Here is a 57,671-nt window from a genome sequence, read left to right on the forward strand (position 1 = left end):
AAATGTATGTTCTTTGAAAACTAGATAACAGTGTAGCTCATATTTTTTTAATTTTAGTTTGGTTAAGTTAGAAAGGGCGCACGGTGGATGCCTTGACACTAGGAGTCGATGAAGGACGGGACTAACGCCGATATGCTTCGGGGAGCTGTAAGTAAGCTTTGATCCGAAGATTTCCGAATGGGGAAACCCACTATACGTAATGGTATGGTATCCTTACCTGAATACATAGGGTATGGAAGACAGACCCAGGGAACTGAAACATCTAAGTACCTGGAGGAAGAGAAAGCAAATGCGATTTCCTGAGTAGCGGCGAGCGAAACGGAATCTAGCCCAAACCAAGAGGCTTGCCTCTTGGGGTTGTAGGACATTCTATACGGAGTTACAAAGGAACGAGGTAGACGAAGCGACCTGGAAAGGTCCGTCGTAGAGGGTAACAACCCCGTAGTCGAAACTTCGTTCTCTCTTGAATGTATCCTGAGTACGGCGGAACACGTGAAATTCCGTCGGAATCTGGGAGGACCATCTCCCAAGGCTAAATACTCCCTAGTGATCGATAGTGAACCAGTACCGTGAGGGAAAGGTGAAAAGCACCCCGGAAGGGGAGTGAAAGAGATCCTGAAACCGTGTGCCTACAAATAGTCAGAGCCCGTTAATGGGTGATGGCGTGCCTTTTGTAGAATGAACCGGCGAGTTACGATCCCGTGCGAGGTTAAGTTGAAGAGACGGAGCCGCAGCGAAAGCGAGTCTGAATAGGGCGTTTAGTACGTGGTCGTAGACCCGAAACCAGGTGATCTACCCATGTCCAGGGTGAAGTTCAGGTAACACTGAATGGAGGCCCGAACCCACGCACGTTGAAAAGTGCGGGGATGAGGTGTGGGTAGCGGAGAAATTCCAATCGAACCTGGAGATAGCTGGTTCTCCCCGAAATAGCTTTAGGGCTAGCCTTAAGTGTAAGAGTCTTGGAGGTAGAGCACTGATTGAACTAGGGGTCCTCATCGGATTACCGAATTCAGTCAAACTCCGAATGCCAATGACTTATCCTTAGGAGTCAGACTGCGAGTGATAAGATCCGTAGTCAAGAGGGAAACAGCCCAGATCGCCAGCTAAGGTCCCAAAGTGTGTATTAAGTGGAAAAGGATGTGGAGTTGCTTAGACAACTAGGATGTTGGCTTAGAAGCAGCCACCATTTAAAGAGTGCGTAATAGCTCACTAGTCGAGTGACTCTGCGCCGAAAATGTACCGGGGCTAAATACACCACCGAAGCTGCGAATTGATACCAATGGTATCAGTGGTAGGGGAGCGTTCTAAGTGCAGTGAAGTCAGACCGGAAGGACTGGTGGAGCGCTTAGAAGTGAGAATGCCGGTATGAGTAGCGAAAGACGGGTGAGAATCCCGTCCACCGAATGCCTAAGGTTTCCTGAGGAAGGCTCGTCCGCTCAGGGTTAGTCAGGACCTAAGCCGAGGCCGACAGGCGTAGGCGATGGACAACAGGTTGATATTCCTGTACCACCTCTTTATCGTTTGAGCAATGGAGGGACGCAGAAGGATAGAAGAAGCGTGCGATTGGTTGTGCACGTCCAAGCAGTTAGGCTGATAAGTAGGCAAATCCGCTTATCGTGAAGGCTGAGCTGTGATGGGGAAGCTCCTTATGGAGCGAAGTCTTTGATTCCCCGCTGCCAAGAAAAGCTTCTAGCGAGATAAAAGGTGCCTGTACCGCAAACCGACACAGGTAGGCGAGGAGAGAATCCTAAGGTGTGCGAGAGAACTCTGGTTAAGGAACTCGGCAAAATGACCCCGTAACTTCGGGAGAAGGGGTGCTTTCTTAACGGAAAGCCGCAGTGAATAGGCCCAAGCGACTGTTTAGCAAAAACACAGGTCTCTGCGAAGCCGTAAGGCGAAGTATAGGGGCTGACACCTGCCCGGTGCTGGAAGGTTAAGGAGAGGGGTTAGCGTAAGCGAAGCTCTGAACTGAAGCCCCAGTAAACGGCGGCCGTAACTATAACGGTCCTAAGGTAGCGAAATTCCTTGTCGGGTAAGTTCCGACCCGCACGAAAGGTGTAACGATTTGGGCACTGTCTCAACCAGAGACTCGGTGAAATTATAGTACCTGTGAAGATGCAGGTTACCCGCGACAGGACGGAAAGACCCCGTGGAGCTTTACTGTAGCCTGATATTGAATTTTGGTACAGTTTGTACAGGATAGGCGGGAGCCATTGAAACCGGAGCGCTAGCTTCGGTGGAGGCGCTGGTGGGATACCGCCCTGACTGTATTGAAATTCTAACCTACGGGTCTTATCGACCCGGGAGACAGTGTCAGGTGGGCAGTTTGACTGGGGCGGTCGCCTCCTAAAGTGTAACGGAGGCGCCCAAAGGTTCCCTCAGAATGGTTGGAAATCATTCGTAGAGTGCAAAGGCATAAGGGAGCTTGACTGCGAGACCTACAAGTCGAGCAGGGACGAAAGTCGGGCTTAGTGATCCGGTGGTTCCGCATGGAAGGGCCATCGCTCAACGGATAAAAGCTACCCCGGGGATAACAGGCTTATCTCCCCCAAGAGTCCACATCGACGGGGAGGTTTGGCACCTCGATGTCGGCTCATCGCATCCTGGGGCTGTAGTCGGTCCCAAGGGTTGGGCTGTTCGCCCATTAAAGCGGTACGCGAGCTGGGTTCAGAACGTCGTGAGACAGTTCGGTCCCTATCCGTCGTGGGCGTAGGAAATTTGAGAGGAGCTGTCCTTAGTACGAGAGGACCGGGATGGACGCACCGCTGGTGTACCAGTTGTTCTGCCAAGGGCATAGCTGGGTAGCTATGTGCGGAAGGGATAAGTGCTGAAAGCATCTAAGCATGAAGCCCCCCTCAAGATGAGATTTCCCATAGCGTAAGCTAGTAAGATCCCTGAAAGATGATCAGGTTGATAGGTTCGAGGTGGAAGCATGGTGACATGTGGAGCTGACGAATACTAATAGATCGAGGACTTAACCATATAATATGTAGCAATGTTATCTAGTTTTGAAAGAATATAAAAAACTTGTTGACTTTTAAAAGTGAATAAGTTACAATAATTCTTGTCTTAAATGAATACAGTCTGGTAATGATGGCAGAGAGGTCACACCCGTTCCCATACCGAACACGGAAGTTAAGCTCTCTAGCGCCGATGGTAGTTGGGACCTTGTCCCTGTGAGAGTAGGACGTTGCCAGGCAAATGGAGGATTAGCTCAGCTGGGAGAGCACCTGCCTTACAAGCAGGGGGTCGGCGGTTCGATCCCGTCATCCTCCACCATTTTTGCCGACTTAGCTCAATTGGTAGAGCAACTGACTTGTAATCAGTAGGTTGGGGGTTCAAGTCCTCTAGTCGGCACCAGAAAATCATGGCGGTTGTGGCGAAGTGGTTAACGCACCGGATTGTGGCTCCGGCATTCGTGGGTTCGATTCCCATCAGTCGCCCCATTTTTTCTTAAAAAATTATAACATGCGGGTGTGGCGGAATTGGCAGACGCACTAGACTTAGGATCTAGCGCCTTTGGCGTGGGGGTTCGACTCCCTTCACCCGCACTTTTAATAAAATAACTCATACATGTCTTGCGGAAGTAGTTCAGTGGTAGAATACAACCTTGCCAAGGTTGGGGTCGCGGGTTCGAATCCCGTCTTCCGCTCCAATTTTCAATATGACATGCCGGGGTGGCGGAACAGGCAGACGCACAGGACTTAAAATCCTGCGGTGGGTGACCACCGTGCGGGTTCGACCCCCGCCCTCGGCACCATATGCGCCCGTAGCTCAATTGGATAGAGCGTTTGACTACGGATCAAGAGGTTAGGGGTTCGACTCCTCTCGGGCGCGCTTTTATTAACGGGAAGTGGCTCAGCTTGGTAGAGCACCTGGTTTGGGACCAGGGGGTCGCAGGTTCAAATCCTGTCTTCCCGATATTCCAAAAAACATGGGGCCTTAGCTCAGCTGGGAGAGCGCCTGCCTTGCACGCAGGAGGTCAGCGGTTCGATCCCGCTAGGCTCCACTTATTTGAATATTATTTATGGCGGTGTAGCTCAGCTGGCTAGAGCGTACGGTTCATACCCGTGAGGTCGGGGGTTCGATCCCCTCCGCCGCTACCATAAAGGACCTTTAGCTCAGCTGGTTAGAGCAGACGGCTCATAACCGTCCGGTCGTAGGTTCGAGTCCTACAAGGTCCACCATTAGAAGTTTATATCTCGGAGGTATACCCAAGTTCGGCTGAAGGGATCGGTCTTGAAAACCGACAGGCGGCGAGAGTCGCGCGGGGGTTCGAATCCCTCTACCTCCTCCATTTTTTTCTAAATTAAATATTATATCATCGCGGGGTGGAGCAGCACGGTAGCTCGTCGGGCTCATAACCCGAAGGTCGCAGGTTCAAATCCTGTCCCCGCAACCAAATGGTCCCGTGGTGTAGTGGTTAACATGCCTGCCTGTCACGCAGGAGATCGCCGGTTCGACCCCGGTCGGGACCGCCATTTTAATAAGGCTCGGTAGCTCAGTCGGTAGAGCAGAGGACTGAAAATCCTCGTGTCGGCGGTTCGATTCCGTCCCGAGCCACCATTTTGAAGTCGCAAGCCGGCTTAGCTCAATTGGTAGAGCAACTGACTTGTAATCAGTAGGTTGGGGGTTCAAGTCCTCTAGCCGGCACCACTTTCAAAATGAGCCATTAGCTCAGTTGGTAGAGCATCTGACTTTTAATCAGAGGGTCGAAGGTTCGAATCCTTCATGGCTCACCATTTTCAATTTAATGCGGGTGTAGTTTAGTGGTAAAACAAGAGCCTTCCAAGCTCTGGTCGAGAGTTCGATTCTCTTCACCCGCTTTTCAATTATGGGCCTATAGCTCAGCTGGTTAGAGCGCACGCCTGATAAGCGTGAGGTCGATGGTTCGAGTCCATTTAGGCCCACCATAATTATTCCGCAGTAGCTCAGTGGTAGAGCTATCGGCTGTTAACCGATCGGTCGTAGGTTCGAGTCCTACCTGCGGAGCCATATTATAGAGAAGTACCCAAGTGGCTCAAGGGGCTCCCCTGCTAAGGGAGTAGATCGCGAACGCGGTGCGAGGGTTCGAATCCCTTCTTCTCTGCCAGAACTGGCCCGTTGGTCAAGTGGTTAAGACACCGCCCTTTCACGGCGGTAACACGGGTTCGAATCCCGTACGGGTCATACTAAAAGAGATAGCATAATCTGCTATCTCTTTTTTGTTGTGTAAAAGTGGACGTTGAATCGTCTGCTTTTTTGAGGTATTGTATACTTTTTTCTATTTGAATCGTCTAACTAATAGAAAGGAGAGAGCGATGGAGTATGAAAAGGTCATATAACCACCTTTACACTGATTTCACCATCGCTCTACTGAATATCAAGTTCACTGCAATCACGATGACTGCACCGATAAGGGTTGCAAATACACGGTCGAACAGAATGATAAACTGGAACGGCTTGCCGGCTTCCATGATCAAAATAATGAGCGGGATCATGGTTGCAGAGTATACAAGATAATTTCGAACCTTTAGAAGAGGTCGAACACCTGCGAATAGCCCGATACTTATAACTAACCCCCAAATTGGTAGACTAGTTGCAAGAAGCAAGCTCGCAACAATCACGCCGATTACTGTACCAAGCACTCGTTGTGTTGTTTTGATTGGAAAGAGTTCTATTTTCCGCTGGGTAAGGATCGCTACGGTAATTGCAATCCAATAGAAGTGGTGCTCGGGCCAAAGTATTCGCAATCCCTCAGCTATACCTAGACATAATGCGAGCCTGATTGGGAATTGCCAACCGGATAGGTGTGCCAGAGAATTCCTCCATAGAATGATTTTTTTCGATGTTGGCCCTTTCACAGCTCCATCCAGCGATGATTTAAAACAACGGTGTACCCAGATGCCTAGCACCAAGCTGATACTGACGGTCCAAATCGCCCCTGCTAAGATTGAAAAAATTAGTTCCATTCGGTACTCCGTCTGGTCGACCATGTTGAGGATGATAATCAGGAATACGACAAAGCGTGTTGTTGCCACCGCCAAGGCACGACTATATCCGCCAATTAACGCAGCAAGGCTTACCAGCAGGATCAAGACTCCAAATGTCAGATAGCCATGTCCGAAAGAGAGAACAGCAGCAATCGCAGCGAGCACTACTGATATCAGCGCTGATGCCAACTTTTTCCCGTGATTTATAAAACTTGAACCGACTTTCACGCTACTGACTGCCAAACTGCCGACAGATGCAGCAAAACCAAGAGCAGGATAGCCTAGAACTGTGGCGAACAGAACAGGTCCGGCCATACCTATGCCGGCGGAAATGAGTTCTACTCTCTCTACCTTGGCCTCCTTAGACCAAGAAAAGACTTGAGCCCTATATGTCTTTACATTCATCTATAGCACCTCTTCCGACCCAAAGAGTAGGGTACAGTTTAATAGCTCTTTCTTTAATCCATGGACAGGTGGTGATACCTATGTCCATCAGGCTAATATTTTGAAGTATCCCCAAAGTGAAAATTTTATCTTTCCAGAGTTATTTATAATAATTCAGCTCATTTTTTTCGATATGGGGAAATGCCAATTTCTTAAGTTGATGGCAATGTATGGTGACCCCTTATAGAAACCTCTAAAAGTATTGCTGCGGATTTACAAAAATTAAATGATAAGAATTATGTGAAGGCTGCTGTATTAGGGGCTACTGCGGAAAATAAATAATATAGATAGAAGAAGCTGTCTCTAAATGGGTAATCTATTGGAGACAGCTTCTTTGTGGGTGTAACAAAAGCTGGTATCTTGTCGATATTCCTTGTCGGATCGCCGATATAATGTCACTTATCGCCAGAACTCCTTTCACAATCTAAATAAAACGCATGAATTGGTATTGATTCCACACCTGCCACGATAACTTTACAATCTATGTGAAAAAGTTCACAAATAGGTCATAATTTGTGAAGTAATTCACAATGATCCGTGCTACAATATGAATGTAAAGAAGTTAAACAACATTAAATTAGTATTTTAATTAATTACTTAAACAATAATAAAAAATAGATGTAAACAATTGAAAGGGGAAATTAACATGAAAAAAGGTATCAATCGCGTAGTATTAGTAGGAACAGGAGCTGTAGGCTGTAGTTATGCTTACTCAATGATCAACCAAGGTGTAGCTGAAGAATTCGTATTAGTAGATGTTAATGAAGCAAAAGCAGAAGGAGAGGCAATGGACTTAAGCCATGCGGTACCATTCTCTCCAGCAGCAACAAAAGTTTGGAGCGGTAGCTATGCAGATTGTAAAGATGCAGATCTAGTTGTTATCACTGCTGGATTACCACAAAAGCCAGGCGAAACTCGTTTAGACTTAGTTGAGAAAAATACAAAGATCTTTAAACAAATCGTTCGCGGTATTATGGATAGCGGATTCGATGGAATCTTCTTAATCGCAACTAACCCAGTTGATATTTTAACTTACGTAACTTGGAAAGAATCTGGTTTACCGAAAGAGCGCGTAATCGGTTCTGGTACTACTTTAGACTCTGCTCGTTTCCGTTACATGTTAGGTGACTACTTAGATGTAGATCCACGTAACGTTCATGCTTACATCGTTGGTGAGCACGGTGACACTGAACTTCCAGTATGGAGCCACGCTACTGTAGGTGTACAAAAACTAGAAACAATCTTAGCGAACAACGAACAATACAACCAAGAAGATTTAGATAAAATCTTTGAAAATGTACGCGATGCAGCTTACCATATCATCGAGCGTAAAGGTGCAACTTACTACGGAATCGGTATGTCACTACTTCGTGTAACTAAAGCAATCTTAAGCAACGAGAACAGCGTGTTAACTGTATCGGCATACCTTGAAGGCCAATATGGTGAGAAAGATGCTTACGTAGGTGTTCCAGCTGTTATTAACCGCGAAGGTGTACGTGAAATCGTAGAACTTGAATTAAACGAAGAAGAAAAAGTGAAGTTCGCTCATTCTGTAAAAGTATTAAAAGAAACAATGGCACCAGTACTATAATAATTGCTAAATAATTCAGAGGCGGGAAACTGCTTCCTACCTCTGAGTTTTTATATAATTTAATATAAATTCCTTTTCCGGTTTCCCTTGTATATCCCCAATATACCCCTTTTGCTGGATAAGGGTCGTTTATAGAAAAGAGCACTCTATTTTATATAGAGTGCTCTTTATTATCCCGCTATTTGCCGGGCAGCCCGATTGGTGAAGGCTAATAATCAGTGGGGGGATGAACAAAATCCCCACTGATTAAAGTTTCACTTTATTATTTTTTAGGCGTTAATCCTAATTTCTTTAAAATATCTGCAAGAGTACCGCTTTTTGATTTTTCAACAGGCGTTTGTGATTTAGCTGCATCTGGCCCTTTTTTCAAGAAGTTCTTTTCAACGAAACGAATATCTTTTTCGTCGACAATACCATCTTTGTTAAGATCGCCGTCTTTTACAGATACTCCTTTTTTACCATAGTTGCTAGCGATAATTTCAGCATCTTTAATATCAATTACTTTATCTCCATTTACATCACCGGCAAGGTTTTCATCCAGGCGTGCATAATAATATTGGCCAAGGAGCTTACCATCTTTTTCAGTACCTAATTTCGTTGTTAGTCGGCTTGTTAAATGCCCTGGAACTTCTACGTATAAGTTGTAGTCGCGTTTATTAACAGGAAGTCCATTTAATTTGAAATATCCGTATTTATCAAGTGAGCCTTCAAACTTATGACGGTAAGAATCAGTCGCATATACTTTTACGCCAAGCTTTGTATAATCGAATTTTTCATCTAAATATCCACGTTCATTTAAGAATGCACCAGGTTTAATATTTCCTTCTACTAGTGAATTTAAGGACATAACTGAGAATGTTTGGTCTTGTAGGACACGCATTCTATTTGGCTCTGTTTCCCCTGGCTTCCAGTATACAAAAATTGGTGAATCCAACTGAGCGTTTGCTTCATAAAACTCATCATTTTCTACTTTGAAAGTTACATCAATGAACGGGAAATCACCATCTAATCCAGTAAAGTTTTTGTCATCGATCGCTCCGCCAACTGTAACAGAACCTTCTTCTAACTTCGGCTCATTCACTTTTGCGGTTACACCTTTTTCAGAAAGGAGTTTTTCAAAAGCTGGATTAAATTTCGCATTTGCAAATGTAAAGTTCTTCTCTAGGAACTTTACGTTAAATTCCCCAGCAACAAATTGTTTTACGTGTTTTGCGTTGAGTGTTACAGTAAGTTCATCATTTTTGTATACTTCTTTTTTATCATAACTAGTTTTCGCATATTGAGCTCCTTGCGGGATAAACCAATAGTTATTTACACCGCTTGGATAGTCAGGACCTGCAGTTGCATAATCAAAAATATATACGCCTGTTTTCATAGGGCCTTCCACTTTAAAGGATTCAGGAGTAATGCCAACTTTAAAGTCACCATTTGCATTAATAGGTAAAAACTTATGCAAGTATGGGGAATAGTCATAGTACATAACCCCGTTTGCTTCTTGCGTAATGTTTAATCCTTTTCCTTTTAAATAGTCAACGTTTGAATCGTACACATTTCCTTTAATCCATAATGCCTTTTTACCATCTTCTACTGTATAGTTTTCTTCATTTAACTCGTAAATACCAGGCTTTAATCCAGTTAATTTCACTTCTGGTGGTGTATTATCGATTACGACATAATCACCTTTCACACGTGCTTTTCCCGCTTTATCATAGCCAACAAATTCAATTGTGTAATCGCCTTCTGGTAAGTCAATTTTCTCATCACCGATTGGTTTCGCAGGATCATTTGTAAAAGGATATACTTTTCCGTTAAAGAATGAATCTAAGTAGTAATACACATCCGTTTTTAGTCCACTCGTGTTTAATGTTCCGATGAATCCGAGCGCTTTATTTGTTTTTGAGTCTTTCACGATAAGATCTAACGTTTCAAGTTCGCTGTTTAATTGGAATGCCCCGTGAACATATGATTCACCGTATGGATTAAATTTCGATGTATCAGTTGAAATTGCTTTTCTTGATAGTATCGCATTTTCAATACCAGGCTCTGATACACGAATAGAGAATGGTATTTGATACGTTTCTTCTTTATTTTTTGTATTTGTAATATGAATATATCCTTCATATCGACCTTGCTTCACGCCAGCTGGGACATTAATTTTTGCTTCAATCTCATCTGATTTTCCAGCACCAATAGTAATTGTTTCTGCAATAGAAACTTTTACACCATTTGCGGTAGCATCGTTAATAGAAGAAGATGCTGGTGTATAAGAAATTTCTGTTTTAAATTCTTTTTTCTCTTGTTTATTATGGCTTTCCACTTTTATATTTCGTTTTTGTTCAAGAGCTTCACCGTCTTTTTGATAAAACTTCCCGAATGCAATGGATCCGGTTTCTTCTGGTACTTCAATTACTTCATCATTCACAACTGTTTTTGTTGTATCTAGCACTTTAAAACTTGTTTCCGTATGAACGGCGTTGTACGCATCTACTCGTCCAGCTCCCACTTCATATACGGAATACTTTTCTTTTAAATTATCAGCTGTGTTCATGAGAGACGCCTTTACATCGAATGGAGAGTATTCTGGGTGTTCTTGTAAAATAAGAGCAGCAACGCCAGCGATATGAGGAGAAGCCATGGATGTTCCTTGCATACGCTCATAGGAAACGTCATAGTTTTGGCCTTCTTGTGGATCGTTAATATATTCAGGTACTGTTGAAAGTACAGCAACACCAGGTGCTGTAATATCAGGTTTAATATCATCATTGGATGTAACAGGGCCGCGTGAGCTAAAGTCTGCAAGATGGTCGCCTTCTGTTTGAATGTAGTTGATTTCATTGAAAGTTAAAGAGGTACTGCCTTGTTCAATTTGGACTTTTAGTTTTTCACCGTCTTCTTTCGTTAGGCGGAATGTAGGAATGTATTTTGTGCTTTCACCAACGTAGAAAGGAATTTCTCCATCCACGTTGTTATAAATAATAACGGCTTTTGCACCAGCTTGTTTTGCATTCGCGATTTTTTCATCAAATGAGAGTGTACCACGTGCAACGAGAGCGATTTTCCCTTTTACATCCTTTTTACTAAACTCGCCAGGGGTACCGATTCCTACAGATTCAATCGGTAAAGTTTGTCCCTTGAAATCCTCTATTTTATCAGTGAAGTTTTTGCCGAATAAAATTAGGTTAGGAAATTGTAATTGTCCAGCATGACCTGATAGTTTTGGTAAAGAAATAGAGCTATCACTTGCTCCGACTGTAATAGCAAAGGGAGAAGCACCTGGTGATCCGAGTGTCGATGGATTTGGACCAGAGTTACCAGCAGCAACGACTGTAACAACACCGGAAAGCATTGCGTTATTGACAGCGATAGACGTTGGATCAAGCGGATTGTTGCTATCGTCACCTAACGATAAGTTAATGACGTTCATACCGTCAGAAATAGATTTATCAATTGCAGCGATAATACCTGAACTATCTCCGCTTCCGTATGGACCGAGTACACGATAGTTATACAATTCAATGTCAGGTGCAACACCTTTTACTGCGGAATCTGATTGGTTTTTCTTTTGAGCAGAAACGATACCTGCTACGTGAGTACCATGTGCGGTGTAGAAGGAAGAACCACGATCATCAAATTCAGGAGCGCCAGATTGTTGCCACTCTGCGTAAGTTGTTTCCATCGGGTCTGCATCGTTATTAATAAAGTCCCAACCTTTTACGGAATTGGGGTCTACCTTACTAGAATCTTCACCTGGTTTTGCGCGATAGCCTTTATACACGTCTTTTAAGTCAGGGTGATTGTAATCTATACCTGTATCTAATACTCCAACTTTAATTCCTTTTCCGGTAATGCCCTCACTATGTAACTTATCTACCCCAATTTGCGGGATGCTATCTGTTAGTTTTTGAGGTGCTTTTTGCTCCGCTTGTTTCGGTAAATTTAATTTTACTTCGTAATCTTTCCAAATACGTTTTACAACGCCAATTCGTAACAATTCTTCAACTGTATTTGCCGGTAATGTTAGTGCGACCCCATTTATAGCGTGCTTATAAGAACGTTTAATTTGTACAGATTGAAAATTTCCAGACTTCACTGATGGACTGAATTGACGGAGGTTTTTGAGACCTTTTTGAAATTCTTCATGCTCTTGATCAATGCGTGCCTTTATATTTTCAGGTGCAGCTTGCAAGCCTTTTTCTTTTTGTTTTAATTCATTAATCTTTACTGGTGCAGTTTGAAATTCTACAATGATATTTACTGGTTCGGAACTGCTCGTATTAATATCTGGTGAAATCGTAAAACCAGGATTGGCATCTAACGTTTGTAATGCCTGACGCTGTTCTTTAGAAAGTTTTGATAGTAAAGACTGGGCGTTTGAAGAGTCAATTTGGTTAATAGGGTTTTCAGCAAGTACATTGAACGGAAGGGCAGTTGAAAATAGAACGCCAGCCGTTACAATTCCGGTAACAAAACGATTTTTCTTTTTCATGTATAGGCCTCCGATAATTTATATTTTAAAAATTATTTCTCCACGCCTGGTGTTTGCTCTGCATGGAATGTCCAGTTTAGTTGTAAGGAATCACCCTGGAATTTATTTTGATCTTGGTCGTTGTCTTCAAAGGAGAAGAGAACGTGTAAGGAATCTGTTTCACCAGATTTAATACCGTCTATTAAGTTATGACGTTCTAGAGAAGTAGCGACATCTTCAGGTTTCATAGTTTTTAATTCCGATAGTTTTGTTTCCCACAAAATTTCATGGTCATCGTTTGGATTAGATGGCTTTCCATCATTCACTAAAAATTTAACGATGATATGATCGCCTAAATCTTCACTATCATTATTTTGCTTTGCATCTGTAACTTCATAGGATGTTTCAAGTGATACTTTTGCAATGTCCAATGAACCTTTATTTTCAAGTTTGAAGTTTCTTTCAATAAAATCACCTGGTTTTAAATCTTTCACATCAACGATGACACTTGGGTTAATAGAAAGATCTAATGTTCCAGATTGAAATGAATTATTAGATGTTTCGGAATCACTGAAATAGGCGAATACACCGCTAAATGTAAGTGATAAGCCTAGTGATGCAGTGACAGCTCCCATTCCTACTTTTTGTTTCAATGACATAAGAAAGCCCCCTAGTTTGATTTTTTATTAAACTTTCGCAAAGTAAACACAGTATTCTAGTATGAATTATATTTACGAAAGTTCGATGTTCTTTATTGAGAACAAGTATATGCGTATGAATTTTACATTTCAAGAAACTTTGTGACAAAAAATGTTGAGAAACATTATTTTATGACAGATTATTCTGGTTGTAATTTATGTGGAAAATAGCGTGAAAAACAGGGAGAAACTAATAAAATAAATATTGAGCAACAATGAAAGGCGAGAAATAGTAAGAGAAAATGAAGCGTTTGCAATGAATATTCGTCAAAATTCGATATTTTATATGGTAAATGTGAATATTTTAAGCCAAAATTAAGAAAAATACGTATATTTTTTAAAAAATAACAAGGATATTTCAGTTTTTCGCAGAAATGATAAAGAGTAAAAAATTTCTGTCATCTTAGTGAGGTGAACATATTGGATGTAATAAATTGTGAAGAAGTGAAACGAGATGAGTTTCATACAGAAAAGTACTATGACAGTTATAACATCTTTGGGGCACATATTGTGACGGAAGATGGCATGCGAGGTGTACGATTCACAGTATGGGCTCCTCATGCGAAAGCAATGAGTGTTGTTGGAGATTTTAATGAATGGGATTATGAGCAACATAAGATGCTACAAGTGACAGAAGATGGGATTTGGTCCTTGTTTGTACCGCATATTGCAGAGAATGAGATATACAAGTATGCGATTGAAACGATGGACGGTGCTGTTATTTTAAAAGCAGATCCTTACGCAGTATATGCAGAAGTAAGACCAAATACGGCATCTGTAGTTTTTGATATAGAGGGATATGAATGGAATGATAAAAACTGGATTCGTAAGAGAAAGAAAAAATCGATTTATAAAGAAGCGATGACAGTTTATGAATTACATTTCGGTTCTTGGAAAAAGAAAGAAGATGGCGATCTGTATTCTTACAGAGAAATGGCCGAGGAGCTCATTCCATATGTGGTGGAACATCAATTTACACATATCGAAATTATGCCGCTTGTTGAGCATCCATATGATCGTTCTTGGGGATATCAAGGAACAGGATATTATGCAGCGACAAGTAGATTCGGCACGCCACATGATTTGATGTATTTTGTCGATGAATGTCATAAATATGGAATCGGTGTCATTTTAGATTGGGTGCCGGGGCATTTTTGTAAAGATGCTCACGGTTTATATTTGTTTGATGGGACACCGACTTATGAATATAAAGATATAGATGTACAAGAAAACCTGGTATGGGGAACTGTTAATTTTGATTTAGGGAAGAGAGAAGTACGTAATTTCTTAATTTCAAATGCATTATTTTGGATGAGGTATTTCCATATTGATGGTTTCAGGGTAGATGCAGTTGCGAATATGTTGTACTGGAATAAAGAAGGAAAAGAGCAAAGCAATGAACACGCTGTTTCTTTCTTACGAGAGTTAAATGAAGCTGTGTTTGCAGAAGATGAAGAGTTTCTTATGACAGCAGAAGATTCAACAGCTTGGCCGCTTGTAACAGCTCCAACATACGAGGGTGGACTTGGATTCAATTATAAATGGAATATGGGTTGGATGAATGACGTGCTGAAATATATGGAATGTGCACCAGAGTACCGGAAATACATTCATGAGAAAATGACATTCTCTTTACTATATGCTCACTCTGAAAACTTCATATTGCCACTTTCTCATGATGAAGTCGTTCATGGGAAAAAGTCGTTATTAAATAAAATGCCGGGAGAGTACTGGGATAAGTTCGCCCAACTTCGTTTATTATATGGATATTTCTTTACTCATCCAGGTAAGAAATTACTCTTTATGGGCGGGGAATTTGGCCAATTTGATGAGTGGAAAGATCTTGAAGATTTAGATTGGAATTTACATGATTTTGAAATGCATCGTAATATGCATGATTACTTTAAAGAGCTCATAGCATTGTATAAGCGTTCAAAACCACTTTGGCAGTTAGATCACTCGCCTGAAGGGTTTCAGTGGATTGATGCTAATAATAATGAGCAAAGTATTTTCTCGTTTATTCGCCAAGGGGATAAGCAAGAAGATGCGTTAGTTGTCGTATGTAATTTTACGAAAGCTACATATGAAAACTATAAAGTAGGTGTACCAGATTTCGAGTATTATAACGAAATTTTAAACAGTGATGCTGAGCAATATGGCGGATCGGGGCAAGTGAATAAGAAACGTCTCAAGGCGGTTCTAGAACCGTATCATAATCAAGCGGCACATGTAGAAATTACAATTCCACCATTTGGCGTATCCATATTACGACCAGTGAAGACGAGAAAGGGGAGCAAAAAACAAGATGGCTCAAAAACAAAAGTGCGTAGCAATGTTACTAGCAGGGGGAAAAGGTAGTCGTTTAAGTGCATTAACAAAAAATTTAGCTAAGCCAGCTGTTCCATTTGGTGGTAAATATCGCATTATTGATTTTACGTTAAGTAACTGTGCAAACTCTGGTATTGAAACGGTGGGGATTTTAACGCAATATCAACCGCTAGAACTGCATAATTATATTGGAATCGGAAACGCTTGGGATTTAGACCGCGTAAACGGTGGAGTCACAGTGTTACCCCCTTATGCGGAGTCTTCAGGTGTGAAGTGGTATACAGGTACGGCAAGTGCTATTTATCAAAACTTAAACTATTTAAGCCAGTATGAACCAGAATATGTCCTTATTTTATCGGGCGATCATATTTATAAAATGGATTACAGCAAAATGCTAGATTACCATATTGAGAAAGAAGCAGATGTTTCAATTTCTGTTATTGAAGTGCCATGGGATGAAGCGAGTCGTTTTGGCATTATGAATACAAATGAAGAGATGGAAGTTGTTGAATTTGAAGAAAAACCGCAATTTCCAAGAAGTAATCTTGCATCAATGGGAATTTATATTTTTAACTGGGCTATTTTAAAAGAATATTTAGAGATGGATGCAAGAAATCCTGAATCTAGTAATGATTTCGGAAAAGATGTACTTCCGCTTTTATTAGATGAAGGGAAGAAGCTGATGGCGTATCCGTTTGAAGGATATTGGAAAGATGTCGGAACGGTGAAAAGTTTATGGGAAGCGAATATGGATTTACTTCGCGATGAAACATCGTTGAATTTAAATGACCGTAATTGGCGCATTTGTTCTGTGAATCCAAACGAGCCGCCTCAATATATTGCAGAACAGGCAAAAGTAGAAGAATCACTTATTAATGAAGGGTGCGTCATTGAAGGGGACGTGAAGCATTCTGTTTTATTCCAAGGAGTAACGGTAGAAGAAGGTAGTATGGTAATCGATTCTGTCGTTATGCCTGGGGCAAAGATTGGTAAAAACGTTGTGATTGAAAGAGCGATTGTTGGCTCGGAAATGGTTATTGAAGATGGGACAATAATTCGCCCAGAAAAAAATGTTGATGATGTAGTACTAATTGCTGAAGGGAAATAGAAAAGGGGGATGAAATGAATGGGAGAAAAAATGTTAGGAATTATTAATGCAACGGGAAGTTTTCCTTCCTTAAAGAAAGTAACAGGGCATCGTTCATTAGCGGCGTTACCGTTTGGGGGCCGTTACCGACTCATTGATTTCATGCTTTCAAATATGGTGAATTCTAATATTCATAGTGTAGCGGTTTTTACAAGTCATAAAAATCGTTCTTTAATGGATCATGTCGGTTCAGGAAAACAGTGGGATTTAGATAGAAAGCGTGATGGACTGTTTTTATTCCCACCGAACTGCCAATGCGATCATGACGAATTTGGATCTTTTGCACATTTTAGAAGACATGTTGATTATTTTCTAAGAAGCAGAGAAGAGTATGTTGTTATTACAAATAGCCATCTTGTAACAGCGTTAAATTTTCAAGCGGTGTTAGATCGACATATACATACGTCCGCAGATATTACGGAAGTTTGTCATGAAGGGGTTTCGCTTCAAACATATGTGTTAAAGAAACAATTACTGCTAGACTTATTTGAGACATATAAAGATGTGGAGCAATACAGTTTATTTGATGTAGTGAGAGAAAAGCGCGGGGAATCATTGCATATTGCTACGTATGAGCATACAGGATATGTAGCGATCATTGATTCGATTGAAAGTTACTATAAGCATAGTTTAGAAATTTTGCAACCTGCTATTTGGAAACAATTATTTAAGAAAGAAGCACCAATCTTTACGAAAGTAAAAGATGAGCCACCAACTCGTTACATGAAGGGTGCAGTAGTGAAAAATACAATGGTTGCAAACGGCAGTATTATTGAAGGTGAAGTGGAAAATAGTGTTGTCTCCCGTTCTGTTAAAATTGGAAAAGGTTCAATTGTTCGTAATAGTATTATTATGCAAAAGAGCCAAATTGGAGATAATTGTATAATAGATGGTGTTATTATTGATAAAGATGTGAAACTTGGCGACGGCGTAGTGTTAAAAGGAAGTGCTGATGAGCCATATGTTGTAGAAAAAGGTAGTGTACAAAATAGTACAATCAATAGTTATTCGTAAATAGCAGGTACATAATTAGTGGGGGATTTAGAAAACCCCCACTAATTATGGTTTTACTCTACATGAAAACTTGAAGGGAGGAAGCTGTAAGAAGAGCGATTTATGATGTATACGCTTTTCGTGCAGTGGAACAACAGGTGAATATTTTATTTGCAGTATCAGAATGTGTACCATTTATTAAATCCGGAGGCCTAGCTGATGTAGCAGGAGCGCTCCCAAAAGAATTAAAAAAATTAGGAGTGAATGTTCGCATTATACTTCCGAACTACAGTCTTATCCCGAAAGAGCTAAGAGAAGGATGTACGCTTCATAAAGTAATTAACGTTCCTCTTGGATGGAGAAACCAATATTGCGGGATTTTAAAAGGTGAGCAGGATGGGATTACGTATTACTTAATAGATAATGAATATTATTTTAAGAGAGATTCTCTATATGGTCATTATGATGATGGGGAGCGTTTTTCTTATTTTTCAAAAGCAGTTTTAGAGTGTATTCCGCATCTTGATTTCGAAGTAGATGTTCTTCATAGCCATGATTGGCACACAGCTATGGTTAATTTCTTGCTTCGTGAAAAGTATCAAGATAACCCGTTATATGAGCATATTAAAACGGTATATACGATTCATAACTTGCAGTTCCAAGGTGTATTTCCTCCTGAAGTGATGTACGACTTACTGGAGCTTGGTCATGAATATTTTCATAGTGAACAGCTTGAGTTTTATGGAAACGTGAACTTTATGAAAGGTGGTATTATCGCATCTGACCAAATTACAGCGGTTAGCCCGACATATAAAGAAGAGATTCAATATGAGTTTTTCGGTGAGAAGTTAGATGGATTGTTACGAAAGAATAACGATAAGCTTAGTGGCATTGTAAATGGAATTGATACGAGCGTATATAATCCAGAAACAGATTCGTATATTACTGCTCAGTATAGTGCAGAGTCATTAGATGGAAAGAATGAAAATAAACGTGCATTGCAGCGTTATTTTGGTTTGCCAGAAAAAGAAGATACGCCAGTTATTTCGATGGTAACACGATTAACGAAGCAAAAGGGGCTTGATCTAGTACGTACTGTATTCCGCGAAATAATGGAAGAAGATGTACAATGTATTATTTTGGGATCAGGCGATTCTGAATACGAGCAGTTCTTTGAATGGATGGCATACGAGTATCCAGAAAAGGTAAAAGTATATATCGGATTTAATGAAGAGTTAGCGCACCAAGTATATGCGGGAAGCGATTTGTTTTTAATGCCATCGCTGTTTGAACCGTGTGGCCTTGGACAACTTATTGCACTAGCATATGGCACGATTCCAATTGTAAGAGAAACAGGTGGATTAAATGATACTGTACATTCTTATGATGAAGACACTGGAATTGGAAATGGCTTTAGCTTTACGAACTTTAATGCACATGACATGTTACATACGGTTCTTCGTGCAATTGAGTTTTATCAAGATAAACCGGTATGGGATAGGCTTGTAAAGCAAGCGATGACTGAAGATTATAGCTGGGGGAAATCGGCTCTTGCGTACAAGAAATTGTATAAAAGTCTCATGGAATAACATTGAGGTGGTGAATAAATGTTTACTCATGTTGAAAGCTTCAAATCCGCTTTTCTAGAAAAATTAGAAACGATGTATGGGAAAAGTTTCAAAGATTCTACAACTCGTGATCAGTATAATACGCTCGGTCATATGGTACGTGAGTATATGAATAGTCAATGGATTGCAACGAATGAAAGTTATCGGTCTGGAGACCAAAAGCAAATGTATTACTTATCCATTGAATTTTTACTTGGGCGTTTGCTTGGAAGTAACATATTAAACTTAGGTATCAGGGATGTATGTGAAAAGGGGCTTTCTGAACTTGGAATTTCTTTGCACGAGTTAGAAGAGGTTGAAGCAGATGCAGGACTTGGAAATGGTGGACTTGGCCGATTAGCAGCCTGTTTCCTCGACTCGCTTGCTTCTTTAAACTTACCAGGACATGGCTGTGGTATTCGTTATAAGCATGGCCTGTTTGATCAGAAAATTGTTGATGGTTATCAAGTAGAATTTCCAGAACAGTGGCTTCTTCATGAAAATGTTTGGGAAGTAAGAAGGTATGATCAAGCTGTAGAAGTAAGTTATTTCGGAAACGTTGAACCGCTAGAAATTGATGGGCGTTTAGAGTTCAGGCATACAAATGCAGAAGTTATTATGGCAGTACCATACGACGTCCCAGTTGTAGGGTATGAAACAAGTACTGTAAATACGCTCAGACTTTGGAATGCGGAGCCAGTTCCTTTCCCGCAAAATTGTAAAGATATTTTGAAATATAAGCGTGAAACAGAGGCTGTATCGGAGTTTTTATATCCGGATGATACGCATGATGAGGGGAAAATACTTCGTTTGAAACAACAGTATTTCCTCGTATCAGCAAGTTTGCAAAATATCGTTCGTATGCATAGGGAGAGACACGGTAGTCTTCGTCAGTTACACGAAAAAATCGCGATTCATATAAACGATACACATCCGGTTCTAGCGATTCCGGAACTTATGCGTATTTTAATAGACGAAGAAAAATTGGCGTGGGAAGAAGCTTGGTGTATAACAACGCAGACGATTTCCTATACGAATCATACGACGTTATCAGAAGCGCTTGAGAAATGGCCAATTCACATTTTTAAACCGTTATTACCGAGAATTTATATGATTATTGAAGAAATTAATGAACGTTTCTGTCATGAGCTTTGGGACCGTTATCCGTACGATTGGAAGCGTATTGAGGACATGGCCATTATTGCGCATGATCTTGTGAAAATGGCTCATTTAGCGATTGTTGGTAGCCATAGCGTCAATGGTGTGGCAAAAATCCACACAGAAATTTTAAAGCAGCGTGAAATGCGATTGTTCTATGAATTTTATCCAGATAAGTTTAATAATAAAACGAATGGAATTGCTCATAGGCGCTGGCTAATGAAGGCGAATCCGCAGCTGACGAATCTTATTTCGGAAGCGATTGGAACAGAGTGGAAGAAAGAACCTATTAAGCTTCAAGCGCTGCAAACATTTCAATACGATGCTAGTTTCCAAGAAAAGCTTGCAGGGGTAAAACAAGAGCGTAAGATTATTTTAGCGGAGCGCATTCATAATAAAATGGGGATCACGATTGATCCAAATTCTATTTTTGATGTGCAAGTGAAAAGACTACATGCCTATAAACGACAATTATTAAATGTTCTTCATATTTTATACTTGTATAACCGTTTAAAAGAGGATACTAGTTTTTCATTTTACCCGCGTACTTTTATTTTTGGAGCGAAAGCATCACCTGGCTATTATTATGCGAAGAAAATTATTAAATTAATAAATGAGCTTGCAAGAAAAGTAAATAACGATCCGTACGTAAGTCAGTTTATGAAAGTTATCTTTCTAGAAAACTACCGAGTTTCTTTAGCTGAAGATATATTCCCGGCGGCAGATGTAAGTGAACAAATTTCAACTGCGAGTAAAGAAGCATCGGGAACAGGTAACATGAAATTCATGATGAATGGTGCAATCACACTCGGAACGTTAGATGGAGCTAATATTGAAATAAAAGACCGGGTCGGTGATGATGCCTGCTTCATTTTTGGCTTAACGGCAGATGAGGTTCTTCATTACTATCAAAATGGTGGATATCGTGCAAGTGACTATTATCACCACAATATGCACATTAAAAAAGTAGTAGATCAGTTAACGAATGGTTTCTTTGCACAGTCGGGAGCTGAATTTGAAGCGATTTATGATTCTCTCGTTATTCAAAACGATGAGTACTTCGTGCTTCGAGATTTTAGCCCATATGCTGAAAGACAAGAAGCTGTCGGAAGGGCCTATGAAAATAGGCAGAAATGGCTGGAAATGTCGATTTTGAACATTGCACAATCTGGGCATTTTGCGAGTGATCGAACAATTTTGCAGTACAGTAATGAAATTTGGGGAATTGGTAATGCTGTTAAACTGTTTTAGATAAAAGCCTCTTTTAAAGGGGCTTTTATTTATTCACTTTTAAAACAGGAATATGATTGCTTAGAAAAATAAAACGAGCTTAATGAGATTAAGCTCGTTTTACTTTTTTTCTTAAGAAAGAAATGGGATAGTGGTATATATTACACCTGTTCCGCTATATTCCCCTGTCGCAAAGTATGAAAATGTAAAGAAACCTGTAACAGAAAAAATTACAATAAGAAAAAGTGCGAAGATAAATTTTAACATGTAAGGTCCCCTCATCCGAAAATAACTTCATATATTATTATAGTATATGAATATTTTATTTCCAATTGTTTACTGTTTAAAAATGAGAAGTCAGACATGTTTTGTATGTTGTAATGGAATGATTATTTATAATGGATTTTGTATTTTTCGTAAATGTCATGTTGTGATGAACATGTGCATATTCCCAATCACGATCATTAAAATTTATGTTTCGGGGAGGGAGAAGTGGAACGACATCGAATAAGTTGACGAAACGAAAGCTACTAGCTACTTGCAGTTTATAATAATTTCGAAAGGCGATATCTCCAACTTTTGGAGAGGCAAATGTATAAAGACCGTACTGTGAGAAGGCAGTATTTATACGTGCATCTAGTATGTGTAATGTAGCGAGTGCCCCTCCTAAGCTATGACCTGTTGCAAGAAGTTTTTTATGGGCTGGTAATGATACGAGCATATCCATAATAGAATCTCGGCAAGATTCATAAATGGAAAGGAAGCCGTTATGGACATTTCCACTATTTAAAGCGTATGGGTATGGTCTTTGGTTGACGAGTGAATCGATAATCCAGTCTGTATCTGTTTGTGTACCCCTAAAAGCTACAATAATTGTATCTTCAGATTCTAATATGAATCCAAACCATTCCATCGTTTGAATTACTTTTCCTTGAAAGCCTTGTACATATTGGAATCCATCAGGTATTTCAAAAATCCCATTTTGTTTATATTGTTCATACGTTAGATCGCAGCAAGATGCTAATAATATAGCAGTATCTTTATCAAAGGATAAAGGAGTACGCATCAAGAAAGCCCTCCTTAAGAAAAGGTATAGTTCAATATATGCAGTGAGGGACTTGATTCATTCTTTTTGAAAAAAGGCTTGAACCTACAGTTACGTGAGGGAGTATGATTTTTGTAAACATATTGTTAGGAGGAGTGTAGGATGAGCAAAAAGGAAGGCTATTCAATTGGTGAGTTTTCAAAGAGAACAGGCACAACAATACGGACACTACAATATTACGATGAAATTGGATTGCTTAAACCTGAAAAAAATATGAGGTCAGGACACCGTGTATATAAAGATAGAGATATATTAGCACTCCAAAAAATAGTGAGTCTTAAAGTATTAGGATATAGTTTAGAAGAAATTCGTGTCATGCTCAATATGAAAAATTTGAATATAAGTTTAAAAGAAACATTGCAAAACCAAAGAGCAGCTTTTGAAGAAAAGAAAAAACAAATTGAAGTTTCGATAAAAGCGATTGAAAGAACGATAATATGTCTTGAAGAAGAAGAGCAGGTAGATAGTAGCATATTAATGAGTCTAATTAACAGTATCCAAAAAGAAAACGAACAACGCTTATGGCTGGAAGAATATATACCGAAGGAACTGGTTGATGGATTATATAATAAGCCTGAAGAAGAGATGGTAGCGCTAGATAAAGAGTTTGTGTGCTTATCAAAAGAAGTAAAAAGGCTATTTGGAAAACATGTTGATGATCCAGAAGTACAAACGCTTGTCGATCAGCATATGAAGGCAACCCTTAAGTATGTCGGAGAAGAAACGATGTATTCTTTAAGTGAAGAAGTAGATGATATAGAAGAACAATATAATAAGATGATGCCCTCTCCTTATACAGAGGAAGAAGAGTTATGGCTTAATGAAGCGATGGAATGTTATATGGTTAAGAATGGTTTGTATAGTCCACCTAAATAAAAAAGCCGATTTCTATCTCAAGGAATCGACTTTTTTAGTTATACTTAATGAACTAACGCATGCGCTAGTTCATTAAGTAAGAGGTTTGAAAAAATAGCCTGTATATATTTGAACGATGAATAACTTACCTATTTTCTTGTGTTTGTTTGCATCATATACAGAAAATTAGGGGAAATGTAACATGTTATTTATCTGTTTGTTTTTGCTTCTTTTTCAAATACTCCGCACGCAATTTTTCAAGTTGCTGCTTTTTATCAAATTTGGCAGGCGTCTGTTTTTCATGAAACTTTGCCACAGCTACCTGACTTTTGTAATCTAATTGATATTTTCCCACTTTGTTCACCTACTTTTCTTGTCTTTAAAGAGAATCTATTCAACAAATATAATATACCTTATTTTACTGAAGTAAACCTTATTAATTTATTTGTTGCAAAGTCTTTTTATTACTTGTTAAAAAAAATCTACATCCCCAATATTTTTCCCAAAAAATCACCCTTGTTATTAATTTTTCTACTTATATCTATCTTGATCCAAATATTACCTTATCAAACTACCCTGCCCCGTTAGTTTAAGGCAGATTTCATCTAAATAATGCGGGGTGAACCAAAATGGAGAAAAAACGAGGACAGTATTATGTCTGGAGATATTATCTAACCTCATGGACTGATGATTCGGAAAGTTTATTTCGGAATTCTTCACCTAGTATGCGTAACTCCTCGACCAACGTGTTGTTGTTTTAATTTTATTCATTCTCTTAAGTTGATGGCTATGGCCCCAGAAGGACACTATTTATTCTTTCCCATCTAAAAGGCGACCAAGTCCGCCTAAAACGCTGCCTTCACCGCTACTTTGAGCTGCTGGGCTTGTAAGGCGTGCTGCTAAGCGACTAAGTGTTAAAGACTGAATCCAAACAGTTCCAGGACCTTCTAATGTTGCGAAGAATAAACCTTCACCGCCAAATAGAGCTGTTTTTACTTTTCCAACGAATTCAACATCATAGTTAACGTCTTTTGTCATTGCAACGAGACAACCTGTATCAATGCGAAGTTTTTCACCAGGTTTCAATTCACGTTTATATACTGTTCCACCTGCGTGCATGAAAGCAAGTCCGTCACCTTCAAGTTTCTGCATGATGAAACCTTCACCACCGAAGAAACCAGTTCCAATTTTCTTTGTAAACTCGATTCCGATAGAAACACCTTTTGCAGCACAAAGAAATGCGTCTTTTTGACAAACGACTTTTCCTTGATACTCTGTTAAATCAACAGGAATAATTTTTCCTGGATACGGAGCGGCGAATGATACGTGGCGTTTGCCATGACCTGTATTTGTAAATACAGTCATAAACATGCTTTCACCTGTAACGAGACGTTTACCAGCGCCCATTAATTTTCCAAATAAGCCACCAGATGGTCCTGAACCATCGCCGAAGATTGTTTCCATTTCAATATGATCTTCCATCATCATCATTGCGCCAGCTTCAGCAATAACGCTTTCTTCTGGGTCCAATTCAATTTCAACGAACTGCATATCATCGCCATATAATTTATATTCGATTTCATGTGCCTTCATTTTCTTCACCTCAATGTAATAGATAATCATATTGTACAGAATTTAACGAGATTAGAAAACTGTAGTTTTGTTAATCTTCAAATAAAAGTAAAATAGAATAGGAATTTATGGTTATACTAGGATTATAAAAAACGCTGGAGTGAAAGTGTTCTCATTTGACGTTTTGGATTGAGCGTGATATAGTGAAGTCACTATTGAGCTACATAATGTGGTACGGAAATAAAGCACGTTGAATTAAAGGCTGTAAGCTTGTTATACATTCATGTCCTTTATATCCACCTTTTCATGTGGATTCATAGTTTCATTTTTATTTAGGAGGTACATGACATGCAAACAGGTAAAGTTAAATGGTTTAACGGCGAAAAAGGTTTCGGTTTCATCGAAGTTGAAGGCGGAGAAGACGTATTCGTACATTTCTCAGCTATTCAAGGCGACGGATTCAAAACTTTAGAAGAAGGTCAAGAAGTTTCTTTCGAAATCGTTGAAGGCAACCGCGGACCACAAGCAGCTAACGTTACAAAAAACTAATTAGCTAATGATAAAAAGCATTCCGAATTTCGGAATGCTTTTTTATTCTTTGGAGCTAGATTCATTTGAAGATAATTCACCTTTAAAAGTACGTTCTTCAAAGTCATCAAGCATTTGCTCATATTCTTCATGTTCCTCTGTAGCGAAAACTTGTGGGTTTTTGCCATACATATCCGTACCAATAAAGTTTTCAAAATCCTCAACGAAGCCTACATTCTCTTCACTATTTACGTACATGCCATTATAGTTTTTGGAATCTTGTCTTTCTAAATCAGATGGAGTTTCAGACGTTCCGTAATTTGCGACGTCTTGCCATGCATCTTCAGCATCGTACTCTACAGAATGATCTTCGTCGTGCTTATGAAACGAAGGAGCCAACACCTCTTCTTCAACTGGTCGCGTGTTCATATCCAATTTATTTGTAGTGTGCTGTATACACGTTGTAGCAGTCGGCATCGCTTCTAATCTTTCGAACGGAATTTCCTCACCAGACACTTCGCAAATACCGTACGTACCAGCCTCAATTTTTTGCAGGGCATGTTTCGTATCGTCTAGTTGTTTATGCCAAAATTCGATGAGCCCGAAATCTTTTTCACGTTCGTACAATTCTGTAGCCATATCACCTGGATGGTTGTCATAGCTAGACAATTCTCCCACTGAATCACGTTCAGAAGCACGATCTGTATTCTCATGAGTTTGTATTGTTTGTTCAACTTCTTGCTGTTGTTTTTCTAAAATAGATTTAAATTGATTTATTTGTTGTGGAGTTAACATAGTCGTCCACCTTCCTACAATTCAGTTTCTTTACATAGTATGAGCGTTGAGAGTAGGAATTATGAGTTGAAATTGGTATATGAAAAAGGAGCCGCGTCAGCAGCTCCTTTCTAAAGGAAATATCCAAGTAATAATCCGATTCCCATTAGGAGACCGAAGATTGTATTTGTTTTTGCTGTTGCAATCATTGCAGGTACCATTTCCATTGGAATGCTTTTGCCGATAAAGCCTTTCGTCGCTTTAAATGCTTTCGGTGCACTTAAAAATACGATAAGCATCCATGGTGATACGATGCCCACGATAATTAAAGCAATTGTCCAAATATAGGAAACGATAAACATAGAAGCAAGCACACCAACGGCTCTTTCACGTCCAACGAGAATTGCTAACGTTTTACGACCGTTTTCTTTATCGCCATCCAAGTCACGAATGTTATTAGCTAGTAAAATGGCACCAATTAAAATGGAGCTTGGAATAGATAGTAAAATGACTTCTGATGTTACAGTTCCAGTTTGAATAAAGAATGAAATCCCAATAATAATGACACCCATAAATAATCCGGCTGTTAACTCTCCGAATGGTGTATATGCAATTGGAAGTGGACCACCTGTATAAAGGTAAGCAACGGCCATACAAACAAGACCGATTGCAGCAAGCCACCAGCTAGAATTCATACAAATATAAACACCTAATAGTATTGCGATGCCGAAAAATCCAAATGCTAAGTTAAGCACTGTTTTTGGCTGAATGCCATCGCGGACGATAGCGCCGCCGATGCCAACTGAACCTTCGTGATCGAGTCCTCTTTTATAATCAAAGTATTCATTAAACATGTTCGTTGCTGCTTGAATGAGAAGGCAAGCAAGAAGCATTATAAGGAAAAGAGGGAGATGTATTTGATTTATACCTCCGACCTGCATCGCATACGCTGTTCCGATGAAAACAGGAACGAAAGCTGCTGTTAATGTATGGGGACGTAATAAACTCCACCAAATGCGCCAGCCTGTTTGTTTACTTGGCTTTGGCACCGTAGGAGAGGAATTCGTTTCGACGTTCATTTCCATGTTGAATCCTCCTTAGGTCACATATTGTACACAATTAAGTGTAGAAAAAGCATCATTTAGTGTCAACGTTTATTTTCTAGGAAGAGAAGGTGAATTTCTCAGAAATGCTAAACGTTGACAGGCCTTTCGTTTGAGGTGTATCTTAAAATCAAGCGTAATTATGACTATTTTTCGCCCATAGGGGGGAGACAATTGTGATTCAAACGAAACAAAAAGGCTTACAAGAAGTTTTTGTTGCAGCCATTAAGCGTGCGACTGATGAAAAAATATTAGTTAGTTTTGTAAAACAAATAGATTGGGTGGATCCACTTCTGTTTTATGCAGCAGGAAAAAGGATTGCATTCGAAAATAGATGTTATTTTGCAGACCCAGCTCAGCATGTAATATTTGCTGGAATTGGCTCTGTTTTCACTATAGCAAACTCTTCTCACAAACGCTTTCAAACTGCTGGTGACGAGTGGGATAAAGTAAAAGAGAAAGCATTCGTACAAAGAGAAGGATACGAATTTGGAACAGGTCCTCTTTTATTTGGTGGATTTTCATTTGACCAAGAAAAAGAAAAAACAGATCTTTGGAAAGAATTTGATGATACCACATTTTCACTACCAGCATTTTTATTAACTGTAAAAAATGAAAAAGCGTGGTTAACCATTAATAAGTTCGTTTCAGCTGAAGATTGCGCAGAAACTCTTTCTAACGAAATTATTTCTTTAGAAGAGAGAATTTTACAAGAGAGTAAATGTGCATTAGAAGGAGATAAACTAACAACTACTTCGAAAGTAGAAGTTGATCCGAAGGGCTGGATGAATGCGATTGGCAAAGTGCAGGATGAAATGAAGCAAGGGAACGTGCAGAAGGTTGTATTAGCAAGGGAGCTAAAATTGACGATGGATCAGCATATTGATTCCGCTCTTGTTTTAGAAGCGCTTCGAATTGGGCAACCGGATTGTTACGTATTTTCTTTTGATTATAAAGGAGCATGCTTCTTAGGGGCGACACCTGAGCGATTGATTCGAAAAGAAGGCGAGAAGTTTACATCGATGTGCCTTGCGGGTTCAATTGGTCATGGTAATTCTATAGAAGAAAGTAAACAAAATGGTGAGACGCTTCTTCATGATGAAAAGAATTTGGCTGAACACGGTTATGTAGTTAACATGATTCGAGGTGTATTAAGTGAGCATTGCGAATCTGTTAATATTCCGGAGAGCCCAGGCTTATTAACGACGAAAAACTTAATTCATTTATATACACCAGTAGAAGCGAAAGGTGATGCAAGTCTTTTAGCGATGGTAGAAGAATTGCATCCAACGCCAGCTCTTGGTGGTACACCTCGTCATGAGGCATTGAAATTAATCCGTGATGTGGAGCTTTTAGATAGAGGATTGTATGGTGCACCAATTGGCTTTATAGATGATGAAGGAAATGGTGAATTTGCGGTTGCACTTCGCTGTGGATTATTAAATGGCGAGAAAGCATCCTTATTTGCTGGCTGTGGTATTGTAATTGATTCAGTAGCGCAGCTTGAATATGAAGAAACAAGTTTGAAGTTTAGACCGATGCTTGGTGCTTTGGAGGAATTAATGAAATGAACAATCATATAGAAGCATTATCATATTATTTAGGCGCGTTCGTGGATGAACTGACGCGTCTAAATGTATGTGATGTTGTCATTAGTCCTGGCTCACGGTCAACGCCGATTGCCTTACTAATGGAACAACATGAAGGAATGAAAACATATTTACATGTAGACGAAAGATCAGCAGGATTTTTTGCGCTCGGTATTGCAAAAGCAAAAAAACGACCTGTTGCACTATTATGTACGTCAGGAACGGCAGCAGCGAACTATTATCCAGCTGTATGTGAAGCTTTTCATTCACGGGTGCCGCTTATCGTCTTAACGGCAGATAGACCGCATGAATTAAGAGATGTTGGTGCACCACAGGCGATGAATCAGTTTAATTTATACGGTACTTTTGTGAAGCAATTTACAGAGATGGCACTTCCAGAAGCGAGTGAAGCGATGTATCATTATGCTCGCATGACGACGCAGCGTGTGATAGCAAGTGCTTGTTTAGCGCCGCAAGGACCTGTTCATCTTAATTTTCCAGTTCGTGAGCCGCTTATCCCGGATTTCTCATTAGAAAGTTTATGGGATAAAGGGCGTGGTGAATATACAAGAGTAGTTCAGCAAGGAAATGTGACGATGCCGAGTGAATATGTAAATTCTCTTGTAGGGCGCCTTTTGAACATGGAAAAGGGGCTTATTATTTGTGGTGATGATAGTCATCCAGAAATCGCAAAAGTTGTTACGAAAGTAGCTGAGAAAACAGGGTATCCAATTTTAGCAGATCCACTTTCTAACATTCGTAGTGGTAATCATGATAAAACGATGGTTATAGATTGTTACGATACATTTTTACGAAATGAATTGTTAAAGGAAACGTGGAAGCCGCAAGTTTTAATACGCTTTGGTGGAATGCCTGTTTCTAAATCATTAACGCAGTTCATCAAAAAACAAACGAAAGCAGTTCATATCGTTGTTGATGAATCCGGACAATGGAGAGATCCAGCTCTTGTTGCGACAGAAGTTGTACAAGCAAGTGATGTTGATTTTTGCAGGACATTAATAGAGAAAATGCCAGTTATGAAAACGAATGATTGGTTTGGAATGTGGAAACATATAAACGAGAAAACGAAGGAAGCGCTTCGTGAAATGGAAACATATGAAACTGCATTTGAGGGAAAAGTCATTACGGATATTGTTCGTGTATTACCAGAAGGCGCAACGTTATTTGCGAGTAATAGTATGCCAATTCGTGATACAGATTCATTTTTCTTCACATCGGATAAAAATATTCAAGTGATGGCAAACCGTGGTGTAAATGGTATTGATGGAATCATTTCAACAGCTTTAGGAGCGAGTATTATTTGTGATCCGCTCGTATTAGTGATTGGTGACTTATCATTTTATCACGATTTAAACGGGTTATTAGCCGCAAAATTACATGAGTTAAATATAACGATTGTTGTTGTAAATAATGATGGCGGAGGTATTTTCTCATTCTTACCACAATATGAGAAAAAGGAACATTTCGAATCCTTATTTGGAACACCAATTGGGCTTGATTACGAGCATGTTGTCAAAATGTATGGTGGTTCATTTAGCCGGGTGAATGGATGGGAAAACTTCCGAGAAGAAGTACAAACTGGAACGACAGCGAAAGGATTACACGTTGTGGAAATTTGTACGAATCGCGAAGAAAACTTGAAATTACATCGTGAATTATGGACGAAAACAATGGAAGTTATTACTACATCTTTGCAAGGTGAATCAAAATGAACGTAACGTTGCAAGGTGTATCCTATAAATATGAAGTAGTCGGAAGCGGGGAACCACTTCTGCTTCTTCATGGTTTTACGGGAAGTATGGAAACGTGGCGTTCCTTTGTTCCTTCTTGGGGCGAGCAGTTTCAAGTCATTCTAGTAGACATTGTTGGACACGGAAAAACGGAAAGTCCTGCAGATGTGACTCATTATGATATTCAAAATGTGGCACTGCAAATGAAGGAACTACTGGATTATCTTCATATTGAAAAAGCGCACATACTTGGCTATTCAATGGGAGGTAGACTTGCGGTTACGATGGCATGCTTATATCCAGAATATGTACGTTCTCTAGTATTAGAAAATTGTACAGCTGGACTTGAGAGTGCAGATGCGCGAAAAGAACGCCAGGAAAAAGATGAGCGACTTGCCAATAAAATTGAACAAGAAGGCATCCGAAGTTTTGTAACGATGTGGGAAAATATTCCGCTATTCGAAACGCAAAAACGTTTAGCACAAAACGTAAAAGAGGCGGTGCGAAAAGAACGACTTTCTAATAATCCTAAAGGACTTGCAAATAGTCTTCGAGGTATGGGAACAGGGGCTCAGCCTTCATGGTGGAACGAATTGAAAAACTTAAAAATGCCTGTTCTTTTACTGAACGGGGAGCATGATGAAAAGTTCTTTCGCATATTAAAAAACATCGAAAAATGCATCCCACATGCGAAATTTGTCAAAATTGATGGTGCTGGCCATGCAATTCATGTGGAACAACCGGAAAAGTTTGATACAATAGTAAAGGGATTTCTAAAAACTATGCAGTGATGCTTTTTTCAGCAAGAAGGAAGTTGCACTTATAGAGGAGATCAGAAATATACAAGGAGGTAGTTGTAATGGCTATTGAATGGGTAAAAGAAGGCAATTACGAAGATATTATTTATTCAACATACAATGGTATCGCAAAGATTTCGATTAACCGTCCTGAAGTACATAACGCATTCCGTCCTAAAACGGTAATGGAGTTAATCAACGCTTTTGCACACGCTCGTGATGATGCAAATGTTGGCGTTATCATTTTAACAGGTGAAGGTGGACGTGCATTCTGTTCTGGCGGCGACCAAAAAGTTCGCGGTCATGGTGGATATGTAGGTGACGACCAAATCCCACGTTTAAATGTATTAGACTTACAACGTCTAATTCGCGCAATTCCTAAACCAGTTATCGCAATGGTAGCAGGTTATGCAATCGGTGGAGGACACGTACTTCATATCGTATGTGACTTAACAATCGCTGCAGACAACGCTGTATTCGGACAAACAGGTCCTAAAGTAGGAAGCTTTGACGGTGGATACGGAGCTGGTTACTTAGCTCGTATGGTAGGTCACAAGAAAGCTCGCGAAATTTGGTACCTATGCCGTCAATACAGCGCTGGGGAAGCGCTTGACATGGGCTTAGTAAACACAGTAGTACCATTAGAAGAACTTGAAGCAGAAACAGTACAATGGGCACAAGAAATCTTAGCAAACAGCCCAATGGCACTTCGTTTCCTGAAAGCTGCATTCAACGCAGACACAGACGGTCTAGCTGGTATTCAACAACTAGCTGGAGACGCAACGTTATTGTACTACACAACTGACGAAGCAAAAGAAGGCCGCGACGCATTCAAAGAAAAACGCACTCCGGACTTCGGTCAATTCCCTCGTTTCCCGTGATCAAAAGCGGAAGCGGCTCGTTCAGAACAAGAGGGCGTTGGAACTCCTGACGTAGAGGCGCTTTTTGCCTCGTAGGAAGGCGTGAAACGACCGACTGTTCTAGCCGTTGTAGCTGGATGTTTTAAAAGCGAAGCCGACTGTTTAGCCCCGTTGGCTAAGGTTCTTTCGCACAGAAAGTGTTTTTACTTTCTCGTGCGGAAGGTTCTTAGACGGAAGGGGCTAGGAGGCGCAGCTGGATAAGATCAAAAGCGGAAGCGGAGCGCCTATAAAGTGAGACGCAACCAAAAGATCAAACCGGAAACAAAACAACTAAGAGACTTGATGTCATATCAAGTCTCTTTCTTTCATGAAAGGAGAATGAGTGATGGAGACGATGCCGAATTGGTTAATGCAACGTGCATTTTTAACACCAGATCGCACTGCAATTGAAATAGAGGAAGAGAAAGTTACTTTTATGGAGCTACATGAAAAAGTAGTATCTGTTTGTGAATACCTCCCGCATGTAGGAGTGAAGCAGGGGCAAAAGGTGGCTGTTCTGATGAAAAATGGTATGGAGATGATTACAGTTATTCACGCCCTATCTTACGTAGGTGCAGTAGCTGTTCTTTTAAATACGCGTCTTTCAAGAGAAGAGCTACTTTGGCAAATGAATGATGCTGAAGTTGTTTGTTTAGTGACGGATCAAGAGTTTGAGACGGAAAATGTTCCGGTATATTCATTTGCTGAAGTGATGAATGGACCGAAGGCGGAAGCATCTATACAAGAAGAATTCTCTTTAGAAGAAGCGATGACAATCATTTATACGTCTGGGACGACAGGGAAACCGAAAGGCGTTATTTTAACGTACGGTAATCACTGGGCAAGTGCAGTCGGTTCTTCGCTTAACTTAGGGCTTCGCGATGACGATTGCTGGTTAGCTTGTATGCCGATGTTCCATGTTGGCGGTTTATCTCTTTTAATGAAAAATATTATGTACGGTATGCGCATTTTACTCGTTCCGAAATATGATGCTGATTTTATTCATAAAGCACTTCAAACGAGGGGCGTTACGATCATTTCTGTCGTATCAAAAATGTTAACAAATTTATTAGAACGACTTGGAGAAGGAACCTATCCATCTTCTTTACGATGCATGTTACTTGGCGGAGGACCAGCGCCTAAACCATTATTAGAAACGTGTGTGGAAAAAGGAATTCCAGTGTATCAAACGTACGGCATGACAGAAACGTCGTCACAAATTTGTACGTTAGCCGCAGACTACATGTTAACCAAAGTAGGATCAGCTGGAAAACCACTATTTCAGTGCCAGCTTCGTATTGAAAAAGATGGCGTAGTAGTACCGCCGTTTGCGGAAGGTGAGATCGTAGTAAAAGGACCAAACGTAACAGGCGGTTACTTTAACCGTGAAGATGCGACGCGCGAAACAATTCAAAACGGATGGATTCATACTGGTGACCTCGGCTATTTAGATGAAGAAGGATTTTTATACGTATTAGATCGCCGCAGTGATTTAATTATTTCTGGTGGAGAAAATATTTATCCAGCTCAAATTGAAGAAGTGTTACTCTCGCATCCGATGGTAGCGGAAGCAGGTGTTGTCGGCATGGCTGACGAAAATTGGGGACAAGTACCGGCTGCTTTTATTGTAAAAAGTGGAGAGGTATCAGAGGAAGAAATTCTTCATTTTTGCGAAGAGAAATTAGCAAAATATAAAGTACCAAAGACAGCATGTTTCCTAGAGGAATTACCACGAAATGCTTCGAAGAAATTGTTAAGACGAGAGTTAAGACAATTAGTGGAGGAGATGTAAGTGGAGATAAAAAAAGCGACACTTTATATAACGGAAATGCCGCTTGTCATCCCGTTTGCGGCAAGTTATGGAACGTATGAAAATCGTGAGAGTATCGTTATTGAATTAGAAGATACGGACGGACACATTGGTTTTGGCGAAGTCGTTGCATTTTCTGAACCGTGGTATACGGAAGAAACGGTGAAGACGGCGCTGCATGTACTTCAGGATTTTTTAATACCGGATTTATTAAAGGCTGAAATTTCTCATCCGAATGAAGTGCCGGGTTTGTTCCAGCATATAAAGAGAAACCGAATGGCAAAGGCGGGAATTGAAGGGGCTATTTGGGATTTATATGCGAAGCGTGAGCAGAAATCGCTAGCGACATTACTTGGTGGAACTAGGAATGAAATTGAAGTTGGTGTTGTAATTGGAATAAATACGATTCCGGTTATGTTAAAACAAATCGAGAAGTACGCAGAAGAAGGATACGAGCGTTTTAAAGTGAAAATAAAGCCAGAGCATGACTATGAGTTATTGAAAGAGATTCGTAAAGAGTTCCCGCACATCCCGTTAATGGCTGATGCAAATTCAGCGTATACGTTAGCTGATGTAGAGAAGTTGAAACGACTAGATGAATTCAGGCTTATGATGATGGAACAACCGCTAGCGGATTATGATTTTCTCGATCATGCAGAGTTACAAAAGAAAATTGAAACGCCGATTTGTTTAGACGAAAGTATCCATAGTTTAGAAGATGCACGTATTGCGATTACACTTGGCAGTTGTCAAATCGTCAATATTAAGCCAGGGCGAGTGGGCGGATTAACAGAGGCGGTTCAAATTCACGATTATTGTATGGAGCATAACATACCAGTTTGGTGCGGCGGTATGGTGGAGATGGGAATTTCACGAGCGCAAAATGTTGCGCTTGCTTCATTGCCGAACTTTACGATTCCAGGTGATATATCTGCTTCTAGTCGACATTGGGAGAAGGATATTATTTCGCCAGAAGTGATGCTTGAAGGCGGAAAAGTGATTGTACCGCAAAGCGTTGATGCTGAGTATGAAGTTGACCGCGGAAGATTGGAAGAAATAACGAAGCAGCGGATTGTGTTTGAAAGATGAAATAACAAAGGTTACTCTTATGAGTAGCCTTTTCTTATTGTACAAATTGGATAGACTAGTTTACAATCGATCGTATAAAAATGGAATGAAAAAAAGGGGGAGTAAAATGAAGCGCATTTCAATTTTAATAGCGGATGATGAGGCAGAAATTGCTGATTTAATTGAGATACATTTAGAAAAAGAAGATTACCACGTCGTGAAAGCAACTGATGGAGAAGAGGCGATTCATATTATTGAAACGCAGCCAATTGACTTAGTGGTTTTAGATATTATGATGCCAAAAATGGATGGTTATGAAGTGACGCGCCAAATTCGCGCGAAACATCATATGCCAATTATTTTCTTAAGTGCGAAAACGTCTGATTTTGATAAGGTGACAGGTCTTGTATTAGGTGCAGATGATTATATGACGAAACCTTTTACACCGATTGAATTAGTTGCACGTGTAAATGCACAATTACGCCGATTTCTTACGTTAAATCAGCCGAAAGTAGCGGGGAATAAATCGGCTTTAGAGGTAGGCGGAGTTGTGATTGATCCGGAGCGAAGAACAGTAAATGTGTACGGAGGACCAGTTGAATTAACACCGAAAGAGTTTGATATTTTATATTTATTAGCGAGCCATCCGAAGAAAGTGTACAATGTGGAAAATATTTTTCAGCAAGTATGGGCAGATGATTATTATGAAGGTGGAAATACAGTTATGGTACATATTCGTACATTGCGGAAAAAACTTGGAGAAGATAAAAGAAAAGATAAGTTAATAAAAACAGTGTGGGGAGTAGGGTATACTTTCAATGGCTAAAAAGATGAGAAGTTTTCGCTCGAAGATGGTTATGCTATTTGCGTTAAGTATGATATTAGCCGGTGGCGTAACATATTTCATTTATGAAGGATTAAGGATTTATTATAAATTAGTCGTTCGTTATGAAGATCCTTTAGCTCAATTTCGTTCCGTGGTAAGACAAGTTGGGGACGTTAATTTCTTTTTAATTATTTTTATCCCTCTGTCCATTATGTTTTTCTTCTTCCTTACTAGGCCGTATTTAAAATATTTTGATGAGATTTCAAACGGAATTCATCATTTGGCGAACGGAGATTTTACAAATCAAGTGCGCGTTTCATCAAATGATGAGTTTGGATATATTGCAAGCGAAATTAATGTAGCGAGTGAGAAATTAAAGGAAGCAGTGGAACGAGGAGACTTCGCGGAAAGTAGTAAGGATCAGCTTATTGTTAACTTAGCTCATGATTTAAGAACGCCGTTAACATCAGTGTTAGGATATTTAGATTTAATTCTTAAAGATGAGAATTTGACGAAGGAACAAATTAAACACTTTTCCACAATTGCTTTTACGAAATCGCAAAGGCTTGAAAGCTTAATTGATGAATTATTTGAAATTACACGTATGAATTATGGCATGTTACAACTAAATAAAAAGCCAATTGATATAAGTGAGCTACTTATACAGCTAGATGAGGAATTGTATCCGTTATTAGAAAAACATCATTTAGAAGCTAGATTGAACGTTGATCCTCATTTACCGATTAACGGTGATGGGAAATTGCTAGCTCGGGTATTTGAGAATTTATTAACAAATGCCGTTCGATACGGATATGATGGGCAATTTGTTGATATGAATGGGTATATCGATAATGAAGAAGTTGTCGTACAAGTTATTAATTATGGAGATAGCATTCCAGAAGAGGATTTACCGTATCTTTTTGATATGTTTTATACAGGTGATAAATCGAGAACTGAGAACCGTGGCGGGACAGGCCTGGGACTTTTTATTGCTAAAAATATTGTCGAGCAGCATAATGGTACGATTTCTGCTGAAAGTAATGTAGTTAGAACGGTATTTGAAGTGCGATTGCCAAAAGACGAGAATTTAACAATTTAATAAAAATTTAAACTTTACCCCACTTTTTATTTTAATAGTTTTTTCTATTCTATACGTAAGTTACGTTAAGGAGGAACTAGAAATGAAAAAGTGGGTATTTATTTCTCTTTTTATAGCATGCACAATCGGTGTAGGCTTTTATATATCACCATTATTTCAAAAGGAGATCGATGTTAAAATTGCAGACAAAGATAATACGGTAAGAGCTACGAATACTGAAAATATAGAAATTACAAAAGAAGAAATTTATAAAGGGGATCTATTATTAGTTAATAAAGATTACCCAGTTAAAAAAGATAGTATTAGGTCTGACATTATAAATGTAAATCATAATAGTGAATTAGTAAGAGGTTATGTGATATTTGATAGAAATCTTCGTTTATCAAAGGATGTTGTAAAAAAGTTTTTGAACGTTGTCGATGCGGCTGGAAAAGAAAGTGTTAATCATTTTTTGATTAGTAGTGGCTATCGAGATTTCCAAGAGCAAAGACAGCTATATGAAAAAATGGGATCTGATTATGCACTCCCAGCAGGATATAGTGAGCATAATTTAGGGTTATCACTGGACGTTGGATCTACGCAAAAGAAAATGGATAAAGCTCCTGAAGGAAAGTGGATTGCAGAAAATGTATGGAAGCACGGCTTTGTATTACGTTACCCGAAAAATAAAAGTAACATTACAGGCATTCAATATGAACCGTGGCACATTCGTTATGTCGGCTTACCACATAGCGCAATTATGCAAAAAAAGAAAATTACGTTAGAGGAATACTTAGACTTCTTAAAAGAGAAAAAAGAAATCACAACGGATGTGGAAGGTAAGAAATATACGGTTTCTTATTATAAAGTGTCCGGGAACAGGAAAGTGAATGTTCCAGCGAATAAGCAGTATGAAATTTCGGGGAACAATATGGATGGGGTTATTGTGACGGTTCAGGAATAGATAATCTTGATTCTCCCATAATAGTGCTCTATCGTGGGAGAATCAAAATAGAGGAAGTAGAATCCTGAATAATAGAAGAAGTAATCTTTAAATGACGAGGATTGTAATTAGTACATTTTCAATGACTTTTATTCAGAGTAAAAAAAATCGGAGCTTCATCAACATTTTTCAGCCATAGGTACTCTTGACTATGTAAGCTATCCTTCATCCAGACATCGCCTTTATATACATTTGTTTTCTTGCGAAGCCAAGTAAGATAAGGTCCAGTAACTTGAGGGTCTTCATCACGTTCATTCTGTTTTGGGAATGAGATTTGTCGCTGTTCTTCTGTTTTTATATTGATCATATAAAGTGTTGTAAACATCGTCGGAACAGGACCTTCTTTCCATGCCTTGTTTTCTTTTGTGCGAGCCACAACCACTTTGTTTGGTGAAAGCCATTCTAAATCAAGGTCTACATAACCTACAGGTGTGTATTCCTTTTGTTGTTTTGCCGTTACCATGTCTGCAATTGTGAGTTTTTTATTTTCTACAAAAAATCTTCCTTCTCCTGAAATATAGGCCAGTTGATTGGCTGATGGAGCCCACTTCATCCAGTCTTTGAACCATAGCATGTTACCAATCGTTCGAAAGTATTTCCCTTTTGATGAGATAACACATAATGTATTGCTATCCATTGCCAAGGAGGCAGTAGGACTGGCCAAAAAACTAATCCATTTTCCATCAGAACTCCACTTGAAATAGTTAGTATGAACCGCAAAAAAATCAGTTTCATTTGTTTGAATCGTATAAAAAGGCTTTATTTTATCTTTAGCAAGATTTGCATCGACTGGAATTTTATAAAGTGGAATTGGGCCCCATCCAGTCGGATGCAAGCAGGATTGTGAGGAAACGATAAATTCCTTTCCGTTCGGGAACCATTCGAAATCACTAACCCCAAGTGATACATTTTCAAAACCTTGCGGGCGACCATTTTTTATTTTTGTAACGTTTAATAAACCTTGATCAGTGTAAGCCAATTGATTTTTGTTTGGCGACCACTTAAAGTCAGATGTTACGACTCTTACATAAGGCTGATAGTTTATTTTCTCCTTCGTATCATAGATGAATAGGTTAGATTTTTTACCCGTTTCATCACTATCAATATAACCAATAAACCTACCATCATAAGACCATTTTGGAGAATGCACATATCGATTTTTTGTGATTTGTATTTCTTGATTTCCTTTCTTTATCCATAGCTGATGATCCCGGATAAATGCAGCCGTGAGTGATGGAGGGGCTGTGCTAACCGTTGTTGGTACATACAAAGTGACTAAGGTTATAAATAATAAAATTCGAAATCCCAAGAATATCCCTCCTACGTATAGGTTGTCCGAATATGTAATGAAAACTCTCATTTTAAAATTAGCGAAGAAAGTAATATAAAATTAAACATTATAACGTTATATTTACTTCTCCCTTTTTTTGTGTTACGCTAAACGTGTGAAAGAGATATAAAAAATGAAACTTTAATGTAAGCGTATTCTTATGGCTTCTTATAGAAAAGGGTGGAAATACAATGACAGAACGATTCGTACTACGTAATGTGAAACGTATGAACGGGGAAGAGATTGACATTGTAGTTGAAAATAATAAAATCGCACAGGTGACGAAAGCTGGCGCTGGCGAAGGTGGAAAGGTTCTTGATTACTCAGGTACTTACGTATCGAGTGGCTGGATTGATTTGCACGTTCATGCTTTTCCAGAGTTTGATCCGTACGGCGATGAGGTAGATGACATTGGTGTTAAGCAAGGGGTAACGACAATTGTTGATGCAGGTAGCTGCGGTGCTGATCGCATTGCAGATTTAGTATTAAGTAGAGAGCAGGCAAAGACGAATTTATTTGCCTTTTTAAATATTTCTCGCATCGGTTTGAAACGAATTGATGAATTATCCAATATGGAATGGATAGATAAAGAGAAAGTAATAGAAGCAGTAGAAAAGTATAAAGATGTAATCGTTGGGTTAAAAGCGAGAATGAGTAAAAGTGTCGTGTGTGACAGCGGAATTGAACCGCTACATGTGGCGCGCTCTTTATCTCGCGAAACATCATTGCCGATTATGGTACATATCGGTTCAGCGCCTCCACGTATAGAGGAGGTTGTACCTCTTTTAGAAAAAGATGATGTAATTACACATTACTTAAACGGGAAAGAAAATAATTTATTTGATGAAGAAGGCAAACCGCTACCTGTGTTGTTAGATGCAGTGAATCGCGGCGTGCATTTAGATGTTGGTCACGGTAATGCTAGTTTTTCTTTTAAAGTAGCAGAAGCAGCAAAGCGTCACGGTATAGCCCTTAATACAATTAGTACAGATATTTACCGGAAGAATCGTATACACGGTCCAGTTTATAGTATGGCTAACGTTCTTTCGAAATTCCTTTACTTAGGGTATCCGCTAGAAGAGGTAATTGATGCGGTTACGAAAAACGCGGCGGAGTGGCTGAAGAAACCAGAGCTTGGTCGTATTCAAGAAGGCGATATAGCAAACTTAACTTTGTTTACGGTTAAAGATGAACCGATTACGTTAATTGATTCAGAAGGGGATCAGCGCATTGCTGAAAGAAGAATTGATACAAAAGGGGTTGTAATTAATGGGTCATTCATTGAATGCTAAGTATGGATTAAAAAGAGTTATTAATGCGAGCGGTAGAATGAGTATTCTAGGTGTATCTGCTCCTACAGATACGGTAATGGATGCGATGAAGCATGGTGGACAAAATTATGTAGAAATTGCAGATTTAGTAGATAAAGCAGGAGACCATATTGCTAGCATTTTAGATTCAGAGGCAGCAGTCGTTGTAAATTCAGCGTCGAGCGGAATCGCACTTTCTATCGCAGCAATTGTGACAGAAGGAAATCGTCGTAAAAGTGAAAGACTTCATCAAGAAGTAATCGCGAAAAACGAAGTAATTATGCTGAAAGGTCATAACGTTCAATACGGTGCTCCTGTTGAAACGATGGTGTATTTAGGCGGAGGTAAGTTAGTTGAAGTCGGTTACGCAAATGAAGGGAAAGCAGAGCATATTGAAGATGCAATCGGTGAAAATACAGCAGCGATTCTTTATGTGAAATCCCATCATGCAGTGCAAAAAAATATGATTTCTGTTGAAGAAGCGTGGGAAGTAGCGCAGCGAAATAACATCCCACTTATCGTCGATGCGGCAGCTGAAGAAGATATTCAAAAATATGTGAAGTATTCAGACCTTGCCATTTATAGCGGTTCAAAGGCAATTGAAGGACCTACTTCCGGTATTGTCGGCGGTAAACGAAAATATATTGAATGGCTGAAAGTGCAATTACATTGCATCGGAAGAAGTATGAAAGTTGGGAAAGAGACGACTTTCGGCTTACTTCAAGCACTTGATGAGTACGGAGTAAAAGAAGATAAGAGTGAGCAAGAAAAAGAGTTATTACAAGTACTTATGCCGCTAAAAGAATTAAATGGCGTAAATATAACGATCGTTCAAGATGAAGCAGGAAGAGCAATCTTTAGAGCACGTATTCATATTAACGAGAAAGAGTTAAATAAATCGGCAAAAGACGTTGTGACTGAATTACGCGACGGGGAAATTGCAATTTACACACGTGATTACGGAGTAAGACAAGGATTCTTTGATATCGATCCACGTCCACTTCAAGGCGATGATATACATGTGATTGAAGAAAAAATGAGAGAAATTGTAGGGGGACACTAAAATGACAAACATTCAAAAACGTTTTTATAAAGGCCGCGTAGCATTAAATGTATTAGCGAACAATACCCGAAATGCGAAAGACATTTTTGAAGCAGCAGAAGGTTATGTAGTAGTCGGTGTGTTATCAAAAGATTATCCGACAGTAGAAGAGGCAGTAACTGCGATGAAAGCATACGGAAAAGAAATTGATGAAGCTGTATCAATTGGACTTGGAGCTGGAGATAATCGCCAAGCGGCAGTTGTAGCTGAAATTGCGAAGCATTATCCTGGTAGTCATATTAATCAAGTGTTCCCTTCAGTTGGAGCGACACGTGCAAACCTTGGCGGAAAAGATAGCTGGATTAATAGTTTAGTATCACCAACAGGAAAAGTAGGTTACGTAAATATTTCTACTGGTCCAATTAGTGCAGCTGGGGAAGAAAAAGCAATCGTTCCAATTAAAACAGCGATCGCACTTGTACGTGATATGGGCGGAAATTCATTGAAATACTTCCCAATGAAAGGCCTAGCTCATGAAGAAGAATATCGCGCTGTTGCGAAAGCTTGTGCAGAAGAAGGGTTCGCATTAGAGCCAACAGGCGGAATTGATAAAGAAAACTTTGAAACAATTGTACGTATTGCATTAGAAGCAAACGTAGAGCAAGTTATCCCGCACGTGTATTCTTCTATTATTGATAAAGAAACTGGCAATACGAAAACAGAAGATGTTCGTGAATTATTAGCAGTCGTGAAGAAGCTAGTTGATCAATATGCGTAAGAAAATTGCAGCATTTGGCGAAGTGATGATGCGCCTGCAAGTACCAGGATATGAATTGTTGTCGCAGGCTAACACGTTAAATTACTCATTTTCTGGTACAGGTGTGAACGTTGCAGCGGCACTTTCTCATCTAGGGCATGAAGGATTTCTTGTTTCAACTTTACCGGAGAATTCAGTTGGAGATGCTGCGGTATCGCACATTCAAAAACTAGGGATTCAAGCACCGTTTATTTCAAGAGGCGGTAAATATGTTGGCATGTACTTTTTAGAAAATGGATTTGGCGCACGGGCAAGCCGCGTTACATATTCAAATCGATTAGAAAGCAGCTTCAATACGGCATGTGAAGAAATGTATCAATTTGAAGAAATCGCAAAGGAAATTGATATCGTTCATTTTTGCGGAATTACACTCGCGATGAATGATACTGTGCGTCATCATATGAAATCTTTAGCGAAAGCAGTTAAAGAAAGCGGAGGCACTGTTGTTTTTGATTGCAACTATCGTCCATCGCTGTGGGGAGAAGACGGATATGAACAGGCGAAGCCACATTATGAAGAAATGCTGTACCTTGCTGATATCGTTATGATGAACGAAAAAGATGCAATGTTCGTTCTTGGAATGAAAACTGAAGAGACGGAGCGAGAAGCACAACTGATGGATCTCATTCCAAAGGTCGCTGAAATGTATCATATCGCTACAATCGCTGGTACACATCGCTCTATTAATAGCGATAATACACATTCACTTCGCGGATTTATATGTAAAGATGGAGCGTTCACTTTTGCAAAAACACTTACGTTTTCTGTATATGATAGAATAGGTGCTGGAGATGCTTATACGAGCGGGATTATTCATGGCGAGATAGAAGAGTTTGCACCAGAGAAAGCTGTTTCATTTGCGTCAGCAGCTGGAATGCTTGCACATACAATCGTCGGTGATACGCCAATGTCATCAGAGAAAGATATACTTCGGGCAATGACGGCATCAGTAGGTGATGTAGAAAGGTAGTGGGTGTAACGGTGAACGTAACGAGGAAAAAAGGACCATTATATTTACAAATAAAAAATATTATTCGTGATCGAATATTGCATGGTGTATATGCGATTCATACGAATATTCCTTCCGAACCACAGTTAGAAGAAGAGTTCAAAGTGAGTAAAATTACAGTGCGAAATGCGATTAAAGAACTCGCTCAAGAAGGATATTTGGAAAAGAAAAGCGGTAAAGGAACAAAAGTCATCCGTAATACTTCTGCGACAAAACTGTCAAAGGGTAAGAAATTTACAGAAGTGTTAGTGGAAGAAGGATATAAAGTACAAAAGAAATTGCTAAAAGCAGAAGTCGTTCATAATGAAGAAGGAACAGTGCCTTTTCGGTTATTTGGTAAGGAGAGTTTTCGGATTGAACGTTTATATGCGTTAAATGATGCGCCATATATTCATTACACGCACTATTTCTCATCGAAAATGGCAAGTACAGACTTATCGGACTTTGACTTACAATCGCTTTACGATTTAGTCGAAGACCGAGGTATACATTTAGAAAACTTTAGAGATGAATTCGCTGTTGGACTTGCGCCTAGTTTCGTTGCAGAAGCGTTAGGCGAAAAAGAGGGGACAGCGCTATTAAAACGTATGCGCTATTCTTACGATGAAGTTGGCGAAGTAATTGAATATAGCGAAGGCTACTACAATACGGAAATGCAGCATTACGTTGTCAATTATGATGTGTAAAAAGTGAAGAGGGACCAATTCCCTCTTTTTTTGTAAAAAAATTTCATATCGAAGGGGAATGGGATATGGATATATACTTATTAATCGTCACGTTAATTGCGATCGCAATTGTTATTTTAGGGGTATCATGGTGGAAATGGCATGCGTTTATTAGTTTAACAGTTGCTAGTCTATTTTTAGCTATTATGTCTGGGTTGAACTTGACCAAAATTGTTACTGCCTATGAAACTGGTGTTGGTAGTGTACTAGGGCATTTAGTTGGTATTTTGGCTCTCGGAACAATTTTAGGGAAAATGATGTCTGATTCAGGAGCTGGCATGCAAGTAGCAGATTTCTTCATTCGATTCTTCGGGGTGAAAAAATTACCTTGGGCAATGTTATTCGCCGGATTTGTTATAGGAATTCCAGTATTTTTTGAAGTGGGGATCGTCATTTTATTACCACTCGTTATCTCAATTCGAAAAACGACGAAGCAAAACATATTATTAATTGCTTTACCTGTCATTGCTGGATTATCTATTGTACATGGGCTAGTGCCTCCGCATCCAGGTGCGATGACTGCAATCGGCATTTATAATGCGAATTTAGGGAAGGTATTATTGTATTCATTAATTATCGCATTACCAACAGCTATTATTGCAGGACCGGTATTTGCAAGGTGGGTACATAAGAGGGTTATACCTGAAAATGAACCGGAGCTTGTTCGAGTTACGACAGTATCAACTGATTTACCGAGTCGTAAAGTTTCATTTTTTATTATTTTACTGCCAGTAGTTTTAATGATTTTATCAGTAGTCGCACCATATAGTTCATTACCGAAAAAAATGACGGAATTTTTAATCTTTATTGGAAGCCCAGTAATTGCTTTACTCATTTCATGTTTCGCAGCATTTTATTTATTAGGTATACGACAAGGTATTGATAAAAAGATGATTAAAAAATTAACAGATGAAAGTTTATTACCTGTCGGTTCCATTATTTTAATAATCGGTGCAGGTGGTGGATTTAAACAAATATTAATTGAAAGTGGTGTCGGCACAGCTATTGCGCAAATGGCAGAACATATATCTTTATCACCAATTGTATTAGCTTTTATGGTAGCTGGTTTAATTCGAATAGCGACTGGATCAGCTACAGTAGCATTAACGACAGCAGCAGGAATTGTTTCACCGGTTATTCAGCACATGTCTGGTGTGAATTTAGAATTGCTCGTTATAGCAACAGGGGCAGGATCATTAATGTTTTCTCATGTAAATGATGCAGGCTTCTGGCTTGTAAAAGAGTATTTAGGATTAACGGTAAAGGAAACATTTAAAACGTGGACGGTGTTGGAGACATTGTTATCATTTATTGCATTCGGCTTTGCGCTTTTACTTAATATGTTTGTTTAAAAGAAGGGGGTGCCTATTTTAAGGTATCCTCTTTTTGTATTGGGGCTCTTTTCATGAAACAAGCCCGTTTTTAGGAAGGCCAAGCTTCCGATTTGCCCTGAAAACATAATATAAATGGAATCCCCTCATTTAGAGCAAGACGATCTTGTTATGAATGATACTAAAGGAGGAATAGAGTAATGGGCGAAAAGTGTGAACACAGACATGATGATTGTGACCGCAGACGTGGGTGCGGAGGCGGTTTTGCGCTTCTAATCGTATTGTTTATTTTATTAATTATCATCGGTGCTAGCTGCTTCGGTGGCGGTGGCGGTTGTGGTTATGGTGGTTACGGCGGTTATGGCGGCGGTTATGGCGGCGGTTATGGTGGATATTGCTGCTAATTATTAAAAACTATTGGAAATGGCCTTGTGCGTATTGCACAAGGCCATTTTATTCATATCTTGATATGCTGTGATAATTTATTGATGTAAAGAGAACGGATTAAGAAGAAGAAAATAATCTCGATAATCCCGAATAACGTAAGTATAATCACTAATTCTTTTAATACAGAGAAAGAAAACACGCTTTGTAAAAACTGAATCGCAAATATTGTATGAATACCAGCAACGATATAAGGAATGAAAAATAAAATCCCTAATTGAATCGTTGCAGAACGAAACATTTCTGATTCTGTTAAGCCGAGTTTTGTAATCGTAATGTACTTTTGTTTTTCAGTCGTTAAGTCGTTATACATACGGAAATATAGAACACTAGCTGCCCCGATAAAGAAAATAAAGCCGAGAAATGTCCAAATAAAGAAAGTAGCAATTGAATTTCCTTTACTGTAGTTTAGATCATCAGTCGCTGTATAAATATTAAATGGTGGATGAGAATCAGGTTCCGCATCTTTGTGTGCCTCATAGAAGCTATCTGTATCATTCTTAATATGTTTTAATATATTTTTCGTCGGAGTAATTGCATTTTCCCAGTTTTCCACGAAGTAGTTATAAACTATAGTCGTTTCAATATGAGGAATCATATTATTAAATACATAGTCTTGTACAACAATTAAATCTGGGAATGCGAAGGCTGGTTGGATCCCTTTATTAATAAATCCTTTAATATGAAATTCTTTTTTATTTGATCCGAGTGTAATTGTATTTTGCTTTGCAAATGGGTTTGATATAAGATTTAAGAGTTCTGGCGAGTAACGAGAAATAATATAAACTTGTGTAGAATCAAGAGTTATTTCTGGTCTCTTTAATTGTTTCGCAAGTGTGTTATAGTCACTCATTTTCATAAGGGTAATGTCTTCTTTTAAAGCTGTATCTTTTAACACTGTAAACTTATGCTTATTGTATTGAAAATTGGCATTTGTAAGCTCCGTTTCAATTGTAGTAATGTGCTTTTGTTCAAGTGAATTTCCACCTTTAGACATATATGTGAAGGGGAAAGGATATCGTTCTAATATCGATGCTTTCGTATTATTATTAGCAGCAAATAGCGCAATAATAATTGTAAATGCAAGTGCTGACAACATAGAAACGATAAAAAGCACATTAATATTACTACGAGTACGGCTAGCTAAATCTGAAATCCATAACATGTTTATTTGTTTCATATAAAACTTTCTCCGCTTTTTTAAAATAAAGATAAAGAGGAGAAATGTTTGTGAAAAGAATAAATATGTTCCGACTACTACGAGTGGCAAAATAGATAATATGATAAAGAATACAGATCCATTTTGTGCATTTGTTTCTGTTACGTAGCTTTTGGGAAATCCTGCAATATAATAGCACAGCCCTAAACAAATTAAGGCAAACAATGAAATGAGTATAGACGGTCTTTTTTCGTTTTTTTCATTTTTATTATTTTTAATTAACCGAGTTGTTTTACGGGTACGAATGAACAGCGGTGTAAACGTAGATACGATGAGAAATAAAATAATAAAAGTTACTGTTGTAACGATGATTGCTTGTGTAGGCCAATATAAATATAGACCTTCAGCGCCAGTTAGCTTAGAAGTAACTAATAAGAAAAAATTAGAAAACACAAGACCACCTTGAATACCTGCAAAGATAGCGAGCATTCCAATTATCATATTTTCAGTAAACAAAAGCCATTTTAATTGTTTTTGAGATATACCGAGAACAGTTAAAATACCAAATTGTTGTTTTCGTACATTTAAAAATGTCCCGATAGAATATAAGAGAAAGAAGAACGAGAACAACACGATAACAAACTGTGCCATTCCGGCTAAGTTCATGAGCGGATCTTGTTCATGCAATTTATTCATAATTTGTAACCGCGGATGATACGCGTATACAGTAAATGAAAAGAAAACCATGATAGAAAAAGCACTACTTACAAAGTAAGCGAAATATGCTTTCGAATTACGCGAGACATTTTTGAATGCAAATTGCCAAAATGTCATCCACGTCTTCCTCCTAATAATGCTAAAACATCTAATATTTCTTGATAAAATTTCTCACGGTACAATCCGCGGTGTAGTTCATTGTAAAGTTCGCCATCTTTAATGAAAATAACACGGTTACAATAACTCGCTGCAAACGGATCGTGCGTAACCATTAAAATTGTTGCATCTTCTTCTTTGTTTAACTTCGTAAATAGCTCCATTACATCAATTGCGGCTTTAGAATCTAAGTTTCCAGTCGGTTCATCAGCTAGTAAAAGAGACGGATGATGAATAACGGCACGTGCTACTGCAGTACGCTGTGCTTGTCCACCTGACACTTCAAAAATACGCTTATTTAAAATTTGATCGATTCCTAGCTTTTTTGAGATATTATCAAGCTTCTCATCCATTTCTTTCAAAGGAACATTATCTAACGTTAAAGGTAGTACAATATTTTCACCGATTGTTAACGTATCGAGTAGGTTAAAGTTTTGGAAAACAAATCCTAATTCTTGGCGACGGAAAATCGCTAATTTTTCTCTACGGAATGTATGTGGTTGTTTTCCATTAATCACGACCTCTCCAGAAGTAGGAGAATCAATTGTAGAAATAACGTTTAAAAACGTAGATTTACCACTTCCAGACGGCCCCATGATCGCAACGAATTCGCCTTTATCTACGTGTAAATTTATATTTTTTAAAGCGGTATGAGGGACTTTCCCTTCATACACTTTTGAGACGTTTTTGATGTGTAATACTTCTTCCATAATAATCACCTTTCTATTTTTCAAAACTTAATGTGTTGTGATAATTTTTGCATATAAAAGGAACGAATTAAAAGGAAAAATAGAATTTCAACTGTTCCAAAAATCATAAGTACGACTGTAATCTCAGCGAAGAATGAGAGATTTAATACTTCTTGTAGCATCTTTGTCGCAAACATCGTATGGATCGATGCCATAATGTATGGGACGAAGAATAAAATAGCAAGTTGAATAGTCGCTGAACGTTTCATTTCAGCTGCTGTTAAACCAATTTTTGTAATCGTTACATACTTTTCTTGCTCATTTGTTAAATCTGTATACATTCGGAAATAAAGAACACTGCCCGCACCGATAAAGAAAATAACGCCAAGAAAAGTTCCGATTAAGAAGAATGAAGCGACATTTAATTTTGCTTTATATAGAGAATCACTCGCTTCACTTGCGTGGAAAGGAGGATGCTCTGCTTTGATCGCTTCACTTTCATTATAAATTTTTGTTGTAAATGCCGAACCGATGTTATGTGCTTTTTCCCAATCGTAAACTTTAAAGCTATATACACTCATTTGTTTTGAAACGGTGGATAATGCTTCTACATTTTCATCAGATAGTATGAGCAATTGATATATTAAGCGATTTGGGAATGGGTTATAACCTTTATATTCTTTCACTTGTAGTTGTAAATTGTTTTGAGTAAGTGTAAGAGTATTTTTCTTTTCTGGATTATGAAGTGTTCCAATAACCTGATCATCTAAGTCTTTCATAAGAATATAAGATTCATTCTTATTCACCGTGAGCGTTTCCCAATTTAAAGCCTTAGCAAGTACATTATAATCACTTTGTTTAATTGCGTAATAGAGCTGCGTGTTATCTTCAGCTGAAGATACTTCATATATATCCGTTTTAAATTTCTTATAAGTAAAGTGCTCTTCATTAAATTTTTGCTCTAACCAGTTTAAATGTTCATCAGCTAATGTGTTTTCAGTATGTGATAAATACGTAAACGGGAAAGGGTTTTTCCTAATTTCATCAAACTTTGTAAACTTCCCGAACCCATATAAAAATGTAATCATTGTAAAAGCAAGCGTCGATAGCATCGCCACAATAAAGAGCATATTAATATTCGTTCGAATGCGCGTTGCTAAATCAGAAATCCAAAGCATATTAATTCGTTTCATATAAAACTTTCTTCGCGTTTTTAATATACGAATGAGTAAAAAACTAATTTGTGAAAAGAAAAAATATGTCCCAGCTGCAATAAGTGATGGAATGATAAATATACTAGAGACGATATACAACAGCCCAATGATGTCACCTAGCGACATAAAATACAGCGGATTTGCGGCTAACGCATATCCAGATATTAAACATATCGCACCAAATAAAGAAACGAGTACGGATGCTTTTCTTTCTTTTTGTTGTTTTCCTGATTTTAAAAGTCGTACAGCTTTTCTCGTACGGATTAGCATCGGTGTAAAGGACGATACGAGAATAAAGAGACCGAGAAAGGTTAGCGTTGTTAAAATAATAGCACTAGTCGGCCAATATAAATATAAACCAGGTACATGTGTAATTTTGGCGGTAACTAATAAAAAGAACTGTGAAAAGACAAGTCCGAGTTGAATGCCAAAAAATATAGAAAGAATACCAATTAACATATTTTCTAAAAAAACGAGCCTTTTTAATTGTTTTTGAGATATGCCAAGTACTGTTAAAATTCCGAACTGTTTTTTTCGTACTTTTAAAAACGTACCAATCGAATATAGTAAAAAGAAAAATGAAAAGAACGCAATGACAACCTCTGAAATTGTCATTAATATGTTCAAAGAATAATTAACGTCTGTCATATGCAATTTCGGATGAAATAAATAAACTGCAAATGAGAAAAAAATTGCAATGGAGAACGCACTGCTTACAAAATAGGCGAAATAAGCTCTGGCGTTCCGTGTGACGTTTTTAAATGCAAACTGCCAAAATGTCATTCACCTGGACCTCCTAATAGAGTTAACGTGAAAGGAGTACGGGGAGAGGTTCCCTCATACTCTTTTCATAAAGCTCACCTTTTTATTATTTAAAACTTAATATGTTGCGATAACTTTTGCATATAAAGTGAACGAATTAATAGGAAAAAGATAATCTCAACCGTTCCAAAAATCACAAGTACAACCGTAATTTCAGCAAACAACGACAAATTTATAACATCTTGTAGCATCTTTGTCGCGAACATCGTATGAATGGAAGCCATAATGTATGGAACAAAAAATAAGATGCCAAGTTGAATGGTCGCTGAGCGCTTCATTTCTGATTCTGTTAAGCCAATCTTTGTAATCGTTACATACTTTTCTTGTTCGGTTGTTAAATCTGTATACATACGGAAGTATAGTACACTGCCAGCACCAATAAAGAAAATAATCCCAAGGAATGTACCAATGAGGAAGTAGGAAGCACTTCCGGATTTGATTCTGTATAGGGAATTACCCGCTTCGAAAACACGAACTAGCGCTCCTTCGTGCTCAACACTCGCACGGTCTTTATCAACTCGTTTTACAAACTCATCAGCAATTGCATATGTATTTTCCCAGTTCTCTACATTGTAATTATAGGCTGTTATATGTTTTGTGTTATTTGGTAAATTGTTAACGACAGCATCAGATAATACTAACGTTTCATATGCGAAAGAAGCAGGGAGTGGATTATCTATTTCGAACCCTTTTACTTGTAGCTTATAATTTGTGTTAGCTAGTGTAATATGTGTTCTAGTGTAATTTTGATCGAATGCACTAAACAATGGGAAATATGCGGCTCCAGGTAATATGTATGTTTCATTGTCATTCATAAATAGTTGTTTTAATTGTACTGACGTAGCAAGTTTATTATAGTCACTTTGTTTTATGGCATATATGTCATAATAAATTTCCGTACCGCTTTCCGCTTTTAAAGGTGTAGCATATAAATCTACTTTGGTTTTTTTATAAGCGAATTTTCCATCTTTTAATTGCTCTTCCAGCCAATTTAAGTGCTGGGAAGTAAATGGATTCTCATCATATGAGAAATAAGAAAATGCGAATGATGAATTTCGTTCAACATCAAGTTTTGCAAATTTCCCGAAGCTATATAAAAATGTAATCATCGTAAAAGCAAGCGTAGATAACATTGCTACAATGAAAAGCATATTAATATTCGTTCGAATGCGACTTGATAAGTCAGAAATCCAAAGCATATTAATACGGCGCATATAAAATTTCCGTCTCTTTTTCAAAATATGAATGAGCAAGAAACTAATTTGTGAAAAGAAAAAATATGTTCCAATTGAAACGAGTGCCGGAATGACAAAAATACTTGAAAGCATATAGGTCATCCCTATTTGGGGGCTTAATGAGGCGAAATATGTTGAATTACCAGCTAAAGCGTAGCCGCCTAATAAACATATAGCGCCAAATAGTGAAACCAGTATGGATGGCTTTCGTTCTTTTTGCTTCCCGCCATTTGCTTTTAAAAGGTGCACTGATTTTTTCGTTCGAATGAGCATCGGTGTAAATGTAGATACAACGATAAAAAGGCCAAGAAAAACAATTGTTGTTAAAATGAAAGCACTCGTAGGCAAATATAAATATATCCCTGGTAGGTGTGTGATTTTGGCTGTAACTAATAAGAAAAACTGTGAAAATACAAAACCAAACTGCATGCCGAAAAAGATAGATAAAATACCGATTAACATATTTTCCATAAAAACGAGACGGTGTAATTGTTTTCTGGATATTCCTAAAACGGTCAAAACGCCGAATTGTTTTTTACGTACTTTTAAAAACGATCCGATTGAATATAGTAAAAAGAAGAAAGAGAACAATACAATGACAACTTCTGAAAAAATCATTAATCCTGAAACTTCAGAGATCATACTGAAATTTTGTAATTTCGGATGAAATAAATAAACAGCAAACGAAAAGAAAACAGCAATTGAAAAGGCACTGCTTAAAAAGTAGGCAAAATAAGCTCTCGAGTTGCGAGTTACATTTTTAAATGCAAATTGCCAAAATGTCATAATATGTGCCTCCCGTTAGAAGGCCAATATGTAGTTTTATTGCAAAAAATGTATGAGAGTAAGTTCTCATACATTTTGCTAGCATATGTTACGATCATGCTTCGGTCACCTTCTTCGTATTTTCTGCTTGATTATTTGCAGCGTTGTGGAAGATGATTTTAATCGTCGTGCCTTTACCAACTTCAGAGTCTAGTTTCACAGAATGGCCTAAATAATCACAAATTTTACTTACGATATAAAGCCCCATACCAGTGGATTCCCCGAATGTACGACCATTTTTCCCGGTGTAAAATGGTTCAAATACTCTTCGAACATCTTCTTGTGGAATACCGACGCCTTCGTCACGAACTTCTAAAATAATATCTTTTCCATTTCGATAAGCAGATAAGAAAACTTTCTTTCCACGTTCACCAGAATAACGAACAGCATTTGTCATTAACTGGTAGATGATGAATTTTAGCCATTTCGCATCAGAAGCAACTTTTAAATCAGAATGAACTTCTAAAACGGGGAAGACGCCATTACGAATGAATAGTTCTTTTAATCCGTTAATATTTTTTGTTACAGTATCTTTTAATGAAATCGTCTCAACATGGAAGTCTTCATGGAAGTTATTTAACCTTGCCATGTATAAAGCCATATCGAGTCCTTGATTTAGTCGCTCTAATTCTTTTTTAAATTTCGGGATTAAATGTTCATCTTCCATTTCAAGAACCATAAGTTGCATGACAGAAACCGGCGTTTTCATTTGATGCACCCAATGGTTAATAAACAATTGGTGTTCTTGCTGTTTTACTTCAAATGTTTGTAGGTCTTTTTGGAATAGACGATATTGCGTACGAACGAGCTCGTTTACACCGTGGGGCATAGGAGCAGTCGCTCTTTCAATAAACGCATCTTCCATTTTCTCTGGTGGTTCACTTAATCTGTGGTACATTCTACGGTTACGAACGTAACGATAAGCGAGGAAACAGATGAATAAGTATAAGCTTAAAACGATGAAGTAAAACTTATTATTTTGAAATCCGTCTACTGCATCATAAAGAACGAAAATGATTCCGAAGTTTAATACATATAGTAGGAAAAATGCAAAATGATCACGTAAAAATAGCTTCATGCTTATTCACTCCAAGTTGCGTTAAAACGATACCCAAGTCCACGTACTGTTTCAATAGCATTTTCAATACCAAGCTCATTGAACTTTTTACGAAGACGCGTGATGTTTACGTTTAATGTATTTTCCTCAACGAAGCTTTCATCGTCCCAAAGAGCGGCTAGTAGGTCTTCACGACTCGCTGTACGAGGGAATTTAGATAATAACATTTCCGCTAAAATTGCCTCTTTCTTCGTTAAAAGAACTTGTTCAGATCCGAAGTGAATTTCTGGACGTTCTGGGAAGAGTTTTAGTCCTTCAACTTCAACGATACGCTCAGAAATATTTGGTGCATAATCACCGTAAATGCGGCGTAATTGCCCTTTAATTTTCGCCATTACAACGTCGTAGTGGAACGGTTTCGTAATGTAATCATCTGCACCACTTTCAATCGCCATAATTTGCTCCATTTCACCAGCACGAGCTGAAATGAAAATAATTGGACAAGTAGATTCATGACGAATTTGACGGCACCAGTAGAAACCATCGAATTTCGGTAAGTTTACATCAAGTAAAACAAGATGTGGTTTCACAGCGTTAAACGATTCCATAATATCATCGAAATTCTCCGCTACAACAGCTTCATAACCGTACTTTTGAATGTGAGATTGCAGTAATGATGAAATATTTGGATCGTCTTCAACGATTAAAATTTTATACATATGTATATTCCTCCTAAAAAACAATTGTAGCTATAGTGTACCATGTGTTTCTCGTCTTTTCATTATGTTGAAATATAAGCTAGTAAACAGTATAGGTCAAAAGTGGAAAAAGTAAAAAGGGCTGCATATATAATTGACAATTAACTAAAATCATTTTAACATTTAGATAAATATCTAAATGTCTAATTATCGAAAGGAAGAAAGACATTGAATCAAGCATTCAAAGCATTAGCAGATCCAACAAGGCGAAAGATTTTAGATTTATTAAAAGAAGGCGATTTAACCGCTGGGGAAATTGCTGAACAATTCAATATGACGAAGCCAAGTATTTCTCATCATTTAAGTGCACTTAAAAATGCTGAACTCATTCAAGATGAAAAGAAAGGACAATTCGTTGTGTATTCTTTGAACACAACTGTATTTCAAGATTTATTGACCTGGGTGTTTACGTTTACGAATAAGGGGGAGGAGAGCAAATGAAAAAGCATCTTGTCGCAATTATATTAATTTTTATAGCTGGTCTAGCTTGGGCATATGCATGGCCGAATTTACCTGACACAATGGCAATTCATTGGGGAACTGAAGGTGTAAATGGTTATGCTTCCAAGTTTCATGCAATGCTGTTGCTACTTGGAATTATGATTTTCACCTATGTTTTATTAACAGTTACTCCTAAAATTGATCCTAAGAAAAAGAATTACGATAAATTTTCTAGAAGTTATACGATAATGAATTATAGCGTATTAGTAGTATTATTTTTAGTAAACATGCTCGTAATTGGGGTAGGATTAGGTTACGAAATTCCGATGAATAGTACACCGTATATTCTTGTTGGCCTTTTATTTATAGTCATCGGCAACTATTTACCACAATGTAAACCAAATTACTTTGTAGGTATAAAAACACCGTGGACGTTAAGTAACGAAGAAGTGTGGAGAAAGACGCACCGTTTTAGCGGAAAGGTGTTTGTTGTATTAGGGGTTATTATGATTTTAAGTATTTTTGCACCGGCAGCATGGAAATCTTTCTTGGTGATTGGAATTATTATTGGGGCAGTAGGACTAACGATGGGGTATTCTTATGTTGCTTATAAGAAAGAGATAGGCGCTTAATAGAAAAATATAAAATTTATGGTGGGTGGAGTGATATTAATATATACCTTCATATCAGCAATAAAAGCATATGTTATTTATAACAAAGAACTAGCATAGAACGAGTGAATTAAAAACAGGGGAGTGCAGGAAAGATAAAGAAGCATCTTTTTGCAATTATGTTAATTTTTACAACTTGTGTAGCGTGGGCATTTGCTTGGCCTCATTTGCCGGATACAATCGCGACACATTGGAGTGGTGGTAAGGTAGATGGCTATTCTTCTAAACTTTACGGAATGATTTCTATGGTTGGAATTATGATTGCGTTATATGTATTTCTAAATGTGATACCAAAGATTGATCCAAGGAAAGCAAATTATGAGAAATTTTCTAAAGCTTTTATGATGATGAATAACGGGATACTATTGCTACTATTTGTAGGGAATATGGATATTATTACAAGTGGATTAGGATATAACTTATTCATTAATCGGGTTCCTGAATTATTAGTTGGTGTTTTATTTTTAGTGATGGGTAATTATTTACCACAGTGTAAGCCTAACTTTTTCGTTGGGATGCGTAATCCGTGGACGTTAAGCAATGAAGAAGTATGGCGGAAAACGCATCGATTTAGCGGAAAAGTATTTGTGGTTTTAGGAATTATTATGATTATAAGTGTTTTCACTCCAGCTGATTGGAGATCTTATATGATGCTCGGGATTATAGTATTCGCTGTTATCATAACGAATTTATATTCTTACGTTTTATATAAAAAAGAAATGCAATTGTGAGTAATAAGCGATTGAATTACACTAATCAAATTTTATAGTTCTAGTTTTTATATGTTAAGAGATTATTTTAATACTCAGTGGAGATAACAAAGGCTCCCTGAGTAAATTTTCGTTTTTTAGTCTGAAAATTCAGTTAAAAAGACGGTTTGGGGGAAGTCACATGTTAGAAATTGTGAATTTCAGCAAGACATACAAAGGTGGTAAGAAAGCAGTAGATCATTTAAATATTACTGTTCAAGCAGGAGATATCTTTGGATTTATTGGACATAACGGTGCGGGGAAAAGTACAACAATTAAGTCGTTAGTAGGAGTTATAGATTTTGAAGAGGGTGAAATTTTTGTTGATGGACATTCAGTGAAAAAAGATCCGATTGCATGTAAGAGAGTAATGGCGTATATTCCTGATAATCCAGACTTATATGAGCAATTAACAGGAATTCAATATTTAAACTTTGTTGCGGATGTTTTTAAGGTGTCTGCAAAAGATCGGGAAAAGCAGATACAAAAGTACGGAGATGCCTTTGAGATTACACCGCACTTGGGAGATTTAATATCTTCTTATTCACATGGTATGAAACAAAAAGTGGCGATTATATCAGCGGTTTTGCATAAACCGAAATTATTAGTTTTAGATGAACCTTTCGTTGGTCTTGATCCAAAGGCTGCTGTAGTATTGAAAGGTATTATGAAGGAGCTTTGTGAAAAGGGAAGTGCGATTTTCTTTTCTACTCATGTTTTAGATGTGGCGGAGAAGTTATGTAATAAAATAGCGATGATTAATAGAGGGAAATTAGCAC

At 38.4% G+C, this 57,671-nt stretch carries 44 protein-coding genes, 22 tRNA genes and 2 rRNA genes (1 of these 68 running past the window's edge); 52 read left to right on the forward strand and 16 right to left on the reverse strand.

Going from position 1 to position 57,671, the window contains the following annotated elements:
- Positions 1–60 precede the first annotated feature (60 nt).
- From CDB3_RS26020 to CDB3_RS26135, 24 genes are all read left to right on the forward strand, one after another.
- Positions 61–2,982 (forward strand): 23S ribosomal RNA (locus tag CDB3_RS26020).
- A 101-nt stretch (positions 2,983–3,083) separates the two neighbouring features.
- A 5S ribosomal RNA gene (gene rrf / locus CDB3_RS26025) occupies positions 3,084–3,199 on the forward strand.
- A gap of 4 nt (positions 3,200–3,203) precedes the next feature.
- Positions 3,204–3,279 (forward strand) — tRNA-Val (locus tag CDB3_RS26030).
- A gap of 5 nt (positions 3,280–3,284) precedes the next feature.
- Positions 3,285–3,360: transfer RNA gene (locus CDB3_RS26035), tRNA-Thr, on the forward strand.
- 10 nt (positions 3,361–3,370) lie between these two features.
- Positions 3,371–3,446, forward strand: a tRNA-His gene (locus tag CDB3_RS26040).
- A gap of 24 nt (positions 3,447–3,470) precedes the next feature.
- Positions 3,471–3,551: transfer RNA gene (locus CDB3_RS26045), tRNA-Leu, on the forward strand.
- A 29-nt stretch (positions 3,552–3,580) separates the two neighbouring features.
- Positions 3,581–3,655, forward strand: a tRNA-Gly gene (locus CDB3_RS26050).
- Positions 3,656–3,671: 16 nt separating this feature from the next.
- A tRNA-Leu gene (locus tag CDB3_RS26055) sits at positions 3,672–3,760 on the forward strand.
- Between the two features lie 3 nt (positions 3,761–3,763).
- A tRNA-Arg gene (locus CDB3_RS26060) sits at positions 3,764–3,837 on the forward strand.
- Positions 3,838–3,847: 10 nt separating this feature from the next.
- A tRNA-Pro gene (locus CDB3_RS26065) sits at positions 3,848–3,921 on the forward strand.
- A gap of 15 nt (positions 3,922–3,936) precedes the next feature.
- Positions 3,937–4,009: transfer RNA gene (locus CDB3_RS26070), tRNA-Ala, on the forward strand.
- Between the two features lie 20 nt (positions 4,010–4,029).
- Positions 4,030–4,106: transfer RNA gene (locus tag CDB3_RS26075), tRNA-Met, on the forward strand.
- A gap of 4 nt (positions 4,107–4,110) precedes the next feature.
- Positions 4,111–4,187: transfer RNA gene (locus CDB3_RS26080), tRNA-Ile, on the forward strand.
- A 17-nt stretch (positions 4,188–4,204) separates the two neighbouring features.
- A tRNA-Ser gene (locus CDB3_RS26085) sits at positions 4,205–4,297 on the forward strand.
- 28 nt (positions 4,298–4,325) lie between these two features.
- A tRNA-Met gene (locus tag CDB3_RS26090) sits at positions 4,326–4,402 on the forward strand.
- A gap of 3 nt (positions 4,403–4,405) precedes the next feature.
- Positions 4,406–4,481, forward strand: a tRNA-Asp gene (locus CDB3_RS26095).
- A gap of 9 nt (positions 4,482–4,490) precedes the next feature.
- Positions 4,491–4,566, forward strand: a tRNA-Phe gene (locus tag CDB3_RS26100).
- 14 nt (positions 4,567–4,580) lie between these two features.
- Positions 4,581–4,656, forward strand: a tRNA-Thr gene (locus CDB3_RS26105).
- 10 nt (positions 4,657–4,666) lie between these two features.
- Positions 4,667–4,742 (forward strand) — tRNA-Lys (locus tag CDB3_RS26110).
- A 13-nt stretch (positions 4,743–4,755) separates the two neighbouring features.
- Positions 4,756–4,826: transfer RNA gene (locus CDB3_RS26115), tRNA-Gly, on the forward strand.
- Positions 4,827–4,836: 10 nt separating this feature from the next.
- A tRNA-Ile gene (locus CDB3_RS26120) sits at positions 4,837–4,913 on the forward strand.
- Positions 4,914–4,920: 7 nt separating this feature from the next.
- Positions 4,921–4,995: transfer RNA gene (locus CDB3_RS26125), tRNA-Asn, on the forward strand.
- Between the two features lie 6 nt (positions 4,996–5,001).
- A tRNA-Ser gene (locus CDB3_RS26130) sits at positions 5,002–5,092 on the forward strand.
- 5 nt (positions 5,093–5,097) lie between these two features.
- Positions 5,098–5,169: transfer RNA gene (locus CDB3_RS26135), tRNA-Glu, on the forward strand.
- Positions 5,170–5,330: 161 nt separating this feature from the next.
- Here the strand turns inward: CDB3_RS26135 and CDB3_RS26140 are convergent.
- A complete protein-coding gene (locus CDB3_RS26140; protein ID WP_128856466.1) occupies positions 5,331–6,377 on the reverse strand; it encodes an FUSC family protein in 1,047 nt (348 codons plus the stop codon).
- A gap of 685 nt (positions 6,378–7,062) precedes the next feature.
- Here CDB3_RS26140 and CDB3_RS26145 point away from each other — a divergent pair.
- Complete coding sequence (locus tag CDB3_RS26145; protein ID WP_000715333.1) at positions 7,063–8,007, forward strand: L-lactate dehydrogenase; 945 nt, start codon at positions 7,063–7,065, stop codon at positions 8,005–8,007.
- A gap of 262 nt (positions 8,008–8,269) precedes the next feature.
- On the opposite strand, the gene CDB3_RS26155 is transcribed toward CDB3_RS26145, so the two are convergent.
- Positions 8,270–12,493: a S8 family serine peptidase gene (locus tag CDB3_RS26155; RefSeq protein ID WP_128856467.1), complete on the reverse strand. Its 4,224-nt coding sequence runs from the start codon at positions 12,491–12,493 to the stop codon at positions 8,270–8,272.
- Positions 12,494–12,525: 32 nt separating this feature from the next.
- On the reverse strand, positions 12,526–13,131 hold the full coding sequence (locus CDB3_RS26160; RefSeq protein ID WP_128856468.1) for a CalY family protein: 606 nt from the start codon (positions 13,129–13,131) through the stop codon (positions 12,526–12,528).
- Positions 13,132–13,590: 459 nt separating this feature from the next.
- Here CDB3_RS26160 and glgB point away from each other — a divergent pair, with 459 nt between their 5' ends.
- From glgB to glgP, 5 genes are all read left to right on the forward strand, one after another.
- Positions 13,591–15,528 (forward strand): 1,4-alpha-glucan branching protein GlgB, encoded by a 1,938-nt coding sequence (gene glgB / locus CDB3_RS26165; protein WP_128856469.1) that lies wholly within the window; start codon positions 13,591–13,593, stop codon positions 15,526–15,528.
- The gene (glgC, locus tag CDB3_RS26170; RefSeq protein ID WP_128856470.1) at positions 15,476–16,606 is read left to right on the forward strand and encodes a glucose-1-phosphate adenylyltransferase; all 1,131 of its coding nucleotides are present in this window, start codon (positions 15,476–15,478) and stop codon (positions 16,604–16,606) included. Before glgB ends, glgC begins: the two co-directional genes overlap by 53 nt.
- An 18-nt stretch (positions 16,607–16,624) precedes the next feature.
- Positions 16,625–17,659: a glucose-1-phosphate adenylyltransferase subunit GlgD gene (glgD, locus tag CDB3_RS26175; RefSeq protein ID WP_128856471.1), complete on the forward strand. Its 1,035-nt coding sequence runs from the start codon at positions 16,625–16,627 to the stop codon at positions 17,657–17,659.
- 137 nt (positions 17,660–17,796) lie between these two features.
- Entirely contained in the window at positions 17,797–19,227 is a 1,431-nt protein-coding gene (glgA, locus tag CDB3_RS26180) for a glycogen synthase GlgA (RefSeq protein WP_128856565.1), read from the forward strand.
- 18 nt (positions 19,228–19,245) lie between these two features.
- Positions 19,246–21,654, forward strand: coding sequence for a glycogen phosphorylase (gene glgP, locus CDB3_RS26185; RefSeq protein WP_128856472.1), 2,409 nt, complete (start codon positions 19,246–19,248; stop codon positions 21,652–21,654).
- 111 nt (positions 21,655–21,765) lie between these two features.
- On the opposite strand, the gene CDB3_RS32605 is transcribed toward glgP, so the two are convergent.
- Positions 21,766–21,900: a hypothetical protein gene (locus tag CDB3_RS32605; protein WP_256869947.1), complete on the reverse strand. Its 135-nt coding sequence runs from the start codon at positions 21,898–21,900 to the stop codon at positions 21,766–21,768.
- Between the two features lie 76 nt (positions 21,901–21,976).
- Positions 21,977–22,699 carry a lipase family protein gene (locus CDB3_RS26190; RefSeq protein ID WP_128856474.1) on the reverse strand — a complete coding sequence of 241 codons (723 nt, stop codon included), beginning with the start codon at positions 22,697–22,699 and terminating at the stop codon, positions 21,977–21,979.
- A gap of 141 nt (positions 22,700–22,840) precedes the next feature.
- Here CDB3_RS26190 and CDB3_RS26195 point away from each other — a divergent pair, with 141 nt between their 5' ends.
- Complete coding sequence (locus tag CDB3_RS26195) at positions 22,841–23,614, forward strand: MerR family transcriptional regulator (protein WP_128856475.1); 774 nt, start codon at positions 22,841–22,843, stop codon at positions 23,612–23,614.
- Positions 23,615–23,798: 184 nt separating this feature from the next.
- Here the strand turns inward: CDB3_RS26195 and CDB3_RS31865 are convergent, their stop codons facing one another.
- Both CDB3_RS31865 and CDB3_RS26200 read right to left on the reverse strand, forming a co-directional pair.
- Positions 23,799–23,948, reverse strand: coding sequence for a hypothetical protein (locus tag CDB3_RS31865; protein WP_000521653.1), 150 nt, complete (start codon positions 23,946–23,948; stop codon positions 23,799–23,801).
- A 455-nt stretch (positions 23,949–24,403) separates the two neighbouring features.
- Positions 24,404–25,186, reverse strand: coding sequence for a TIGR00266 family protein (locus tag CDB3_RS26200; RefSeq protein WP_071770416.1), 783 nt, complete (start codon positions 25,184–25,186; stop codon positions 24,404–24,406).
- A 327-nt stretch (positions 25,187–25,513) separates the two neighbouring features.
- Here CDB3_RS26200 and cspD point away from each other — a divergent pair, with 327 nt between their 5' ends.
- A complete protein-coding gene (gene cspD / locus CDB3_RS26205) occupies positions 25,514–25,714 on the forward strand; it encodes a cold-shock protein CspD (protein WP_001193052.1) in 201 nt (66 codons plus the stop codon).
- Positions 25,715–25,756: 42 nt separating this feature from the next.
- Here the strand turns inward: cspD and CDB3_RS26210 are convergent, their stop codons facing one another.
- The gene (locus CDB3_RS26210) at positions 25,757–26,488 is read right to left on the reverse strand and encodes a yteA family sporulation protein (RefSeq protein WP_128856476.1); all 732 of its coding nucleotides are present in this window, start codon (positions 26,486–26,488) and stop codon (positions 25,757–25,759) included.
- Positions 26,489–26,598: 110 nt separating this feature from the next.
- Positions 26,599–27,552 (reverse strand): 1,4-dihydroxy-2-naphthoate polyprenyltransferase, encoded by a 954-nt coding sequence (locus CDB3_RS26215; RefSeq protein ID WP_128856477.1) that lies wholly within the window; start codon positions 27,550–27,552, stop codon positions 26,599–26,601.
- Positions 27,553–27,746: 194 nt separating this feature from the next.
- Between CDB3_RS26215 and CDB3_RS26220 the strand changes: the two genes are divergently transcribed.
- The 9 genes from CDB3_RS26220 (at position 27,747) to CDB3_RS26260 (ending at position 38,352) form a co-directional block, all read left to right on the forward strand.
- The gene (locus CDB3_RS26220; protein ID WP_128856479.1) at positions 27,747–29,141 is read left to right on the forward strand and encodes an isochorismate synthase; all 1,395 of its coding nucleotides are present in this window, start codon (positions 27,747–27,749) and stop codon (positions 29,139–29,141) included.
- Positions 29,138–30,892: a 2-succinyl-5-enolpyruvyl-6-hydroxy-3-cyclohexene-1-carboxylic-acid synthase gene (gene menD / locus CDB3_RS26225; RefSeq protein WP_128856480.1), complete on the forward strand. Its 1,755-nt coding sequence runs from the start codon at positions 29,138–29,140 to the stop codon at positions 30,890–30,892. The genes CDB3_RS26220 and menD overlap by 4 nt, the downstream gene beginning before the upstream one ends.
- A complete protein-coding gene (menH, locus tag CDB3_RS26230) occupies positions 30,889–31,701 on the forward strand; it encodes a 2-succinyl-6-hydroxy-2,4-cyclohexadiene-1-carboxylate synthase (protein WP_128856482.1) in 813 nt (270 codons plus the stop codon). The genes menD and menH overlap by 4 nt, the downstream gene beginning before the upstream one ends.
- 68 nt (positions 31,702–31,769) lie before the next feature.
- Positions 31,770–32,588 carry a 1,4-dihydroxy-2-naphthoyl-CoA synthase gene (gene menB, locus CDB3_RS26235; protein WP_098498995.1) on the forward strand — a complete coding sequence of 273 codons (819 nt, stop codon included), beginning with the start codon at positions 31,770–31,772 and terminating at the stop codon, positions 32,586–32,588.
- 364 nt (positions 32,589–32,952) lie between these two features.
- Positions 32,953–34,398 carry an o-succinylbenzoate--CoA ligase gene (locus CDB3_RS26240; RefSeq protein ID WP_128856484.1) on the forward strand — a complete coding sequence of 482 codons (1,446 nt, stop codon included), beginning with the start codon at positions 32,953–32,955 and terminating at the stop codon, positions 34,396–34,398.
- The gene (menC, locus tag CDB3_RS26245) at positions 34,399–35,505 is read left to right on the forward strand and encodes an o-succinylbenzoate synthase (protein ID WP_128856485.1); all 1,107 of its coding nucleotides are present in this window, start codon (positions 34,399–34,401) and stop codon (positions 35,503–35,505) included. It abuts the gene before it with no gap.
- 106 nt (positions 35,506–35,611) lie between these two features.
- On the forward strand, positions 35,612–36,310 hold the full coding sequence (locus CDB3_RS26250; protein ID WP_128856487.1) for a response regulator transcription factor: 699 nt from the start codon (positions 35,612–35,614) through the stop codon (positions 36,308–36,310).
- Positions 36,303–37,409 carry a HAMP domain-containing sensor histidine kinase gene (locus tag CDB3_RS26255; RefSeq protein ID WP_128856488.1) on the forward strand — a complete coding sequence of 369 codons (1,107 nt, stop codon included), beginning with the start codon at positions 36,303–36,305 and terminating at the stop codon, positions 37,407–37,409. Before CDB3_RS26250 ends, CDB3_RS26255 begins: the two co-directional genes overlap by 8 nt.
- Positions 37,410–37,491: 82 nt before the next feature.
- Positions 37,492–38,352, forward strand: a complete 861-nt coding sequence (locus CDB3_RS26260) for a M15 family metallopeptidase (protein WP_128856489.1) — start codon at positions 37,492–37,494, stop codon at positions 38,350–38,352.
- 118 nt (positions 38,353–38,470) lie between these two features.
- Here CDB3_RS26260 and CDB3_RS26265 read toward each other — a convergent pair whose 3' ends face one another.
- A complete protein-coding gene (locus CDB3_RS26265) occupies positions 38,471–39,700 on the reverse strand; it encodes a translocation protein TolB (RefSeq protein ID WP_128856491.1) in 1,230 nt (409 codons plus the stop codon).
- A 212-nt stretch (positions 39,701–39,912) separates the two neighbouring features.
- On the opposite strand from CDB3_RS26265, the gene CDB3_RS26270 reads away from it, so the two are divergent.
- The 7 genes from CDB3_RS26270 to CDB3_RS33170 all read left to right on the forward strand — a co-directional run bounded on the left by CDB3_RS26270 (position 39,913) and on the right by CDB3_RS33170 (position 46,359).
- Entirely contained in the window at positions 39,913–41,013 is a 1,101-nt protein-coding gene (locus CDB3_RS26270; protein ID WP_128856492.1) for an amidohydrolase/deacetylase family metallohydrolase, read from the forward strand.
- Entirely contained in the window at positions 40,991–42,094 is a 1,104-nt protein-coding gene (locus tag CDB3_RS26275) for a DgaE family pyridoxal phosphate-dependent ammonia lyase (RefSeq protein WP_128856494.1), read from the forward strand. Before CDB3_RS26270 ends, CDB3_RS26275 begins: the two co-directional genes overlap by 23 nt.
- Position 42,095: 1 nt before the next feature.
- Positions 42,096–42,851: a 2-dehydro-3-deoxy-phosphogluconate aldolase gene (gene dagF / locus CDB3_RS26280; protein ID WP_128856495.1), complete on the forward strand. Its 756-nt coding sequence runs from the start codon at positions 42,096–42,098 to the stop codon at positions 42,849–42,851.
- A complete protein-coding gene (locus CDB3_RS26285) occupies positions 42,844–43,860 on the forward strand; it encodes a sugar kinase (RefSeq protein ID WP_128856497.1) in 1,017 nt (338 codons plus the stop codon). The genes dagF and CDB3_RS26285 overlap by 8 nt, the downstream gene beginning before the upstream one ends.
- Positions 43,860–44,585 carry a GntR family transcriptional regulator gene (locus tag CDB3_RS26290; protein ID WP_128856498.1) on the forward strand — a complete coding sequence of 242 codons (726 nt, stop codon included), beginning with the start codon at positions 43,860–43,862 and terminating at the stop codon, positions 44,583–44,585. Before CDB3_RS26285 ends, CDB3_RS26290 begins: the two co-directional genes overlap by 1 nt.
- A 65-nt stretch (positions 44,586–44,650) precedes the next feature.
- A complete protein-coding gene (gene gntP / locus CDB3_RS26295) occupies positions 44,651–45,976 on the forward strand; it encodes a gluconate permease GntP (RefSeq protein ID WP_128856499.1) in 1,326 nt (441 codons plus the stop codon).
- Positions 45,977–46,155: 179 nt separating this feature from the next.
- A complete protein-coding gene (locus CDB3_RS33170; protein WP_128856500.1) occupies positions 46,156–46,359 on the forward strand; it encodes a YjcZ family sporulation protein in 204 nt (67 codons plus the stop codon).
- 53 nt (positions 46,360–46,412) lie between these two features.
- On the opposite strand, the gene CDB3_RS26305 is transcribed toward CDB3_RS33170, so the two are convergent.
- The 6 genes from CDB3_RS26305 to CDB3_RS26330 all read right to left on the reverse strand — a co-directional run bounded on the left by CDB3_RS26305 (position 46,413) and on the right by CDB3_RS26330 (position 54,992).
- Positions 46,413–48,392, reverse strand: a complete 1,980-nt coding sequence (locus CDB3_RS26305) for an FtsX-like permease family protein (RefSeq protein WP_128856502.1) — start codon at positions 48,390–48,392, stop codon at positions 46,413–46,415.
- The gene (locus tag CDB3_RS26310) at positions 48,389–49,141 is read right to left on the reverse strand and encodes an ABC transporter ATP-binding protein (protein WP_128856503.1); all 753 of its coding nucleotides are present in this window, start codon (positions 49,139–49,141) and stop codon (positions 48,389–48,391) included. Before CDB3_RS26310 ends, CDB3_RS26305 begins: the two co-directional genes overlap by 4 nt.
- Before the next feature lie 20 nt (positions 49,142–49,161).
- The gene (locus tag CDB3_RS26315) at positions 49,162–51,117 is read right to left on the reverse strand and encodes an FtsX-like permease family protein (RefSeq protein ID WP_128856504.1); all 1,956 of its coding nucleotides are present in this window, start codon (positions 51,115–51,117) and stop codon (positions 49,162–49,164) included.
- A gap of 89 nt (positions 51,118–51,206) precedes the next feature.
- Positions 51,207–53,177: an FtsX-like permease family protein gene (locus CDB3_RS26320; protein ID WP_128856505.1), complete on the reverse strand. Its 1,971-nt coding sequence runs from the start codon at positions 53,175–53,177 to the stop codon at positions 51,207–51,209.
- Positions 53,178–53,271: 94 nt separating this feature from the next.
- Entirely contained in the window at positions 53,272–54,294 is a 1,023-nt protein-coding gene (locus tag CDB3_RS26325) for a sensor histidine kinase (RefSeq protein ID WP_128856506.1), read from the reverse strand.
- A 2-nt stretch (positions 54,295–54,296) separates the two neighbouring features.
- Complete coding sequence (locus CDB3_RS26330) at positions 54,297–54,992, reverse strand: response regulator transcription factor (RefSeq protein ID WP_000276737.1); 696 nt, start codon at positions 54,990–54,992, stop codon at positions 54,297–54,299.
- A gap of 207 nt (positions 54,993–55,199) precedes the next feature.
- Between CDB3_RS26330 and CDB3_RS26335 the strand changes: the two genes are divergently transcribed.
- The 4 genes from CDB3_RS26335 to CDB3_RS26350 all read left to right on the forward strand — a co-directional run.
- Positions 55,200–55,472 carry an autorepressor SdpR family transcription factor gene (locus CDB3_RS26335; protein ID WP_128856507.1) on the forward strand — a complete coding sequence of 91 codons (273 nt, stop codon included), beginning with the start codon at positions 55,200–55,202 and terminating at the stop codon, positions 55,470–55,472.
- Positions 55,469–56,104, forward strand: coding sequence for an SdpI family protein (locus CDB3_RS26340; RefSeq protein ID WP_128856508.1), 636 nt, complete (start codon positions 55,469–55,471; stop codon positions 56,102–56,104). The genes CDB3_RS26335 and CDB3_RS26340 overlap by 4 nt, the downstream gene beginning before the upstream one ends.
- 134 nt (positions 56,105–56,238) lie before the next feature.
- The gene (locus CDB3_RS26345) at positions 56,239–56,874 is read left to right on the forward strand and encodes an SdpI family protein (RefSeq protein ID WP_128856509.1); all 636 of its coding nucleotides are present in this window, start codon (positions 56,239–56,241) and stop codon (positions 56,872–56,874) included.
- A gap of 160 nt (positions 56,875–57,034) precedes the next feature.
- On the forward strand, positions 57,035–57,671 hold the 5' portion of the coding sequence (locus CDB3_RS26350) for an ABC transporter ATP-binding protein (RefSeq protein WP_097829540.1). Its footprint extends 80 nt past the window's final position; only the first 637 of its 717 coding nucleotides appear in the window; its start codon is at positions 57,035–57,037; its stop codon lies beyond the right edge, outside the window.

This window comes from Bacillus sp. CDB3, assembly GCF_002081505.1.
Taxonomy (GTDB): Bacteria; Bacillota; Bacilli; order Bacillales; family Bacillaceae_G; genus Bacillus_A; species Bacillus_A cereus_AT.

Excerpts from the sequence above, each read along its gene's own strand:
- gntP (WP_128856499.1), top strand. The coding sequence starts at position 44,651 with ATGGATATATACTTATTAATCGTCACGTTAATTGCGATCGCAATTGTT.
- CDB3_RS33170 (WP_128856500.1), top strand. The coding sequence starts at position 46,156 with ATGGGCGAAAAGTGTGAACACAGACATGATGATTGTGACCGCAGACGT.
- CDB3_RS26215 (WP_128856477.1), bottom strand. The coding sequence starts at position 27,552 with ATGGAAATGAACGTCGAAACGAATTCCTCTCCTACGGTGCCAAAGCCA.
- CDB3_RS26305 (WP_128856502.1), bottom strand. The coding sequence starts at position 48,392 with ATGACATTTTGGCAATTTGCATTCAAAAATGTCTCGCGTAATTCGAAA.
- glgC (WP_128856470.1), top strand. The coding sequence starts at position 15,476 with ATGGCTCAAAAACAAAAGTGCGTAGCAATGTTACTAGCAGGGGGAAAA.
- CDB3_RS26250 (WP_128856487.1), top strand. The coding sequence starts at position 35,612 with ATGAAGCGCATTTCAATTTTAATAGCGGATGATGAGGCAGAAATTGCT.
- CDB3_RS26240 (WP_128856484.1), top strand. The coding sequence starts at position 32,953 with ATGGAGACGATGCCGAATTGGTTAATGCAACGTGCATTTTTAACACCA.
- CDB3_RS26275 (WP_128856494.1), top strand. The coding sequence starts at position 40,991 with ATGGGTCATTCATTGAATGCTAAGTATGGATTAAAAAGAGTTATTAAT.
- CDB3_RS26330 (WP_000276737.1), bottom strand. The coding sequence starts at position 54,992 with ATGTATAAAATTTTAATCGTTGAAGACGATCCAAATATTTCATCATTA.
- CDB3_RS26255 (WP_128856488.1), top strand. The coding sequence starts at position 36,303 with ATGGCTAAAAAGATGAGAAGTTTTCGCTCGAAGATGGTTATGCTATTT.
- cspD (WP_001193052.1), top strand. The coding sequence starts at position 25,514 with ATGCAAACAGGTAAAGTTAAATGGTTTAACGGCGAAAAAGGTTTCGGT.
- glgD (WP_128856471.1), top strand. The coding sequence starts at position 16,625 with ATGGGAGAAAAAATGTTAGGAATTATTAATGCAACGGGAAGTTTTCCT.
- CDB3_RS26145 (WP_000715333.1), top strand. The coding sequence starts at position 7,063 with ATGAAAAAAGGTATCAATCGCGTAGTATTAGTAGGAACAGGAGCTGTA.
- CDB3_RS26270 (WP_128856492.1), top strand. The coding sequence starts at position 39,913 with ATGACAGAACGATTCGTACTACGTAATGTGAAACGTATGAACGGGGAA.
- CDB3_RS26155 (WP_128856467.1), bottom strand. The coding sequence starts at position 12,493 with ATGAAAAAGAAAAATCGTTTTGTTACCGGAATTGTAACGGCTGGCGTT.
- CDB3_RS26210 (WP_128856476.1), bottom strand. The coding sequence starts at position 26,488 with ATGTTAACTCCACAACAAATAAATCAATTTAAATCTATTTTAGAAAAA.
- CDB3_RS26325 (WP_128856506.1), bottom strand. The coding sequence starts at position 54,294 with ATGAAGCTATTTTTACGTGATCATTTTGCATTTTTCCTACTATATGTA.
- menH (WP_128856482.1), top strand. The coding sequence starts at position 30,889 with ATGAACGTAACGTTGCAAGGTGTATCCTATAAATATGAAGTAGTCGGA.
- glgP (WP_128856472.1), top strand. The coding sequence starts at position 19,246 with ATGTTTACTCATGTTGAAAGCTTCAAATCCGCTTTTCTAGAAAAATTA.
- dagF (WP_128856495.1), top strand. The coding sequence starts at position 42,096 with ATGACAAACATTCAAAAACGTTTTTATAAAGGCCGCGTAGCATTAAAT.
- CDB3_RS26140 (WP_128856466.1), bottom strand. The coding sequence starts at position 6,377 with ATGAATGTAAAGACATATAGGGCTCAAGTCTTTTCTTGGTCTAAGGAG.
- CDB3_RS26315 (WP_128856504.1), bottom strand. The coding sequence starts at position 51,117 with ATGACATTTTGGCAGTTTGCATTTAAAAACGTCACACGGAACGCCAGA.
- menD (WP_128856480.1), top strand. The coding sequence starts at position 29,138 with ATGAACAATCATATAGAAGCATTATCATATTATTTAGGCGCGTTCGTG.
- CDB3_RS26195 (WP_128856475.1), top strand. The coding sequence starts at position 22,841 with ATGAGCAAAAAGGAAGGCTATTCAATTGGTGAGTTTTCAAAGAGAACA.
- CDB3_RS26190 (WP_128856474.1), bottom strand. The coding sequence starts at position 22,699 with ATGCGTACTCCTTTATCCTTTGATAAAGATACTGCTATATTATTAGCA.
- CDB3_RS26285 (WP_128856497.1), top strand. The coding sequence starts at position 42,844 with ATGCGTAAGAAAATTGCAGCATTTGGCGAAGTGATGATGCGCCTGCAA.
- CDB3_RS26310 (WP_128856503.1), bottom strand. The coding sequence starts at position 49,141 with ATGGAAGAAGTATTACACATCAAAAACGTCTCAAAAGTGTATGAAGGG.
- CDB3_RS26340 (WP_128856508.1), top strand. The coding sequence starts at position 55,469 with ATGAAAAAGCATCTTGTCGCAATTATATTAATTTTTATAGCTGGTCTA.
- CDB3_RS26160 (WP_128856468.1), bottom strand. The coding sequence starts at position 13,131 with ATGTCATTGAAACAAAAAGTAGGAATGGGAGCTGTCACTGCATCACTA.
- CDB3_RS26260 (WP_128856489.1), top strand. The coding sequence starts at position 37,492 with ATGAAAAAGTGGGTATTTATTTCTCTTTTTATAGCATGCACAATCGGT.
- menB (WP_098498995.1), top strand. The coding sequence starts at position 31,770 with ATGGCTATTGAATGGGTAAAAGAAGGCAATTACGAAGATATTATTTAT.
- CDB3_RS26200 (WP_071770416.1), bottom strand. The coding sequence starts at position 25,186 with ATGAAGGCACATGAAATCGAATATAAATTATATGGCGATGATATGCAG.
- CDB3_RS32605 (WP_256869947.1), bottom strand. The coding sequence starts at position 21,900 with ATGTTAAAATTTATCTTCGCACTTTTTCTTATTGTAATTTTTTCTGTT.
- CDB3_RS26320 (WP_128856505.1), bottom strand. The coding sequence starts at position 53,177 with ATGACATTTTGGCAATTTGCATTTAAAAATGTAACTCGCAACTCGAGA.